Origin of the sequence: Barnesiella sp. WM24 (assembly GCF_004570975.1) — a bacterium.
In the GTDB taxonomy this organism is placed as follows: Bacteria; Bacteroidota; Bacteroidia; order Bacteroidales; family Muribaculaceae; genus Muribaculum.
On sequence record NZ_SPPC01000004.1, the window covers coordinates 171045 to 228715 of the forward strand.

At 49.8% G+C, this 57671-nt stretch carries 46 protein-coding genes (2 of these 46 cut by a window edge); 12 read left to right on the plus strand and 34 right to left on the minus strand.

Going from position 1 to position 57671, the window contains the following annotated elements:
- Positions 1-125: the end of a phosphoribosylanthranilate isomerase gene (locus E4T81_RS05590; protein ID WP_167761723.1), read on the plus strand. It extends 586 nt beyond the left edge of the window; only the last 125 of its 711 coding nucleotides appear in the window; the start codon falls outside the window, past its left edge; the stop codon is at positions 123-125.
- Positions 85-864: a tryptophan synthase subunit alpha gene (trpA, locus tag E4T81_RS05595; RefSeq protein WP_135042246.1), complete on the plus strand. Its 780-nt coding sequence runs from the start codon at positions 85-87 to the stop codon at positions 862-864. The genes E4T81_RS05590 and trpA overlap by 41 nt, the downstream gene beginning before the upstream one ends.
- Here trpA and E4T81_RS05600 read toward each other — a convergent pair.
- From E4T81_RS05600 to E4T81_RS05610, 3 genes are read right to left on the minus strand one after another with little or no spacing between them, the layout of a single operon-like run.
- Entirely contained in the window at positions 845-1483 is a 639-nt protein-coding gene (locus tag E4T81_RS05600) for an HAD family hydrolase (protein WP_167761725.1), read from the minus strand. The genes trpA and E4T81_RS05600 overlap by 20 nt on opposite strands.
- Positions 1480-2055, minus strand: coding sequence for a phosphoribosyltransferase (locus E4T81_RS05605; RefSeq protein WP_135042250.1), 576 nt, complete (start codon positions 2053-2055; stop codon positions 1480-1482). The genes E4T81_RS05600 and E4T81_RS05605 overlap by 4 nt, the downstream gene beginning before the upstream one ends.
- Positions 2052-3014, minus strand: a complete 963-nt coding sequence (locus E4T81_RS05610) for a glycosyltransferase family 2 protein (protein WP_135042252.1) — start codon at positions 3012-3014, stop codon at positions 2052-2054. Before E4T81_RS05610 ends, E4T81_RS05605 begins: the two co-directional genes overlap by 4 nt.
- 121 nt (positions 3015-3135) lie before the next feature.
- Between E4T81_RS05610 and E4T81_RS05615 the strand changes: the two genes are divergently transcribed.
- Both E4T81_RS05615 and E4T81_RS05620 read left to right on the plus strand, forming a co-directional pair.
- The gene (locus E4T81_RS05615; RefSeq protein ID WP_135042254.1) at positions 3136-3945 is read left to right on the plus strand and encodes a GIN domain-containing protein; all 810 of its coding nucleotides are present in this window, start codon (positions 3136-3138) and stop codon (positions 3943-3945) included.
- Between the two features lie 17 nt (positions 3946-3962).
- Positions 3963-4337, plus strand: a complete 375-nt coding sequence (locus E4T81_RS05620; protein ID WP_135042256.1) for a YraN family protein — start codon at positions 3963-3965, stop codon at positions 4335-4337.
- 8 nt (positions 4338-4345) lie between these two features.
- Here the strand turns inward: E4T81_RS05620 and E4T81_RS05625 are convergent, their stop codons facing one another.
- The 20 genes from E4T81_RS05625 to E4T81_RS05720 form a co-directional block, all read right to left on the minus strand.
- Positions 4346-6031 (minus strand): OstA-like protein, encoded by a 1686-nt coding sequence (locus E4T81_RS05625; protein ID WP_135042258.1) that lies wholly within the window; start codon positions 6029-6031, stop codon positions 4346-4348.
- A 22-nt stretch (positions 6032-6053) separates the two neighbouring features.
- Positions 6054-7421: a peptidylprolyl isomerase gene (locus E4T81_RS05630; RefSeq protein ID WP_245207016.1), complete on the minus strand. Its 1368-nt coding sequence runs from the start codon at positions 7419-7421 to the stop codon at positions 6054-6056.
- Positions 7422-7441: 20 nt separating this feature from the next.
- The gene (locus E4T81_RS05635; protein WP_135042262.1) at positions 7442-8344 is read right to left on the minus strand and encodes a peptidyl-prolyl cis-trans isomerase; all 903 of its coding nucleotides are present in this window, start codon (positions 8342-8344) and stop codon (positions 7442-7444) included.
- Positions 8345-8390: 46 nt separating this feature from the next.
- A complete protein-coding gene (locus E4T81_RS05640) occupies positions 8391-10310 on the minus strand; it encodes a peptidylprolyl isomerase (protein ID WP_167761727.1) in 1920 nt (639 codons plus the stop codon).
- Positions 10311-10424: 114 nt separating this feature from the next.
- A complete protein-coding gene (gene guaB / locus E4T81_RS05645) occupies positions 10425-11903 on the minus strand; it encodes an IMP dehydrogenase (protein ID WP_135042266.1) in 1479 nt (492 codons plus the stop codon).
- A 112-nt stretch (positions 11904-12015) separates the two neighbouring features.
- The gene (locus E4T81_RS05650) at positions 12016-13488 is read right to left on the minus strand and encodes an RNA-binding domain-containing protein (RefSeq protein WP_135042268.1); all 1473 of its coding nucleotides are present in this window, start codon (positions 13486-13488) and stop codon (positions 12016-12018) included.
- A gap of 324 nt (positions 13489-13812) precedes the next feature.
- Positions 13813-14751 (minus strand): DMT family transporter, encoded by a 939-nt coding sequence (locus E4T81_RS05655; protein ID WP_135042270.1) that lies wholly within the window; start codon positions 14749-14751, stop codon positions 13813-13815.
- 58 nt (positions 14752-14809) lie between these two features.
- Entirely contained in the window at positions 14810-16303 is a 1494-nt protein-coding gene (locus tag E4T81_RS05660) for a potassium/proton antiporter (protein WP_135042272.1), read from the minus strand.
- Between the two features lie 25 nt (positions 16304-16328).
- A complete protein-coding gene (locus E4T81_RS05665; protein ID WP_135042274.1) occupies positions 16329-17270 on the minus strand; it encodes a GDP-L-fucose synthase in 942 nt (313 codons plus the stop codon).
- Positions 17271-18365 (minus strand): GDP-mannose 4,6-dehydratase, encoded by a 1095-nt coding sequence (gmd, locus tag E4T81_RS05670; RefSeq protein WP_135042276.1) that lies wholly within the window; start codon positions 18363-18365, stop codon positions 17271-17273.
- Positions 18366-18370: 5 nt separating this feature from the next.
- The gene (locus E4T81_RS05675) at positions 18371-19558 is read right to left on the minus strand and encodes a D-alanine--D-alanine ligase family protein (RefSeq protein WP_135042278.1); all 1188 of its coding nucleotides are present in this window, start codon (positions 19556-19558) and stop codon (positions 18371-18373) included.
- Between the two features lie 25 nt (positions 19559-19583).
- Positions 19584-21161, minus strand: a complete 1578-nt coding sequence (gene murF / locus E4T81_RS05680) for a UDP-N-acetylmuramoyl-tripeptide--D-alanyl-D-alanine ligase (protein ID WP_135042280.1) — start codon at positions 21159-21161, stop codon at positions 19584-19586.
- A 15-nt stretch (positions 21162-21176) separates the two neighbouring features.
- Positions 21177-21947, minus strand: a complete 771-nt coding sequence (locus E4T81_RS05685; protein ID WP_135042282.1) for an alpha/beta fold hydrolase — start codon at positions 21945-21947, stop codon at positions 21177-21179.
- A 29-nt stretch (positions 21948-21976) separates the two neighbouring features.
- Positions 21977-23308 (minus strand): signal recognition particle protein, encoded by a 1332-nt coding sequence (gene ffh / locus E4T81_RS05690; RefSeq protein ID WP_135042284.1) that lies wholly within the window; start codon positions 23306-23308, stop codon positions 21977-21979.
- Positions 23309-23341: 33 nt separating this feature from the next.
- Positions 23342-23695 (minus strand): aspartate 1-decarboxylase, encoded by a 354-nt coding sequence (gene panD, locus E4T81_RS05695; protein ID WP_135042453.1) that lies wholly within the window; start codon positions 23693-23695, stop codon positions 23342-23344.
- Positions 23696-23712: 17 nt separating this feature from the next.
- On the minus strand, positions 23713-24555 hold the full coding sequence (gene panC / locus E4T81_RS05700) for a pantoate--beta-alanine ligase (RefSeq protein WP_135042286.1): 843 nt from the start codon (positions 24553-24555) through the stop codon (positions 23713-23715).
- A gap of 123 nt (positions 24556-24678) precedes the next feature.
- Complete coding sequence (nrdG, locus tag E4T81_RS05705; protein ID WP_135042288.1) at positions 24679-25161, minus strand: anaerobic ribonucleoside-triphosphate reductase activating protein; 483 nt, start codon at positions 25159-25161, stop codon at positions 24679-24681.
- A gap of 9 nt (positions 25162-25170) precedes the next feature.
- Positions 25171-27378, minus strand: coding sequence for an anaerobic ribonucleoside triphosphate reductase (locus tag E4T81_RS05710; protein ID WP_135042290.1), 2208 nt, complete (start codon positions 27376-27378; stop codon positions 25171-25173).
- 228 nt (positions 27379-27606) lie between these two features.
- Complete coding sequence (locus tag E4T81_RS05715; protein WP_135042292.1) at positions 27607-27876, minus strand: hypothetical protein; 270 nt, start codon at positions 27874-27876, stop codon at positions 27607-27609.
- Positions 27877-27908: 32 nt separating this feature from the next.
- Positions 27909-28541, minus strand: coding sequence for a hypothetical protein (locus E4T81_RS05720; RefSeq protein ID WP_135042294.1), 633 nt, complete (start codon positions 28539-28541; stop codon positions 27909-27911).
- 400 nt (positions 28542-28941) lie between these two features.
- Between E4T81_RS05720 and rmuC the strand changes: the two genes are divergently transcribed.
- Positions 28942-30207 (plus strand): DNA recombination protein RmuC, encoded by a 1266-nt coding sequence (gene rmuC / locus E4T81_RS05725; protein WP_167761729.1) that lies wholly within the window; start codon positions 28942-28944, stop codon positions 30205-30207.
- Positions 30208-30420: 213 nt separating this feature from the next.
- On the plus strand, positions 30421-32343 hold the full coding sequence (locus tag E4T81_RS05730; RefSeq protein WP_135042298.1) for a glycoside hydrolase family 97 protein: 1923 nt from the start codon (positions 30421-30423) through the stop codon (positions 32341-32343).
- Here the strand turns inward: E4T81_RS05730 and E4T81_RS05735 are convergent.
- The 3 genes from E4T81_RS05735 to E4T81_RS05745 form a co-directional block, all read right to left on the minus strand.
- Positions 32340-33788, minus strand: a complete 1449-nt coding sequence (locus E4T81_RS05735; protein ID WP_135042300.1) for a mechanosensitive ion channel family protein — start codon at positions 33786-33788, stop codon at positions 32340-32342. The two genes, E4T81_RS05730 and E4T81_RS05735, sit on opposite strands and share 4 nt — an antisense overlap.
- Positions 33789-33880: 92 nt before the next feature.
- The gene (locus E4T81_RS05740) at positions 33881-35611 is read right to left on the minus strand and encodes a bifunctional UDP-sugar hydrolase/5'-nucleotidase (RefSeq protein ID WP_135042302.1); all 1731 of its coding nucleotides are present in this window, start codon (positions 35609-35611) and stop codon (positions 33881-33883) included.
- Positions 35612-35724: 113 nt separating this feature from the next.
- Positions 35725-37935 carry an alpha-galactosidase gene (locus E4T81_RS05745; RefSeq protein ID WP_135042304.1) on the minus strand — a complete coding sequence of 737 codons (2211 nt, stop codon included), beginning with the start codon at positions 37933-37935 and terminating at the stop codon, positions 35725-35727.
- A gap of 198 nt (positions 37936-38133) precedes the next feature.
- Here E4T81_RS05745 and E4T81_RS05750 point away from each other — a divergent pair, with 198 nt between their 5' ends.
- Entirely contained in the window at positions 38134-38541 is a 408-nt protein-coding gene (locus E4T81_RS05750) for a thioesterase family protein (protein WP_135042306.1), read from the plus strand.
- Positions 38541-39638 (plus strand): DNA-processing protein DprA, encoded by a 1098-nt coding sequence (dprA, locus tag E4T81_RS05755; protein WP_135042308.1) that lies wholly within the window; start codon positions 38541-38543, stop codon positions 39636-39638. The genes E4T81_RS05750 and dprA overlap by 1 nt, the downstream gene beginning before the upstream one ends.
- Before the next feature lie 10 nt (positions 39639-39648).
- Here dprA and E4T81_RS05760 read toward each other — a convergent pair whose 3' ends face one another.
- Entirely contained in the window at positions 39649-42045 is a 2397-nt protein-coding gene (locus E4T81_RS05760; protein ID WP_135042310.1) for a carboxypeptidase-like regulatory domain-containing protein, read from the minus strand.
- A gap of 198 nt (positions 42046-42243) precedes the next feature.
- Between E4T81_RS05760 and E4T81_RS05765 the strand changes: the two genes are divergently transcribed.
- The 3 genes from E4T81_RS05765 (at position 42244) to E4T81_RS05775 (ending at position 45091) form a co-directional block, all read left to right on the plus strand.
- Complete coding sequence (locus tag E4T81_RS05765) at positions 42244-43554, plus strand: UDP-glucose/GDP-mannose dehydrogenase family protein (protein ID WP_135042312.1); 1311 nt, start codon at positions 42244-42246, stop codon at positions 43552-43554.
- A gap of 95 nt (positions 43555-43649) precedes the next feature.
- Positions 43650-44651, plus strand: coding sequence for an endonuclease (locus tag E4T81_RS05770; RefSeq protein ID WP_135042314.1), 1002 nt, complete (start codon positions 43650-43652; stop codon positions 44649-44651).
- A complete protein-coding gene (locus E4T81_RS05775) occupies positions 44648-45091 on the plus strand; it encodes a hypothetical protein (protein ID WP_135042316.1) in 444 nt (147 codons plus the stop codon). Before E4T81_RS05770 ends, E4T81_RS05775 begins: the two co-directional genes overlap by 4 nt.
- Position 45092: 1 nt before the next feature.
- On the opposite strand, the gene lgt is transcribed toward E4T81_RS05775, so the two are convergent.
- The 6 genes from lgt to gyrA form a co-directional block, all read right to left on the minus strand.
- Positions 45093-45950 carry a prolipoprotein diacylglyceryl transferase gene (gene lgt, locus E4T81_RS05780; RefSeq protein ID WP_135042318.1) on the minus strand — a complete coding sequence of 286 codons (858 nt, stop codon included), beginning with the start codon at positions 45948-45950 and terminating at the stop codon, positions 45093-45095.
- A 7-nt stretch (positions 45951-45957) separates the two neighbouring features.
- Positions 45958-46857, minus strand: coding sequence for a diaminopimelate dehydrogenase (locus tag E4T81_RS05785; RefSeq protein ID WP_135042320.1), 900 nt, complete (start codon positions 46855-46857; stop codon positions 45958-45960).
- Positions 46858-46890: 33 nt separating this feature from the next.
- A complete protein-coding gene (locus E4T81_RS05790; protein WP_135042322.1) occupies positions 46891-48102 on the minus strand; it encodes an acetate/propionate family kinase in 1212 nt (403 codons plus the stop codon).
- A gap of 23 nt (positions 48103-48125) precedes the next feature.
- On the minus strand, positions 48126-49142 hold the full coding sequence (gene pta, locus E4T81_RS05795) for a phosphate acetyltransferase (protein ID WP_135042324.1): 1017 nt from the start codon (positions 49140-49142) through the stop codon (positions 48126-48128).
- 166 nt (positions 49143-49308) lie between these two features.
- Positions 49309-50556, minus strand: a complete 1248-nt coding sequence (locus tag E4T81_RS05800) for a tetratricopeptide repeat protein (RefSeq protein WP_135042325.1) — start codon at positions 50554-50556, stop codon at positions 49309-49311.
- A 36-nt stretch (positions 50557-50592) separates the two neighbouring features.
- Positions 50593-53220: a DNA gyrase subunit A gene (gyrA, locus tag E4T81_RS05805; RefSeq protein WP_135042326.1), complete on the minus strand. Its 2628-nt coding sequence runs from the start codon at positions 53218-53220 to the stop codon at positions 50593-50595.
- A 206-nt stretch (positions 53221-53426) separates the two neighbouring features.
- Between gyrA and E4T81_RS05810 the strand changes: the two genes are divergently transcribed.
- Entirely contained in the window at positions 53427-55946 is a 2520-nt protein-coding gene (locus E4T81_RS05810) for an ATP-dependent Clp protease ATP-binding subunit (RefSeq protein WP_135042327.1), read from the plus strand.
- A 1470-nt stretch (positions 55947-57416) separates the two neighbouring features.
- On the opposite strand, the gene E4T81_RS05815 is transcribed toward E4T81_RS05810, so the two are convergent.
- Positions 57417-57671: the 3' portion of a HAMP domain-containing sensor histidine kinase gene (locus E4T81_RS05815; RefSeq protein WP_135042328.1), read on the minus strand. It continues 1248 nt past the right edge of the window; only the last 255 of its 1503 coding nucleotides appear in the window; its start codon lies off the right edge, out of view — the gene reads right to left on this strand; it ends in the stop codon at positions 57417-57419.

Sequence of the window (57671 nt, forward strand, 5' to 3'; positions counted from 1 at the left end):
ACAGCAGGTTTGAGACCGCGCCGGGTCACAAAGAGATCAGCCTGCTTGTAAATTTTATATTACAACTAAGAAAATTTAATGAACATGAACCGGATACAAAACCTTTTTGGGAGAAAAAAATCTGATATTCTTTCAATTTACTTCACTGCGGGATTTCCTTCTCTCGACTCAACTGTAGAAATAATTGATTCTCTTGCCTCAAAAGGCGTGGATATGATTGAAGTGGGAGTACCTTTTTCCGACCCGATGGCCGACGGACCTGTGATACAAAACAGCTCCTCTGTGGCGCTCCGCAACGGCATGACGCTTGAACTGCTTCTATCACAGGTCGAGGAAGACCGCCGGAAGCAACCCGACATTCCTATGGTGTTGATGGGCTACCTCAACCCCATGATGCAGTATGGCATCAGCGCCCTCTTTAAAAGATGCAAGGAAGCGGGCATTGACGGGCTGATAATCCCCGACCTTCCATTTGCCGAGTATATGAGCGAATATAAAGCTCTTTGCGAGACATATGACCTGCCGATGATCATGCTGATAACCCCTGAGACTTCCGATGAGCGCATAAGACTTATTGACGAGAACTGCGACGGATTCATCTACATGGTATCATCGGCGTCAACCACAGGAACCAAAGATAGTTTCAACGAAGAGCAGACCTCATATTTCCGCCATATCGACAGCCTGGACCTGAAGCATGAAAGACTTATCGGTTTCGGCATCTCCAATCAGTCGACCTTCCGTGAGGCTTGCCGCTACTCGTCGGGCGCGATTGTGGGCTCATTTTTCATCAAGTGTCTTGAAGCATCGCCCGACAATCCGGAAGCGGCTGTCGACAGGCTGCTCACCGTTCTTGGCAGATGACGCGCATATGCCCGCGAGATGCCGGTTCAAGCAGCGCGAGTGTCTTGGAGGAGGGATTCACAAGTATGTTTAACCCGTTGTTACGGTTTACAAGCGGAAAATCATCGTAATGATCGGTGATGACCACGGCAAGTGAAACATTCTTCTCTCTGAGACACTCCTCGACAGCGGCAAGTTTTGCCTCCCCCACATTCTCGTGCCATTCCTTTCCGGAAATGACATCGGGCGTTGCCACGCAACAATCAAAATGCAACAAATCGGCAATTCTGACGGCATACAGCGCCGGTGCAGCGGTAGCAAGAAGCAACACGCATCCTTCAGCGCGATATTGCTCTACAAGTCTCGCTACATCATGATTTATTGTCATAAGCAGTTTATCAACCAGAGCCTCTACATCCATGCGGTCAAGATAACGCGCCGAACAGCTTAACGCCCTGCGCTTCATCTCAGAGTGAGTCATCAGGCGCATCTTACGCGCCGTAACCGCCCATATGAGCCTTGATGCCTCAAAAAGGCGCATCTGACAAAGCAGCCGCTTCATAGCAAACAGCAGGTACTCGCGGAATGTGTTCACCCTCAGCAATGTGCCGTCAAGGTCAACCACCACTGCACGTTTCATTGTCTTGCATCCATCGACCATGGGAATCGAACCAATACTTTATCGTTAAACACTACAAAATCAGGCACAATCACCGGCTCACACGTGGTCGAGGTTATCGCCGCCGTCGACACTCTGCCGCCGGCAAGACCGGTCACCTTACCGGTCACCGCCTTTAGAGTATAGCCGGAGTCGACTGCATCATCGACTATAAGCACCGATGTGTCACCGTGACTTATCGCTCCAATGATTTCCGGCGATATATCAGCTATTACTTCCCGATGCGGATTAATGTGACGTGACAGAAACCGCGCCTCCATTATCCTCATCAGGTCGAGCAGCCTTACCGGGAGATAACGCAGTATACGCCTCACTCCGCTCTTCTCTTTGCCCTTCGTCGAAGGGCGCCTCGCGGTGACAAAGCAGCAACGTGACTGCGGGAAATGACGCGCCAGGGATAATGCCACCCTCTCGCCTCCGGTGCGTATGCCTATGATTATATCGGGAGCGCCCATTACTTCCCTCACCTTTACGGCAAGGTCGTCACACAGGCTTTCAAACACACTCTCCGATGACGCATCAAACACTCTCATCCCGTAATTCTTGATATAAACGACAACGCGCGTCTGCCGCAATATGACAGCAGTACACCACACTTATTTTTAAATCTCACTTTCCTGTTGGTCAGTTCGCCGCCACGCAACTCACGTATTATATCCCAGCAGCGGTCGCTGTAAGCCGACCCGTCATAGCCATTGCGAGCGAGAAGGACAAACATATTGAACGCAGCGCTAAGCCGCCTGTCACGTGCCGCAAGCTGCATTTCCACTCCATAGGGGACTACGCGGCGACAGATAGACTCCGTGACCGAAAGCACATCAAGCCTGCGTAAAGAGAATGATCCGATATTACTGCCGGCTCGATGCCTGTAAAAATACAGCACATCTTCACTGACAATGACATGCCCGGCAAGAGGAGTGACAGCGGTGACAAAATCAAGATCTTCATAAAGTGTCCCCTCGGCAAATCGGACTGAATCAAACAGATGTCTCCGGAAAAGCTTGCAACATGGACTGGTGTCAAGACCTTTCTGATAAAGAGTGCGCTCAAGAGCGTCCACGCCGGTAAGCCGCTCGGGAGCCTTGCCGGAAAATGACAGTTTCCTCATATCGGGCGACTCTCCCTCGGCAAACCTGAACATGGCAATATCCGCGTCACTGTCACCGGCAAGCTTGTACAAGCGCGAAATATATGACTCATGGATTACATCGTCACTGTCCATAAACGCTATGTATCGGCCTGTTGAAGCGTCAATGCCGGTATTGCGCGCCACCGACGAGCCTCCGTTGGACTGATGGATAACCCTGAAACGTGAATCGGAAGCCGCAACACAATCACATATAGCCGCACTCCCGTCGGTCGACCCGTCATCGACCAGCACCACCTCAAAATCACTAAAATCCTGACGGCGTATGCTTTCCAGACATTCGCCTATATACTGCGCCACATTATACACGGGCACGACTAAAGATATTTCAGGTTCATGGCTCATATATAACAAATTTACATAAAATAATTGTATATTTGCGAAAACACGGTATATATTTTATCGTTATTGCAACTTTAATGATGCTTCATGCATCTAATATGGACTAAAACAACCAACATTGCTTATGAAAACATTAATTACACCAGTCCTCGCGACTATGCTGCTTGTAGCGACAGCAGCATGTGCGAAAGACACCAACAAGACGCTGTACGGCAGTAAAAACATCGTGACAAAAGAAGTTACCGCCGGCAACTTCAACAGCATTGTCACCACCTCTTCAGTCGACGTAGAGTATTACCAGTCAAAAGCAAAAAGCATAACAATCTCAGCCCCCGACAACATCATCGATTATATTGACGTAAAGACTGATGGAAACAAGCTTAAAGTAGGATACAAAAAATTAAATAATATAAGGAGTATCGAATTACACGATGTCAAGGTAGTCGTGACAGTCAATGCCCCCGACGTCAGGACATTCACTACGGGAAGTTCCGGCGACATTGATATCAAAACCAACATCACCTCTGCCGGCAACATCTCTTTCAGCACTAACTCCAGCGGCGACATCAAGGCAAAGGCGATAGTCTGCAAGTCAATGGTGGCCTCGACAAGGAGTTCCGGCGATATTGAAATAAGCAGCCTTAACTGCTCAAATCTTGACGCCATGACAAATAGCTCGGGCGACTTAAAAATCAATGACATCAAAGCCACAGAGGTAAAAGCGACAGCCAACAGTTCGGGTGACATAAAGCTTTCGGGCGAATGTGAGAATGCACGTCTCACGTCCAACAGCTCAGGCGATATAAAAGCGAAATCACTTGCCGCAGTCAAGGTAGAGGCAACCGCCAACAGCTCAGGTGACATCTATTGTACCGGCATAAGCGTGAACACCAGGAAGTCAAGCTCCGGTGATATTAATGTCAACTGGAGATAATATCACTCACCCGTAACATGGCACATCACAACGACCTCGGACAATGGGGTGAAAAAGTCGCGCGTGAATATCTTATCACGCGCGGCTATACTATTATAGAGCAAGACACCCGTAAGGGCTTTTATGAACTTGACATTATCGCAGTAAAAGGCAACCGCATAATATTTGTAGAAGTAAAGACACGTTCTACCGGAGCCTTCGACCCGCTTGAGGCAATAACACCTCAAAAAATCAACCGCATATGCAGCGCGGCAAACTCATTTGTAATCCATTACCAATATCCTCATGAAGTGCAGTTTGACATAATAGCAATCACGGGCACCCCTGAAAACGGATACAACATCGAGCATATACCCGACGCCTTTGTCCCACCGCTGCGCGGATACCGATAAGCGACACCTTAATCAGTGCGACGGCGGCGAGCTGACGGGTCGGGCTCGTTTAACAACGCTTCCATCTCCAGAGGCACATTGAATATGTCGTCCTTATCCTTTGGACGAAGAGCCTCATACCACTGGAACGACGGCAGGTAATATATTGATTTCTTGGCGAGATACAACGGAGTTACCGTACCCGTGACCTCAGGCCACATCATCATGCGCTCAAGCTTGCCGTCCTTAAAGATTCCCTGCAAAAAACTGCTCTCCGAATTTACAATCTTGTTATAAGTCGAATCATCTTCTTCAGGCAATGAAATCACCTCGACATTTCCGCTGACATCCAATTGCCTCAAAGTGCCCTCCTCAAACTGCGCGAGCATCTCCTTACCCGACAGCTGATTGTAAAACTCCTCGTCAACATGCTCGGCGATAAATCCGAAATCGGGAAGTTTTGCCCAGTCGGCGGTAGAGTCATTGAAATGCACATTAATCACATTGCCAAATACCTGGCGCTCCTCATTCCACACGATAGGATGACGGTGCATGTACATTATCGAGTCACGCTCCATGAAACTTAACGAATCACACAGTCCCTGCACGTCAATGCGCCAGAAGCGCACACGCGGATAAGCAGTCATGACATGAGTTGAGTCTTCATGAAGAATATAACTGCGCACAGTGTCGCCATGAAGATACAGGGTGTCCTGACGGCTATATTCAAGGATGCGCGCACGACCGGTAGCAAAGGAGCTGTCGTTAGCCTCATAATAAAAACCGTAATCTCCTTCGATAGCAGCCTGACGGATAGAGTCGGTAAGCACCATGCCGCCCCATGCCTGACCGAAACCGGCAGGATGGTCATAGAAAATAGTGTCACCGGTAAGAGTATTGCCACGCGTAGTCACAACAAGCGAACGGTCATAGAGCTCTGACACTTCGGATTCCGTATCAAACCACCCGTTGCTTGAATACACAGTCGCACTGTCAGTAACAATCACCGACGGACTCACAATATTGGCGATGTGGGTGTCGGTATTGTACCGCAACACGTCGGTGGTCATCCTGAAGTCTTCTCCGGCTATGTCCTGAAGCACGACATGCTCTCTGAACTCAGCCTCTTTTGTGTCGGGATTATATTCGCCGTAGCCCGATGTAAGCTGATTTTCCGCATCGGTTATCTTACCCTCGTTGTCATAATATCCGAGATTGGCGGCAAGGTCATAATAAAACACGTAGGTCGACAACGTGACATCCTTGTTTATCAGCCTCACGGGAGAAGCTCCGTCACCGTAGAATGTAGCAAACTCAGTATCGCCCTTGTAATCAAGCTCGTCGGCATACACAAAAAGAGTGTCGCCCTGCTCCATCCTCACATTACCGTAGGCCTGCAGCGAGCCGCTCCCCTCATAGAAATTGGCGCTGTCACAATACATGAACATGCCGCCTTTGCGAAACATGACATTGCCTGTCACCATCTGAAATTCGGTGCTTATCTTTTCATCCATCCAAAGACGGTCGGCCCGTTCAAGAAACACACGGCTGTCACGGTCGCGGTCAACATCAGGGATAGTGGGCTTCACCGGTATGCGCTTCGCCTTTGCCGACACCGGCAGCTGCACTTTTTCCTTGACAGGTCCACCGAAGAGAAATGAAGGCGCAAGAACACCCAAAAGGCACAGGAGAACATAGATTCTCCCGTGCCTCAATGATGATATATTTTTATTTCCGTTACTTTTCACTTGCCGATGTTTTTATCCATCCGTCATGAGTAAAGTCGCAGTTTCGCCATCCGTCCTCGATGCGGACATAAGTATCTTTAATCTTCTTTTCAGTCCAGTCAGCTATGATTTTCGCTTTCTGAGCCTCTTCATACATGCCTTTAATCATCTGGTAGTCATCGCTGAGATTAGCGCGGTGTCCCTCAATGCGGTTGGTAAGCTTCACTATCGCCACTATGTCGCGGTTACGCTTGGGGTCTTTCATGATGAAAGGCTTTGAAAGCTCGCCCACCTGCAACTTGCTCACCTCGCGGCTCACCTCCTGAGGAAGCTGCGACATCTCAAAGCGGGTAGTACCGGTATTGTCATTTACCATTACACCTCGGTTATTTCGCGTATCCTTGTCCTGCGAAACATATGGTATGGCTTCCTCAAAGGTAAACTTTTCTGCAAGAATTTCAGCTCTCACTGTGTCAAGACGATGTACAGCCTCGGTGAGGTCCTTGTCACTCACCTTCGGACGAAGCAGGATGTGACGGGTATTGATACGGTCACCACGCTTCTCGATAAGCTGTATGATATGGAATCCATATTCTGTCTCCACGATTTTCGACACCTTCTTCGGGTCGTTGAGGTTGAACGCCACGGCTGCATACTCAGGCACAAGCTGTCCCTTTCCCATAAATCCAAGTTCACCTCCGCGTATAGAACTGCCGTCTTCCGAATAGAGGATGGCAAGAGTGGAGAAATCTGACTCACCTTTGTTAATACGGTCGGCAAAGTCGCGCAATCGTGACTTGACCTCATCTATCTCCTCACGAGGGATGACCGGATTAAGCGTCATAATCTGAGTCTCCACCTGAAGCGGTACAAACGGGATTGAGTCGGCAGGCAACGATGAAAAATACTTTCTTACATCAGAAGGAGTCACTTTCAGATGATCGGTAAGCGACTTCTGCACCTGCGACACTTTATAATTGTTACGCATTGCATCCATCATCGTCTCCCTTATTTCGGGCAACGGACGACGATAAAACTCCTCAAGCTTTTCCTGAGTGCCGAGGTTGGCAATCATCATGTTGATTCGGCGGTCAACCTCCATTGCGACCATTCCGTCCTGCACCTCCACAGAGTCCAGTTCAGCCTGATGGAGAAACAGCTTCTCCACGGCAAGCTTCTCGGGGATGACACAATAAGGGTCGCCGTTGATGTCGGCACGCTCGTATAGCATCGTCTGATACACCTCCTCTACCTCCGACTTGTAGATAGGCTCATCACCGATCCACCACGCCACTTCTTCAGCTATATTGTTCTGAGCGACGGTAACTACCGCCGCAGCGCCTAACGCACATAATGTAATAGTTCTGGTAAGTCTCACGTTTATATTCTGTTTTTTATTTATTCAGTAATCATTGACGAACCGGCAACGCCAAGCTCCATATTAAGCTCTACATCTCCGTTTTTAAGCCCTTCCTCATAGAGTCGCTGCCGCAGACGGCGGTCATATTCAAGGCGCATGCTCCCGGCGATATATTCGCGTATATTATCTTTCACCGATTCAAAGGGGGCGGGCTCGCCCTTTGGCAACACCCGGATGACCTTAAGCATATAGACATAGCCATTGCGCGACATCTCCATGACTTTATTCCATCCCGACAACATTTCCGGCGAAGCGTCAAAATCAAGAGGCATGCGCCCGGCTATCCTGTTCCAGTCCACCCAGTCATCGGCAAAGTAGTCATACTCCATGACCTTGGAATTGTCAAAATGGTATTTTTCAAGATTATCGAGGTCATCCTCGCTTCCCGACTTTACCCATTTCCTGACATCGGCGATACGCTCCGCATTGTCAGGCAACTTCACATAGATGCCTTTTATAAGCGGAGCATCAAGTCTGAACTCATCCTTGTGACGGTCATAATATGCCTGCAGACTGTCGGCAGAAAGCTCTTCGGGCATATTCTGCTCATACATAAGCCGCCTATACTCCATCATCACAAGCTCATTACGGTAATCGCTGACCTTCTCCTCTATCTCGGAGAGGTCGGGAATATTTCGTGCCGCCACCTCACCGATTATACGCGAGTCAATCCATTGACGCACGTAGGCATTGACAAATCTCAGACTGTCGGCGGAACTAAGACCGTAAGGCACTTTCTCTTTCAGTTCGGGAAGTGTAAGCACAGTCTTGCCGACCCTCGCCACAACATCGTCACGGTTGACAGCAGAGTCACCGCCTCCCCCGCAAGAAGCGAGGCAGGCGGCAATAATCATTATAGCGGCTGGCTTCAGATATGTCATATATTATGCCGATTGTCAATCGACATCAAAATTACTAAATTTTCGGCTATTGCAGTTTTTTTAATGCTTTTTTATTAACTTTTACAGGATATTTTGATTTCAGTCCGTCGACCCACTGCTTTTCGAGCTCAGCCTGATAGTCGGCAATGACAGCGCCCCTCACATCAGCAGCCTCACGCGGGGCATCAATCATCTCTCCGCCATAAACCTCCGCACGCTTCCACACTCCGCGCATCTCAGGTTCCGGGGCATTGAACACAAGCCAGTCAACCATCTTATTGTCGCCCTTGCCGGCGAGCACACGCTCAGCGCGCGCCATGTGCTTGAAACGCTCCCTCAACTGTGACGACAATGAGTCAACGGCAGGATTTGTTTTAAGAAAATCATTGACCAGCGCCGCTACCGAATCGTTTACGCTATACACGATGTAGCCTTTATATTTGGGGGCATCCCAGGCATACTTGTCACGATGAGACTCAAAATAGCGCTCCTGACCTTCCTTATCGGCCGATGCGCGGTTCCATACTTCATCATTTGAAATCTCAAACAACAGCATGCCATCATGATATTCATTGAGAAGATTACGGAAATCGGTATCTTTTTCAGCTATGCGTGCAATTTCAGTGTCTATTACCATTTCATCAGTAATGGCAGCTATCATAGCTTTGATGTAGGTCTCCGCCTCGGCGACACCCATAGCAGGCTTAGGCATAGGCTTTGCCAGCAGGTTTACTGTGCTGAATACATTGCCGTTGACCTCTCCAAGCACAACCGGATAGGCGTTGAACGTAGCGACAATCGACGAGTCAAGTGAGCCATGATCCTTTATCGCAGCCATGAGCGAGGCAACATTGTCATCATACACCTTTGCGCCAAATTCCTTGCCAAGCTGCTCAAGACGCTTTTTACGGGGAAGACGGTCTCTGCCGTCACGCTTCATCATTGCCGTGATTTTTTCACGCGCCTCGTCAAGCGAGGGCACATCGCGCGAGTCAATACGGTTTATGATATGGTAGCCATAAGATGTGGCAAACGGCTTGGAGATGCCTCCGTTTTCAAGTGAGAAAGCCACGTTTTCAAATTCCGGTACCATCATTCCGGCACCAAACCAAGGCAACATTCCGCCCTCTTTTGCCGACCCGGGGTCTTCGCTGTCACGAGCCGCGACCTCGGCAAAATCAGCTCCTGCCACTATCAGTTCATAGATCGAGTCAATCTGCGCCTTTGCAAGTTGAGAGCCGGCTTCATCCTTTCCACGGGTAAGCTTCAGGATATGACGCGCGAGAACCTCCCCACGTGACGGACGCTCACCTTCGACACGCACGATATGGTAACCGAACGGACTTTCAATCACCTCCGAGATTTCACCTACCGGAGTCTCATAAGCGGCATTTTCAAATGCGTAAGGATACCTTCCCGCCATAATCCAGCCAAGCTCGCCGCCATTGGAGCGCGCGGAGCGGTCGATGGAATAGCGACGCGCTACGTCGGCAAAATCACCGCCAGCCAATATTACAGAGCGAAGACTGTCAAGAGTGGCACGACGTGCCTCCGCCTCTGACGGCGACCTCCCCTTGTCAATCATCACATGGCTTACCTTTACCTCTTTTGACATGTGGGAATACGCTTCGTTTATAAGGCGCTCTTCCTCATCCTTGTCATATAGATACGGCTCGGCAAGTTCATTTCTGTATTTCGTAAATTCTGCCTTGAAAGCAGCGGTAGTGTCAATTCCCGCAGCCTCGGCGGCAGCAACTTTAAGCTTATATATCTTAAACAGCTCGGCATAGTCCCCTACACTCATCGGGGTCATCTGCTGACCGTTATTTTTATTATAAAGATATTCAAACTCACTCAAAGGCACTTTTTTGCCGGCGACCGTCATCACTGTCGGGTCATTATCCTTTGCTGTCGCGGGCGCAAGGGCAAGCACTCCAAGCGCAACTACCGCAATCCCTTTTCGCATTGTCATCATGTGATTGATTTATATGTGTATTAGTATAAAAAGCAAAGATATAACGCGGGGACAATGCCCTGTATTATATCTTTGCGAACATATTCTGATGAATTCCCTTCAATTTTACTGGTGAGACGCGCTGTAATTGGGCGCCTCGCTCGTTATTGCGACATCATGAGGATGGCTTTCCGCAACTCCGGCGTTGGTGATGCGAGTGAACTTCGCATTGTGCAGTTTGTCGATATTTTCAGCTCCGCAGTAGCCCATACCCGACCTCAATCCGCCAAGCATCTGGTAAACGACCTCATAAAGAGAGCCCTTGAATGGCACGCGTGCCGCGATACCTTCGGGGACAAGCTTACGGGTGTCAGTCTCTCCGGCCTGGAAATAGCGGTCCTTTGAGCCCTTCTCCATAGCCTCAAGCGAGCCCATGCCTCGGTAAGCCTTGTACTTTCTTCCGTTAAAGATGATAGTGTCACCGGGTGACTCCTCTACTCCTGCGAGCATACCGCCAAGCATAACCGAATATGCACCTGCGGCGAGAGCCTTCACAATGTCACCTGAATAACGGATACCTCCGTCGGCAATCAAGGGTATTCCTGTTCCTTCAAGAGCCTTTGCAACGTCATATACCGCTGAAAGCTGAGGAACACCGACTCCGGCAATCACACGGGTGGTACAGATTGAACCCGGACCGATGCCGACCTTAACACCGTCGGCTCCGTTTTCCGCAAGGAAACGCGCAGCCTCTCCGGTAGCGATATTGCCAACTACGACATCAATCTCGGGATACTTCTCCTTAACCGAACGAAGCACACCGATTACACCCTTGCTGTGACCGTGGGCAGTATCGATGACGATAGCGTCAACTCCGGCGGCGACAAGCGCATCGACACGATCCATGACATCAGGGGTGACACCGACACCGGCAGCCACGCGAAGACGTCCGAGAGCATCCTTACATGCATTAGGCTTGTCTTTAGCCTTGGTTATATCTTTGTAAGTCACGAGACCGATAAGTCTGCCGTCGCCATCCACGACAGGAAGCTTCTCGATTTTATGTTCCTGAAGTATTGCGGCTGCCTCATCAAGATTGGTCGACTGGGTTGTAGTGACAAGATTTTCTGAAGTCATGACCTCATCGATAAGACGGTTGAGATTTTTCTCAAAGCGCAGGTCACGGTTAGTTACGATACCTACAAGCTTACGGTCATTATCAACAACGGGTATACCACCGATATGATATTCTTCCATCATCGCGAGCGCATCCTTTACAGTGCTGCCGCGCATAATGGTCACAGGGTCATAAATCATACCGTTTTCAGCGCGTTTGACTGCATGAACCTGACGCGCCTGCTCTGCTATCGACATGTTCTTGTGAATGACGCCGATACCGCCTTCGCGGGCAATCGCAATGGCAAGCTGCGCTTCCGTGACGGTGTCCATAGCCGCCGACACAAGGGGCACATTGAGAGTTATGTTACGTGAAAACCGCGTGGTGAGATCCACACTTCTTGGTAGCACTTCCGAATAAGCCGGAATAAGGAGGACATCATCAAAGGTAAGTCCATCCATCTTTACTCTATCTGCAATAAACGACATATAATGGAAAAATTTATTGCGCACAAAGTTACAATTTTTTTTGCATTTTTAAAAATCCTGCAAGTAAAATCTATCTAAAATTTTCCCGTGACTCCCATGACTCCTTATGGGGTTAAGTGTCTTTTATTTCCCAATGGCCGCCTTTCTTTGGACCAATACGCTTTATTAGATGTGACATTTTAACAATCTCACGATCTATTGTCGGAGCACTCACCCCGATTGCTTTAGCTATTGAATCAAGACTAATTGTAGGATCCTCCTGTATTAATTCGAGGATATTGTGCTGACGTTGAGATATATTTTTAGCATCATTTTTAGCATCATTTTTAGCATCATTTTTAGCATCATTTTTAGCATCATTCCCACTTACAGGGACATCATTGTCTTCTGTCTTTCGCTGTATGGCAGATTTAAGGGGGAAGGAGACGGTGGCGATGGTGCGGTCGCTTTCGATGGTGGGGCGTGTGCCTGTCAGGGTCTCCCAGCTTGCGAGTTTGTTCATGCCGTATCCGGCGTTTTCGGCAATGCCTACAAAACGGAAGAGTTTGGCAATGGTCGGATTGCGGAGTTTAGAGTATATTTTGCCAAGTATATCCTTTACGGGGAGAGGGAAAGCTCCACCGTTCATAAACTCGATGTGGTCGGTATATACGCGGATACAGGAGCGCAACGAATCAAAGTGATCGCAGTGCATTACCATGTTGGCGAGGGCTTCGCGGAGAACCTTGTATTGGCTCTCATCTGTCGTAGCAAATCCATCGTCTTTGATATGTATGGGCGCATCAACAAGTGTTCGGAAACGGCGCAGAATAATCTGCACTGCCTCCCAAATGTTGTCTTGCTCCGGAATACGGTAGGTGTATCTCACTTCTGCCTGTTGGATAGTCGGGCCCGGAATCTCTATGTAGTCAACGCAAAATGTCGGCACATAGCGAAGGACGTAAGGTGCTTTACCGAACATCAGGAGTCCGGCATACGTGAGCAATCCATTTCGGGTGATGTTGACCTGTTCGCAGAATTCAACATCATCCACCTCTCGGAGGTTGACAAGATTCTGTGTCTGGCTAAGTGCATACCTGTAACTTTTTAGAGTATTGAGATTAAGCATATCAATACTTGTGTCGGGTATTGTCTCCTCGGTTTTCTTACCGAAGGATTGGTTGCGGAACATAGCCCGTATCTCTCCCTCAGTTGCCCTTTGGTCTCCGCTACCCATTCGGATGAATGTGTTGATGGGACTGCCGAAATAGACGGGCTTCAAATCAACTTCCGGCACATAGAACGCAAGAAGTTTCTTGCCGTCAATGTCGTATTGCTTAGAGGTAACTGCCAATCTCTGATTGAATTTCTCTGAGCGCAGAGTACCAAGAAAATCCTGTTCAAGTTTCTCAATGTTATCCACACCTTGAATCTCGAATGTCTTGCCGGATTGTTTCACTCCGAGCACAATCCATCCGCCGGAGGTATTTGAGAACGCGCTTACGCTTTCCCAGATATTCTTCGGCAATTCAGATTTTGCAGCCTTGACTTCAAAATCCTCCCATTCTATGTCATGCAGCTTTGCTACAAGCTCATCCTTTGTCATTTCAACTGCAATTGTATAATCGCGAGTGGAAACTTAGCGAATGTCGGTCGAAGACCGTTTCGCGATGCCATCGGCAAAGTTATCCATCGCAAAATTACGAAAAATCCGTTAATAAACCGCTATGTTTGAGTATGAAACACCCAATATTGAGGCAATTAGACAATAATTTTTCTTTTCCTCAGCAACTCCGTCTTGTGCTTTATTGAGTTTGGTTTGGTTCGGGCTATATATATGCCTGATAAACTAAACCGATGTATATATAGCCGGGTAAAAGAAAAAAGTTCAGATGGGTGTAGAGTTGGGTGGTGACACCTTATTGCATTATCACTGCCGCTTGTTGCCGCCCGTCGCGTTGACAACAGGCACTGCCGGTTTCTTTCGGGCTCCGGCATGATTGGCGATAAGCAGCCCCGTCACTATAATGACAAATGAAACGGGCTGATACCAGTGAAATGTGTCAATCTTCATCAACAGCGAGACGACCGTGGCGATGACAGGCACCAGATATTGATATAGCGACACAAGTTCGCTACCGATATACCTGATTGCCGGCGCCGTGACAAGATAGCAATAAAATGTCGGGAAAACGATTATAAAGCCAAGCACAGCCACGGGTGCCGGTTCCGGCTGCGCGACAAGTCTTACGCCGTGGACAGTGAAGAGCAGAGGCAGGCAGAGTATTGCGGTAAACAGGAATATCCATCTCATGAGAGTGACCGGCTTGTACTTGCGCGAAGGCTTTTCTATTATTACAAGATATGCCGCATAGCTGACTGCGCATATGACAGCAAACAGGTCACCGATAAGCTTCCCTTTCTCCACCGCCCCTCCGCCAAGTATCACAATAAGGGCACCGACAAACGCCACACCCATTCCAAGCATTTCAAGACGATTGACACGCTCATGCATAAACAGCACATGTATCAGCACCACGAGCATAGGCTGAAACGTAAGGATGATGCTTATGTCGATAGGCGACGCAGTGTTAAACGCAAGCGAAAATACATATACAAATCCAAGCATGAACACGGAAGCGAGCATAAGCGTCCTCCGGTCACCCCGCGCTATCTTTTCAGTTTTCACCGCCAATGATGCGAGCCACACAAGCAATGCCGCCCCAAATATACGCGCTACAGCCACTCCGGGAGCGGAAATCCATGACGGGATGAGAAACTTGTTTGCCGGCTCGTTGAATCCCCAGCATATTGCCGCCGACAGGGCAAGCAGATTGCCGATTATGATTAACCTGTGATTCTTTTCCATTATATCGTCTTGCTTTTACATTATTCAAGACAATATAGCGTTACCGATGGTTCACATATCAACGGCGTGTGGCGACAAGCTCAGTAAGATGAGCCTCCTTTTCAGCAATCAGCAAGAGGGTGTCGCCAAGATAAAGACGCGTGTTGCCTGTAGGCACAAGATACCTTTCACCACGCTTAACCATTATCACAAGTGTTGCGGGAGGCAGAATTATGTCACGCAGGCGGTCACCATCCACAAGCAGCTCAGGCTTGACTTCGGTCTCTACCATTGCCGCCGTAATTTCATCGGGCAGGTCAAGGTTAAACTCCCTTTCCTTCACCGGCTCCTCAAGACCAAGCCATTTAGCCATGCGCGTGACCGTAGTCCCTTGTATGAGAAGCGACATGATCGTAATGAAAAACACCATGTTAAACATGAATCTCGCATGAAGCACATCAGGCGACATCAGGGCATACGTCGCAAAGATTATGGGGACTGCGCCACGTAATCCCACCCACGACACATAAAGACGCGCCTTTAAAGAAAAGCGCTTGAATGGCATAAGACACAACATTACCGCAGCGGGACGTCCAATTGCAATCATGAAGACGCCAAGCAACATGCCCGGCACGAGAATGCCGGCATTCATCAGCTCATGAGGATTCACCAGGAGCCCAAGCGAGAGAAACATTATAATCTGTACAAGCCAAGTGAATCCGCCGAAGAAGGTGGTTATAGTCTTTTTCAGCGCAAGCTTCATGTTTCCCACTACAAGTCCGGCGAGATAGACGGCAAGATAACTGTTGCCGCCGACAATCTCGGTGATGGAAAATGTAAAAAAGACGCAGGCAATCATCATTACCGGATACATGAACTCATTGGCAATACGGAGCTTGTTGATTACCCACACCGAGAGATAGCCACACATCAATCCGCAGATAACGCCTATAGACAACTGTCCTAAAAGCATGACCACAGGGTTGGACAGCAATGTGTAGCCACCGGAGGCTCCCTTGTTTTCAATCATCGAAATCAGGATGATAACAAGCAGATATGCCATAGGGTCGTTACTTCCACTCTCCAGTTCAAGTGTAGGTTTCAGCCTCTCACGCAATCCCACGCGCGAACTGTTGAGAATAGAAAAGACTGATGCAGAATCGGTCGACGACATGACTGCGGCAAGCAACATCGACTCCTTCCAGCCAAACGCAAACTCAGGGCTCAGCCAGCGGAAAAGATAATATATGAACGAGCCGGTCATGGCAGTGGTGAGCAAGACTCCTACCGTCGCAAGCACAAGCCCGGGACCAAGTATCGGCTTTATATCGGAAAATTTTGTATCTACTCCGCCGGAAAACAATATAATGCTTAATGAAATCATGCCTATAAACTGTACAGCCTCAGCAGAATCGAAATGGATTCCGAAGCCATCCACGCCGGCAATCATGCCTACTCCAAGGAACAACAAAAGAGCAGGCATACCGAAACGATTGCCCGCCTTGCCGACTACCACACTTATGGCAAGCAGTACGGCGACAATCAGCATTATATTATTGGCGTTTATAATCATGATTCAATGAAAGCGGTTATCATGTTCAGCGCTCGGCTCGCACAGAGTTATGAAGGAAGTCTTCGTAAGCAAGGCGTATGCCGTCGCGCAATTCAGTCTTGTAGGTCCATCCGAGCCGAGTGGCTTTGCTTACATCAAGAAGCTTGCGGGGTGTGCCGTTAGGGCGGGTCGTGTCCCAAAGTATTTTCCCCTCGTAACCTACAGTGGAGGCAACAAGTTCGGTAAGTTCCTTAATTGTCAATTCCTTTCCTGTTCCGGCATTGACCGTCTCGTTACCGCTGTAATTGTTCATCAGAAACACACAAAGGTTGGCAAGGTCATCGACATAAAGGAACTCCCTCAGTGGACTTCCGTCGCCCCAGCATGTCACCGACTCTGCTCCCGCCTCCTTCGCCTCGTGAAAGCGGCGTATCAGCGCGGGAAGCACATGGGAATGCTCCGGATGATAGTTGTCATTTGGCCCGTAAAGATTGGTCGGCATGACAGAGATGTAGTCAGTGCCATACTGACGGTTAAGATACTCGCAGTATTTAAGACCTGAAATCTTGGCAAGCGCGTATGCCTCATTGGTCTTCTCCAGCTCTGAAGTCAGCAGGCAACTTTCAGGCATAGGCTGCGGGGCCATGCGCGGATATATACACGATGACCCGAGAAACTCAAGCTTCCGGCAGCCGTTGCGCCACGCCGCGTTTATGACATTCATCTCCAGCATCATGTTGTCATACATGAAGTCGGCGAGAGCCGATGAATTAGCGATTATACCGCCCACCTTTGCCGCTGCCAAAAATACATACTCAGGCTTTTCTTCGGCAAAGAAGTCATTGACCGCCTGCTGGTTGATGAGGTCAAGTTCCTTGTGAGTGCGCGTTATGATATTGGTATAGCCCTGACACTGAAGCTCCCTGACTATAGCCGAGCCCACCATGCCGCGGTGACCTGCCACATATATCTTTGAAGTTTTCTCCATTTATTTCACAATTCCTTTTTCCAGATACTCGGCAAGATTGGTTCTTACGCCTTCCCCAGCCCTCTCGATAGCAACCTTTTCCATGTCGGCATCGACCATGATATTTACGAGCTGCTCAAACGAGGTTCTCTTTGACGGGTCCCATCCGAGTTTTTCTTTAGCCTTAGTCGGGTCGCCCCACAGGTTTACGACATCGGTAGGACGATAAAAATCAGGCGATACCTCAATCAACACCTTTCCGGTCTTGACATCTATGCCCTTTTCATTTTCCCCCTCTCCTTCGAAGCGCAACTCGATTCCGGCGCGGCGGAAAGCGTGTAGACAAAACTCTCTCACCGAGTGCTGCACTCCGGTTGCTATCACATAATCCTCAGGCTCGGGCTGCTGCAAGATTAGCCACATGCACTCGACATAATCCCTGGCATAGCCCCAGTCACGGAGCGACGACAGATTGCCGAGATAAAGTTTCTCCTGCTTGCCCTGTGCTATACGCGCCGCAGCAAGTGTAATCTTTCGGGTGACAAATGTCTCTCCGCGACGCTCCGACTCATGATTGAAAAGTATACCCGAACAGCAATACATGCCATATGCCTCGCGATATTCCTTGACTATCCAGAATCCATAAAGCTTCGCTACGGCATAAGGGCTGTAGGGATGAAACGGGGTATTCTCGTTCTGGGGAACCTCCTCGACCTTTCCATACAATTCCGATGTTGACGCCTGATAGATGCGGCATGTATCGGCAAGCCCGCATTGGCGCACAGCCTCAAGGATGCGCAACACTCCGGTAGCATCGACATTGGCTGTATACTCCGGTGTGTCAAACGACACCTGCACATGGCTCTGCGCGGCAAGATTATATATCTCGTCGGGACGCACCTTCCCTATCACCTGAAGTATGCTCATCGAGTCGCCCAGGTCGGCATAATGAAGGTGGAAGTTGGCATGACCCTCAAGGTGGGCGATGCGTTCGCGGAAATCGACCGATGACCTGCGTATTGTCCCGTGTACGTCATATCCTTTTTCAAGCAGCAACTCCGCAAGAAACGAGCCATCCTGCCCGGTCACGCCGGTAATAACAGCCTTTTTCATCATCACGCCTATTTTGCCTTTACTCCTTTGGCTCCCTTCACTCCTCCTCCGAGATTGAATATATTCTGGTCATAGCTGACTGTCTTCATCTCCTGCTCGCGCTTGCGCTTGAGGGCAAGCGCAACAAGCTTATCCATGAGCTTGTCAAAGGGGATGCCGGTAGCTTCCCAAAGATAGAATGACAGCGAGCCGGGAATAGTGTTAATCTCGTTGACATAGATATTGCCGTCAGCCTTGTCAATCATGACATCCACTCGGCTCACCCCGTGACATGAAAGCACACGGAAAGTCTCGCTGGCAAGAAACTGAATACGCTTTGTAACGTCATCGGGCAACTCCGCAGGGATGCGCTTCTGAGCCGACTGCATGCCTTTCGAGCCTTTGCCGCCGCCCATGTATTTTTGTTCATAGGTAAGGATGTCGCCTACCTTCACAGGCTCTTCAAGCACCGACATCTGATAATCGTCACAGTCTCCGAGAACGGAACAATTGATTTCCTGCAACTCTCCTATCATATGCTCTACAATAAGACGCGACGAATAACGGCACGCCTCGTCGATACGTGTCTCAAGCTGCTTGCGGTCATGAGCAGTGCCGATGCCGACACTTGAGCCGAGATTTGCCGGCTTCACGATTACCGGATAGCCGAGCTTTTCTTCTACACGTGCCACAAGGGCGTCACGCGAGCGGTCCCACTGCTTGTCGGTAAACCACACATAATTCACCACTGGCACGTCATTTGCCTGAAGTATCATCTTCATGGTTATCTTGTCCATGCCGTTGGCCGAAGCAAGCACGTCACATCCGGCATAGGGAATACCGATAGTCTCAAGCACTCCCTCAAATATGCCATCCTCAACATTTGAACCGTGAAGCACCGGAATCACAACGTCAAGCTTAGCGGCGATATTCTGACCGCCAAACATCTTGCGGGCTGTCTTATAAAGATTATAATCGCCAAAGACAGGGTGCATGTATACCTCTTCACACTTCTTCAGAAGTTCAGGGATATTGCGGTAGTTAGCTACTTCAAACAGAGCATCGCCTGTGTACCATCTGCCTTGCTTGGTTATATATACGGGGGTGACATCATATTTTTCGCGGTCGATGGCATGCATAGCCTGTGACGCCGAAATAACCGAAATCTCATGTTCGGTCGACCTGCCACCAAAAAAAACTCCTATGTTGGTCTTCATTATAATGAATTTTTTTAATTGTCATTTATTTAAATGTATCGGGGAGATCATTCTCATAAAGCACTGCGTCACCGGGCGCTGAAACCTTGGCAAGCACTGCCTGTGCATCGTTGAACGTATCTACCGGATAGACGTTGGTCTCATCCATCCCGGCATCACGCAGTCCCGACAATATAGCATCTCTGTTATATTGCCCTACGACGATGGCTATGTCAGCCGACGCGGCTATCTTGCCGCCAAGCGCCTCATTGTACTCATACTGCTTTTCGCCAAGCTCAATCATTCCAGGCGTGATCACTATGCGCTTTCCCTCATTCATCGAGGCGAGCACGTCAAGAGCCATCCGCGACCCGTCAGGATTAGAATTGAATGCATCGTCAATAATCGTTATGCCTCCGGGCACATGCTTTACACTTAGACGGTGTTCAACCTGCTCTATTTTTGCCACGGCACTGCGAATGCTCTCTATAGGGACATCCATATATATGGCCACGGCTATAGCACCCATCAGATTGGAGATATTGAACTCACCAACGAGCTTTGTGTGGAAATCATGCTTCCCTTCCGGCGACACGAGCGTGAAATCCGTGCCTGAAGATGAATAGGTCAGATTCTCCACCCGGTATTCGTTATTTCCTTTGTCAGTCATGGCATAGCGCACCACGGGGACATTGGTAACCTCGCGGGATGCCACATAAGGGAAGTCGTCGTTAAGAAACGCCATGCCGTCGGAAGGCAGCGAGTCGACAAGCTCAAACTTTGTGCGCTGCACATTTTCAATCGACTTGAACGACTCCAGATGCTGCTCGCCAACAGCTGTAACAACACCGGCTACAGGATGCACGAGGTCACATATCTCCTTGATGTCGCCTATGTTCTTGGCTCCCATCTCGCATATAAACACTTCGGTGTAGGGCTTCATCATCTCCCTGACCGTACGGATTACGCCCATTGTCGTGTTATAGCTTCCGGGGGTCATTAGTACATTGTATTTCTCGCTAAGTATGCGGTGAAGATAATGCTTGGTGCTGGTCTTGCCGTAACTGCCGGTCACCCCTATCACAGTAAGTCCGTTCATGGACTTCAATATACGCGCCGCGTCATTGTAATATCCCGCATTGATATGCTTTTCGACAGGAGCAAGCAGAATATTAGCAGCCATGATGACAACGTGGGACAACACATAGAGTGCCACAGCTGCGAAAGCGACCACATACAGGTCACGCCACACAAACCACGCAGCCACGGAGATGACACAGCAGAGCAGCATGGCGGTGATATAAATGCGCTTGGCGCGATTGGTCCACACAAGCGGCTTCTTGTATCGGGCATTCAGCAGGCTTATTATATTGATAAGCAGCGGCAGTATCGCAAGAGTACACTTGAACCACACAGGCACGGAGCGCACCCCCATCGCCACCACTCCTATGAGAGCGAGAAGGCGCACCCACGAGGTCGTGTCGCCCGAAGTGGAAAGCCAACGACGGTAACGCTCGTTGCGGTAACTGTTTTGCTGAAGCATCATCAGGTCGCGCTTCATCTCCATAAACAGATTGATGACCGCGATGGCGATAAGCGATATTACGAATATATTGGTAAGCATAGCTCAAATGTAATTTTATGAGGTAAGAAAACTGCGCAACACCGCAGCAAACTGATAAGGATTGTCAAGAAAACTATAGTGTCCGCACCCCGGAAAAGATACAAGCCCCGCGCCGGGTATATGCCGTTCCATATATCGGGCGTCGGAAATAGGCGTCGCTGTGTCATTCTCCCCCCATATAAGCAGGGTAGACGCCTTAATCCCGGGCATACAATGACGCAGATCCTCATTCACCACCTTGCTAAGGATGGCACGCATAAGTGGCGATGCATTGGCATAGTCCGACGACCCGGCTTTCTTACGGTAGGCATTGAGCTTTTCCTCAGCACGTGACGAGCCCAACAACGCATACAGCAGGCGCTTGTAAGCCTTGAAGGAGTACACCTTGACATAATACTTCATCGAGCGTGAAGGCTTTATGCCGGCGGCGTCGACAAGAATCAGCTTATCCACGTCATCATGACGCGACGAATACAGGATTCCGACTCTTCCGCCAAAGGAGTGGCCGAGCAGCGAAGGGCGCTCAATGCCCTCCTCTTTTATCACAGCATCAAGCACCCCGGTATACTCTTCCACGCCCCACACGGCAGACGGCTCCGGTGATGCCCCGTGACCGGGAAAATCTATATTATAGACCTTGCATCCCGACTCCACAGCGACCTTCTCTATACTTGCAAGCGTAGTCGTGTTACACCCCCAGCCGTGCATAAGCACAAGAGGCTTCCCTTCGCCTTCGCTCACTGTATAATGAACGGTAGCGCCATTGACCGTGATATACTTGTCCATAACTTCCGGAAGCTGAACTGACAGTCGTGTTAACGGCGGCGCATGTTGCGCATCATCTTCATCGGATTTGCCTTCATCGCCGTAGCAGCCTTCATCATCTTGCGGGTGTCCTCAAACTGCTTGAGCAGTCGGTTGACCTCCTGGATGGTAGTTCCTGAACCGCGTGCTATACGCTGGCGGCGGCTGCCGTTGATAATTTCGGGATTGACACGCTCCTGCTCGGTCATCGAACGGATGATTGCCTCGATGCCCTTGAATGCATCATCATCGATGTCAAGATCCTTTATAGCTTTGCCGACTCCGGGTATCATTGAAGCAAGCTCCTTGAGATTGCCCATCTTCTTGATTTGCTGTATCTGGTTAAGGAAATCATTGAAGTTAAACTGGTTTTTGGCAATCTTGCGCTGAAGCTCGCGTGCCTCCTTCTCGTCAAACTGCTGCTGAGCCTTCTCTACAAGCGACACGATGTCACCCATGCCAAGAATACGGTCAGCCATTCGCGAAGGATGGAAATAATCGAGTGCGTCAAGCTTTTCACCGGTTCCGACAAACTTTATCGGCTTTGTAACGACTGTGCGTATAGAAAGAGCCGCACCGCCACGGGTGTCACCGTCAAGCTTAGTCAGCACCACTCCGTCAAAGTCAAGACGGTCATTGAACTCCTTGGCTGTGTTAACAGCGTCCTGACCGGTCATCGAGTCGACCACAAAAAGGGTTTCCTGCGGCTTGATTGCCTTCTTGATTGCCTCAATCTCGTTCATCATCGCCTCGTCGACGGCAAGACGTCCTGCAGTATCGACAATCACGAGGTCATAATGGTTGGTCTTGGCATAGCGGATGGCATTTTCAGCTATCTCGACGGGATTATTGTTGCCCTCTTCTGTATAGACCGGGACACCTATCTGCTCTCCAAGCACCTTCAGCTGCTCGATAGCGGCGGGACGATAGACGTCGCCGGCAACGAGCAACGGGCGTTTTGCCTTCTCGCTCTTGAGCTTCTTGGCAAGCTTTCCCGACATTGTTGTCTTACCGGAACCCTGCAGACCCGACATAAGTATCACCGTCGGGTTTCCGCTCAGGTTGACAGGGGCAGTATCGCCACCCATGAGCGCAGTAAGTTCATCATGAACGATCTTAACCATAAGCTCGCCCGGTTTAAGGGCGTTAATCACATTCTGTCCTAAAGCCTTGGCTTTTACCGTATCAGTAAACTGCTTTGCCACTTTATAGTTGACGTCGGCGTCAAGAAGCGCGCGACGCACCTCTTTAAGTGTCTCTGCAACATTGATTTCTGTAATTCTGCCTTGTCCTTTAAGTAACTTAAAACTGCGTTCAAGTTTTTCGCTTAGATTTTCAAACATATGATTAAATCTCGTTTTATTCTTATTGTATTACTATTTTACTAACTTGTTAGTGGCGGTATCGGGAAAAATCACGGATGGCTTGAATGTCTTAGCCTCGTCATAAGGCATAATCGCGTAACTCATTATTATCACGATGTCGCCCTTCTGCACCTTGCGCGCGGCAGCGCCGTTAAGACATATCATTCCTGAACCGCGCTCACCCGATATTGCGTAAGTGTCAAATCGCTCTCCGTTGTTGTTGTCAACGATATACACCCTTTCGCCGGGAAGAATGTCGGCGGCATCCATCAGGTCCCTGTCAATCGTGATGCTGCCAATATAATCGAGATTGCTCTCCGTAACGGTGACCCTGTGAATCTTTGACTTCACTACCTGTACCTGCATCATCTCTAATCTTGATTTTAGTATTTGATATTGTCAATGAGCCTCACGTCACCAAGATACACCGTGATACATCCGACAGCCTGACGGCAGTCATTCCAGTCTCCTACAGGCTGCATGTCATCGGCGTTTACTATCTCGTAATACTCGACTTCCATCTCCGGATAGGCGTTTATCTCCTCTATTACCTTGCGTTTTGTCTCTTCAAGCGACAGTCCCGAAGCTTTTGCCTCGACACTCTCCTTCAGAATGCGGTAGATATTGGGCGCCACTTCTCGCTGACGGGCACTGAGACGCACGTTGCGCGAACTCATAGCCAGCCCGTCGCTCTCACGTTTTATCGGACATGACACAATCTCTATCGCAAACTTCTCCAGCTCGACCATGCGGCGTATGACTGCAATCTGCTGGAAATCCTTCTCCCCAAAATAAGCCCTGTCGGGATTTACCATCGCAAAAAGACGGCTCACGACTTGAGCCACACCGTTGAAATGTCCCGGACGCATGGCGCCTTCCATGACTGCCGCCACATCTCCAAGCTCAAACACACGTGTGTCAGGCTCCGGATACATCTCTTCCACCGAAGGAATAAACGCGAAGTCAACCCCTGCTGCCTCAAGTCGCCGGCAATCGGCGTCCTCGGTGCGAGGATAAGTGCGGAGGTCGTCCGGATTATTAAACTGAGTCGGGTTAACAAATACACTTACAACAACCGCATCATTGTCTCTGCGGGCCTGTTCTACAAGGGAGATATGTCCGTCATGAAGAGCCCCCATCGTGGGGACCAATCCGACCGACTTCCCTTCCGCTTTAAGGGCGTTGACCGCGTCCTTAAGCTCTCTTACTGTCCTAATGATTTTCATTGTCACTTAGCACAAAATTGCTTTCAAGCTGCAAAATTAAGCATTTAATAATTCATGACCAATCTATAAGCAAAAAAACAACTTTTTTAAATGCAAACAAACGCCTGATGCCATCACAGGCAATCAATCGTCCCAAAGCGTCACCATGCCGGCTGCGGAACGCGCCACATCGACGAGGCGCTGGTTGGACGAGCCCCGGAATCGCAGCCCCGTGTCACGCTTAGCCTGTTCAAACTCGCCGTCGACAAGCACATCTACATATGGAAGCGCCGACGACATGACAGCATCGCCACACACCTCTTCGTAAGTATAGCCGGTGTAACACCACACATTCCTGCCAGCCTCCTTTAGCCGACGCGCAAGCTCAGCCACACCCTCGGCCTGACACATCGGGTCGCCGCCAGTAAGGGTCACATTGAAGTCATTTTCATCAATCACGGCGATTATCTCGTCGACCGACATTTCCTTGCCTCCCGACATTTCCCACGACTGCGGATTATGGCATCCCGGGCAGCGATGCACACACCCCGCCAAATACACAGAAGTGCGGAGCCCCGGTCCATCGACCGAGGTTCCGCCCACTATATCAAGGACTCTAAGTGTCATTATCCTGCTTTACTTATGCACTATACGGTCATTAAGCTCGGCAAGCTTCGCACTGTTCCATCGGTCAGTAGTGCCGACAAGATAGCCGGTGATGCGCTGAAGTTTGTCTATCGCATGGCTGCCACACTTCGGGCATGTGTCAAGCTCCGACTGCGCGTCCTCATATCCGCAGTGCATACACCTGTTGCGGTTATGGTTGACCGAGCCATATCCTATATCATACTTGTCCATAAGGTCAACGATATCGCTTATCGCCTCCGGATTATGGGTGGCGTCACCGTCAATCTCCACATAGAATATATGACCGCCGCGGGTCAGTTCATGATAAGGAGCCTCAATCTGCGCCTTGTGACGGGGCGAACAATGATAGTAGACAGGCACATGGTTGGAGTTTGTGTAATATACCTTGTCGGTAATACCCGGAATCACGCCGAATGTCTTGCGGTCAGCTTTGGTAAACTTACCTGAAAGCCCCTCGGCAGGAGTAGCAAGCACCGAGAAATTATGCTGATATTTCTCTGAATACTCGTTGGCACGGCTACGCATGTGTGAGACGATTCTCAATCCGAGAGCCTGCGAGTCGGCGTCCTCGCCATGATGCTTGCCGGTAAGAGCCACGAGACACTCTGCAAGACCGATAAATCCTATACCGAGTGTACCCTGATTTATTACCGATTCAATCGTGTCGCCCGGTTTCAGGTTCTCGCTGCCATTCCACAGGCGTGTCATCAGGAGCGGGAACTGCTTGGCAAGAGCCGTCTTCTGGAAGTCATAGCGGTCACAGAGCTGACGGGCGGTGATGTCAAGCACCTCGTCAAGCTTTTGGAAAAAGCGGTGAATGCGCTCTTCCTTATCGATTATGTTCATGCACTCTATCGCCATGCGCACGATATTTATTGTCGAGAAGCTCAGATTTCCGCGGCCTATCGAGGTCTTCTCCCCGAAACGGTTTTCAAAGACGCGTGTGCGGCATCCCATTGTAGCCACTTCATATTCATAGCGCTTAGGATCATTGGCATCCCACTTTTCATGATGATTGAATGGCGCGTCAAGATTTACAAAGTTAGGGAAGAAACGGCGTGCAGTCACTTTGCAGGCAAGCTTGTAAAGATCATAGTTGCGGTCTTCGGGAAGATAGCTGACACCGCGCTTTTTCTTCCATATCTGGATAGGGAATATTGCAGTGGCTCCGTTGCCCACTCCCTCGTAGGTCGAGTTAAGAAGCTCCCTGATGATACATCTTCCTTCGGCTGAAGTGTCAGTACCGTAGTTTATCGAGCTGAACACCACCTGATTGCCTCCGCGCGAGTGGATCGTATTCATGTTGTGGATAAACGCTTCCATAGCCTGATGTACCCTGCCTACAGTCTTGTTGATGGCATGCTGCTTTACGCGTTCATCTCCGGCAAGCCCCTCAAGAGGCTTCTTTTCGTAATCGGTGATTTCAGCCTCATAGAGCGATGAGTGATCCTGACCGTCAAATGCCTCTATCTGCTTCACCTCTTCTATATAAGACGACCTTACGAAGGGCGCGAGATAAAAGTCAAAAGCAGGTATCGCCTGACCGCCGTGCATCTCGTTTTGCGCAGTCTCGAGAGAGATACATCCGATGATGCTCGCAGTCTCTATGCGCTTTGCAGGGCGCGACTCCCCGTGACCGGCGGTAAAGCCGTGGAGAAGAATATTGTCAAGCGGATGCTGCACGCAGGTAAGACTCTTCGTCGGGTAATAATCCTTGTCATGTATATGCAGATAGCCGTTGCGCACAGCCTCGCGTGCTTCATGTGACAGCAGGTAATCGTCGACAAAAGGCTTGGTTGTCTCGCTGGCAAACTTCATCATCATGCCCGCGGGAGAATCAGTGTTCATGTTGGCATTCTCGCGGGTGATGTCATTACTCTTTGCCTCGATTATCTCAAGAAACATGTCGCGTGTCTTGGCGCGGCGGGCGATATTTCGCTGGTCACGATAGGCGATATAACGCTTTGCCACCTCCTTGCGGGGGCTTTTCATCAGCTCAAGCTCTACGCGGTCCTGGATTTCTTCCACCGTCATCCGGTCATTACCCGACATGCTTATGCGGTCAGTGATCTTATGTATGAGAGATTCATCCTCCCCCATCTCGGTCTGAAGCATTGCCTTGCGGATTGCCGCCTTGATTTTCTCATCGTTATAGCCCACGACACGACCGTCGCGCTTAACTACTGTCTGTATCATTTTCAGGATAGTGTTATAGTAAAAATTTTACATTGCAAATCTACACAGACTCTCCCTAACAAGCAAATTTTTCAGACGATAAATTATCAACAATTTTTCTTTTTGGAAAACTTTTCAGCATATCTAAAAATTTAAATTGCTACAAATCAGTACATTGAAAAATATTTTGGAAAACTTTCATAAATTCACACCCATGCAAAATTCACAATATTGTCACATCACGCCATTTCAAGCAGAACGAGGCAGAATCCCGAATTGCACTACAAAAATCACAATCCACAGCACAATTACAATGCAATTTACCGCTAACTGTCGGTAACATTTCTGACGTACACAGTAGTATGTAAGAACCCCGAGATAGCTCGCAAGAGAAAGCGCGCTGACCACAATTACCCACACCGGGATTGATTTCAATATCGGAATAGCCACCAACATCAGAAATGCCGGAATCAGCAACAATCCCACCTTCCTCCCACTCGGATTTTCAATCGTCTTCATAGCCAGTCGATTTATACTATAAACCTTACCACTTAATGCCAGCGACCTCTACAGACTTCATAGTCATACCATATTCCCATCAAATCAGCGAAGGTTGCGTACGCCTCCAACTCCGTCAAGGATCCATCAGCTATGGCATCCAAGAAAGCTTCCGCAGTTATACCAACACCAGCAATCGCCAAACGCACTCCTAAATTCATCGCACAAATGGATTTATTTTTTGAAATCATCAATGCGTCATCCCCAATTAAAACTGGATCATTTGTATTTGGACCATCAATTTTTGTTAATGATTGATATATTGGTCTCGTAACATTGTAAACACTAACAGCCATCCCAACATATGCTAATTCTTGATCCGCAGTCAATTCATTCGGTAGATTTTTATACAAGTCATCCCATCCACCAGGAGAATCCAAATAATTCATCGTGAAACTAAGCAATTGTTCCATCCCTTTTTCTCCGCCAACTAGTTCTAAAACATATTCATAATTTGTGTCTTCAATATATTCCAGTTCCTGATTAGATGAATTTATTTGTTCTTTAAATTCTTCCATTTCTTCAAGCATTTCTTCTTGCGACAAAGAAGATAGATACTGTAAATCTTTATCACTAATTGATAACATTACGGGAGTATTCGATGATCGACTATTGTCTCTGTCCATATCAAGAAAAGACGATTTAGGGACAGATGACAATTTATAATAAAGTTGCTGCATATCATTATCGACATTTTCACTTAACACATGTTCTTCCTAAGAACAACCATTAAAAAGCAGACAAAAGGCAGTTGTAGCAATTGTCCCGTAAAATAATTTTTCATCTTTATAAAATTAAATTTGTTTAAATTTAAACACGCATAAACAAAAAAAGTTTGATTTTATATCAAAATAGTTTAAAATCACACGCATCCAATATAATGTCGTATAGAATAACGATTACGCAGTAAATTATTTCATTCAGAATACAAGCATGATAAATTTAATGAATGTATATTTTTAATGTATATTGCATTTGTATTACTTTTGCATAGTAATTATATATATTATAAGGATGTCCACAATTTTGTTTTTAATTATAGGGATAGCAGCCGGAGCCGCTATAGGCTGGCTCGCGTCATCTTCAAAATCAGGAAAACTTGCCGAGACCCTTCGCTCTGAAATATCGGAAAAAGAAATGCAACTGAAAATGCTGCGCCGTGAGATGGAACTTACCGGCGAACAGCGGCGCAAGGATGACGAGGCTCGCGACCGTCACTATGCCGAGCAATTGCGCGTCACTCGCGAACAATTGAAAAACGCCACCGATGAATTGCTGCGACTGCGTGCAGAGGAGCTCAACAAGACCAATTCATCGCAGATGAACGCCATAATCGAGCCCCTGAAAGAAAAAATCAAGGAGATGCAGGAGGCTATGGAAAGCACAAGGGAGATGAACACCCGTAACACGGCATCGCTTCACCAGGCAATCGAGGATGTAATCAAGCGCACCGCCTCAATAGGTGATGAAGCGGGAAAACTCGCAAAGGCTCTGCGCCACGAAAACAAGATACAGGGCAACTGGGGCGAGACGATACTCAACGAACTTCTGGAGAGCCAGGGACTGAGACAAGGCATCCACTATGAAGTGCAGGCTACCATAAAGGACAAAAACGGGAAACCGGTACTTAACGAGAATACCGACAAGCGCATGATTCCTGACGTAATCCTTAATTACAACAAAGGCAAATCGCTTATCATTGACTCAAAGGTGTCGCTCGCGGCATTTCTGGACTATACGGCGGCTGAGACGGAAGAGCAGAAAAAAGATGCTCTCGACCGCCACATCAAAAGCATACGCGCTCATGTCAGGGAACTTGCCAACAAGAACTACAAGCGCTACATACTCCCTCCTCGCGAGTCGCTTAACTTCATGATAATGTTTGTCCCAAACGAGTCGGCGCTACAGCTTGCCATAATCAACGACCCTACGCTTTGGCGCGAAGCACTGAGCGCCGGAGTGTTTATTGCCGGCGAATACAACCTTGTAGCGACCCTGCGCATAGTCGAGCTTGCCTGGATCCAGGAAGTGCAGGCGGAGCAACAGCGAAAGGTGAGCGAACTTGCCACACAGCTTATCGAACGTGTGGGCGAGTTTTACTCCCATTTTAAGCTTATACGCGAGCGCATGGACGCAGTCAACAAGGCTTACACCGATGCCGAGAAAAAGCTGATGACAGGACGGCAGAATCTGATTGCCCCTGCACAAAAGCTGAAAGAGATGGGCTACAAGGAGAAGGAGCGCTATCCACTTCCCGACAGCGACGACGATTCAATTCACATGCTCCCGTAAAAAAGTAGCGGCTCATGACATCCCGCCATAAGCCGCTGATTGAGTCAATATTGAAATTATACTTGAAACCTTGGTAAATAAGGAAATGTCAATACAATCCTCATCAATTATAATAATAGATAGACTCAATACGATTAATCTCAAGAATGTTGACGCAAAGATACAATCAACAACTTTAAATTACAAATTTTAACTAAAAATATTTTCATCACCATGCTAAAGGCACTACTAACACCCCTCCTATTGTCGGCGCCCGTGACAATTGTCCAGGCAGCCGTGACCGTGACCGGACCCGACGGAAAACTGGCGGTAACCACCGACATCAGCGATGGCAAGCCCCAATACACAGTCACTTATGACGGCAAAACAGTCATTGGCTCTTCTCCGCTCGGATTTAAATCTGACGTGGCTGACTTCTCTTCATCAATGACTATCACCGACACGTTGCGAAGCTCGGTAGACAAGAGATATACCCAAGACAAGATTAAACACAGCGACATCACCTACCGCGCCAATGCGCTTGCCGTTACAATGAAGAATGTCGACGGTAATGAGATGACCGTCGAGTGGCAGGTGAGTGACAATGACGTCGCCCTGCGATATGCGATACCACGACAGGGAGAAACAGGCGCCATGATTGTCAACGAAGAATCCACAGGCTACAGGCTCCCCGACGACACACGGGTGTTCATGACCTCACAGAGCGACCCTATGATAGGATGGAAACGTACAAAACCGAGCTATGAGGAATTTTATCATGTCGAAGCTCCGCTCGGCACCAAATCGGATTATGGTCACGGATTCACATTCCCGGCTCTTTTTCACACTCCCGACGGGATATGGGTCCTACTGACCGAGACTGACGTAGACGGATATTATTGCGGAAGTCATCTGAGCGATTTCCATGACGGACTATACACGATAGCCTACCCCATGCAGGAAGAAAACAACGGAAACGGCACTGCGTCACCGGGCATAGGGCTCCCCCACAACACACCCTGGCGCACTATCACCATCGCCGACAATCTTGCCCCGATAGTAGAGACGACAATACCCTGGAATCTCGTTGAGCCGCGCTATGAGACATCACGCAAAGCCGCTCCCGGCAGAGGCACATGGAGCTGGATTGTGTGGCAGGACGGAAGCATCAACTTTGACGACCAGAAGACTTATATTGACTTTGCCGCCGAGATGGGATATGAAAATGTACTTGTCGACAACTGGTGGGACACCAACATAGGCAGGGATGGGATAGAACGTCTTGCAGCTTATGCCGCCGGGAAAGGGGTCAATCTGATAATGTGGTATTCTTCAAGCGGACACTGGAATGACATCGTGCAGGGACCCACCGGAAAGATGGACCGCCCGATTGCCCGTAAAAACGAGATGAAATGGCTGCGCGAAACCGGTATCAAGGCGATAAAAGTAGACTTCTTTGGAGGCGACAAGCAGGAGACAATGAGGCTTTACAAGGATATTCTGAGCGATGCAGCCGACTATGGCATTGACGTGGTGTTTCACGGATGTACACTTCCACGCGGCTGGGAACGCATGTACCCTAACTTCGTTGGAAGCGAGGCTGTGCTTGCGTCTGAAAACCTGATTTTCGGACAAAACCACTGCGACCTCGAAGCGGTCAGCGCCACTCTCCACCCGTTTATCAGGAATACAGCGGCGATAATGGAGTATGGAGGCACATTCCTGAACCGACGCCTCAACCGGGGCAATGACGGAGGCACCACCCGACGCACCGGCGACGCCTTCCAGCTTGCCACATCAGTCCTATTCCACAACCCTGTCCAGAATTTCGCGCTCACCCCCGGCAACCTCACCGATGCACCGGCCGAGGCGATAGAGTTTATGAAAGCGGTGCCCACTACATGGGATGAAACCCGATATATCGACGGCTATCCGGGCAAATACGCGGTAATCGCCCGTCGCAACGGTGACACATGGTATGTGGCCGGAGTCAACGCGATGGAAACGCCCGTGACTGTCTGTCTGCCGGGATTCATCGGTGACAATGCCAAGATATATTATGACAAGACGACCGACAGGATGGCGACGCGCACAGTCGGCAAAGACCGCACAGTCACCATCCCGTCAAACTGCGGCTTTACGGCAGTGTCACATTAACCGGCACTGCCCACCGCAGGCGCTGATGCCTCAGGCTTATCGATGAAAAATGGCTGAGGCACGCCAAACAGATTCTCCGGACCTCTGCCGGCGATGTAGCCTTCAAGTATTGTGTCACGTCCCGAAGGATTCTGGTATGCCACAAGACCAAATGAAGTAAGCATTGTTGACAGATGCTCAAATATGGTGTCCATGATTGCCTCATACGGAAACCATGAAGATGTTGCGGTAAAGCAATATACCTGAAACGGCACTCCGGAATCAGTCTGCGGAAGTGTCGAGACAAAGCAGTCGCTCGTATGTGATATATAGGGTGATGCGTCAAGCCACATCTTCATGTAGGCGCGGAACAATCCGAGATTTGTGTCAATGGTTCCGTCGACGAGTCCGGCCGAATTATTGACATCCTCCACCTTCCCGGCTGCTTTTTGGGCAAGCTTCTCGTTTATATACTTCTCCATAAACGGAAGCTTCTTAACCCGCTCGAGCATCTCGGGAGTAGCCGGCTGTATACTGTCAGCGTCAATTGTATAGCTGCGCTGTATGCGACGCGTATTGCTCAGCTGCATGCTGCGGAAATTGGTAAAGCTACCGCTTACAAGACTGTAAGGCGGCACACATGTCGTGGTCTTGTCCCAGTTAAGTATTTTTACCGAAGTAAGCGACACCTCCTGCACGGTGCCGTTGGCATCAGTGCCGTTTATCTTTATCCAGTCACCTACATGCAGGCTGTCGTTTTCCGACAACTGCACACCCGCCACGACACCAAGTATGCTGTCTTTGAATATCAACATCAGCACAGCGGCAAATGCGCCAAGTCCGGCGAGCAAAGTACCCGGCGACTTGTCGGCAAGCACGGCGACCCCGACTATCAGGGCGATTATCCATATCACGCCTTTCATTAGCTGCACAAGCCCGTTCAACGGCAGGCGCTTCTTATTTTTGCGCGAATCGACATGCCGCCACACCCCGCCGACAAGAGCCACCAGGGCAAGTCCCGTCACATATATCACATAAAGCAATGTCAGCTTAGTGAGCCATCCGGCAAGTACATCTTTTGTTGTGACAAGCGTAAACTGAATTAGAATCAAAAATACAAGAGCCGGAATCATGCGGCAAAGCTTGTCAAAGAAATTTTCATCTCTCAGAAACCCATACAGGTCACCGGCGACACGCTCACCGAAGCGACGCATAACCCCGAGGATAATCCACTTCGCCACATATCCTACGGCTATGGCAACGATGAACACGACAGCGGCATAGACGATAGTCTCCACTGTGTCATTGCCGGCAAGCCCGAGCGGCTTCAATATACTGTCGACCACCCTCAACAGGAATGAAGCGACAGCATAGGAACTGTCTTTCGTCTGGTCAATAGCCGACAAAGCAATATCGGCCTGCGACTGCGCCGACGTGGCAGATGCGATAGTTGAAACGTGCAACATGATAAACAATTTAAATATTTTCAAGTTATCAGTATTATGACAACCGAAAACGCTCAATTGTTCATCATCCCGCAGCAGGAGGCCGGGCAGTATCAGTCAGCCGGGAAAAGTATCTTATAATCACGCTTGACAGCCGGCGACACATACTCTTCAGGGACAAACCGCCACTGATTTAGCTTACGCGGGCTCACTACGCCTTTTTCCTTTATATACTTCAGGAGATAATATCTCATATCGCGGTCAGTCGAATAGACTATGCGCTTCGGAAGCTCTTCATGAGCTATCCCGCCGCCATCGGTCAACAGTTCTCCCCCGCCGTTTCCGCGATAGCTGTTGAGCGCCACGCGATATTTCTTGTCAGGATTAAATTCCGAGCCGTCGGCCATCGAGATTATAGTGACCTTATCGCCTTTAGGCCTCGTGACATCGACCTCATATATGATGCCTGCGGCAGAATCAAAGTTATAACTGCGGTTAAGCAGTGTCGACCTGCCTGCCTCGCCCTCGGTCTTCTGGGCTTTCAGCAGCAGTATATGGTCATCGGGCGAAGTCATCGTGTTGACCCACTTTCCATATGACTCCTCAAGACACCCCTTGATTTCTTTTCCGGTAAGCTCCATGACATACAGCATGTTTTCATATTTGTAGAGACTGAACATGTCAGCGACCTTTATCTCCCCGGCAGGAATCATCGCGTCATAAGACAACGGAGCGACAAATGACACATCGGCACCTGTCAGCGCGAGCTGAAGCTCATGGATAAGGTCGACAAACTCCGATGGACCGAAGTAAGAGTCGCGGGTGGTTATCGTGTCGGTAAATACCCCGAGAGGCTCGCTTACATAATTGTATATCGTCTCAATCTGCGGAGCAAAATGTTCCATATAACCGGCATCGGCAACATAACCCGACAGGTCAAGCAATTCTCCGCTTATTTTCTTGTCGGTCACGTTTCCGGCATCATCTACATCAAATTTCATGGTGATGTCGGTAAGATACTCGGCATTGTTTGCCGGATTCATCACCAACACGGTGTCGCCATCGACATTCACGACACTCTTCATGTCGCGGCGATGGTCATGCCCGATAAGCACCACGTCAAAGCCCGGGACATTTCTTGCGACTTCAAGCGACGCGTTTTCTTTATAATTGATAAGCACATTACCATCCTGACCGGCATGGAATATGCCTACTATCACATCGGGATTTTCCTTCTCTTTTATCTCGGGAATCCACCGGCGCGCCGATTCCTCCATGTCTTCAAATCCCAACCCCTTCCAAAGCGTCTCCGGAAGCCATGCCGGTATAGCAGGAGTGATAAGACCCAGCAACGCTATCTTCACTCCGTCACGCTCAAACACCTCGTAAGGCTTGAAATGAGGTTCACCCGTAGCGACATCGATTATATTGGCACCAAGCACAGGCATCTCACACTGCATCGCCCAGCGGTCAAGGGTAGCCCTGCCGGTCTCGACATCGTGATTGCCTACATTGCCGGCATCATATTTCATATAATTCATTATCTCCGAGGTGATATGAGGCGACACAGTGTCCATATAGTTATAATAATACACCGTAGGCTGACCTTGCAATATATCCCCGTTGTCAAAAAGCAACACGTTGTCGCCATATTTTTCACGTGCCCCGTTTACCACGGTAGCCACCCGTGCAAGACTGCCCGGCAATGGCTTTCCTGTAATAAAATCATAGGGGAAATAACTGCCATGTACGTCAGAAGTCTGATACAGTTTTATCTCTACCTCCTTAGCTGAAATACCAGCTATCGACGCGACCGCTACTGCGGCAAGAAATATATGTCTCATATGGAATCCTGTTAATACACTTGAGTAAAAAAATCGCCCAAAGATAATATAAAAAACAAGAAAAGGCGATGCACGAGGCATCGCCTTAATCAAATTTTAACATCAGGGATAGCTTACTTCACCTCCTCAAGATAAAGCACCCTGCTTGAATAATCGTTACGCTTGTCATAGTCCACGTTATGTTCAAGAGGCATCTCAAGACCGTTTGACATCAGGAAAGAGCCGGTAAACTCCTTGCCTTCGTAAGGCAAAGGCTCGTTGTCGATACGGTTCAGCTCATGCACGCGATAACGTGAGTCAGCCTTGAGTCCCGCCATCGGCACTCTCGGAAGCTGCTGATTGCAGAAGGTCTCTGTCTTCCACCAGTAATACACAGCCTCGTTCTTCTCCGGAGTAACATACATCATTGAAGCGGCACCCTTTTTGTCATAGGGTGACAACAGGCGGTAAATGTCGCCAAACTGCACGATATGGCGTATATCCTTATATTCGGCTATAGCCTTGCGGGTCTGGTCGATTTCTTCCTGTGTCATGTATTTGGGCTGGATTTCCATGCCGAGACGTCCGCTCATCGCCACGTCGGTGCGAAACTTCACCGGAGTCGTGCGGAATGTCTGGTGATTGGGCTTCGAACTGATATGTGACGCCATTACTATCGAGGGGAAGAAATAGCTTGTGCCCCACTGCATGTAGATACGCTGGAGAGCGTCAGTGTTGTCGCTGACCCAGATTTCATCAAACCAGGGGAGCACACCGTAGTTGGCACGACCGCCTCCGCTGGCACATGCCTGTATCGTTACATCGGGATACTTCGCCCTTATGCGGTCAAGAGTCTTAGCAAAGCCTCTGTGATACTCGATATAAAGATGGCTCTGGTTATCGGCGGTAAGATATTGCGAACCGTGGTTCATAATCGGCGCGTTGGCATCCCATTTTATATAGTCGATTTCCGGATACTTGGTGAGGAGCGTGTCCACGACGTTAAACACAAGGTCCTGTACCTTGGGATTGCTCAGGTCAAGCACAAGCTGTGTACCGCCGCGTCCGAGATTCGGCTCGCGGTTGGTAGGCTTGATTATATACTCGGGGTGCTGCTCGTAAAGCTCGCTCACGGTATTGGTCATCTCAGGTTCGATCCATATGCCGAATTTTATGCCACGCTCTTTTGCCGCGTCGATAAGTCCCTGGATGCCATTGGGCAGCTTTTCGGTGTCAACTGTCCAGTCGCCGAGCGAAGAAGAGTCATTTTTACGCGGATACTTTACGCCAAACCATCCGTCGTCCATAACAAACAGTTCTCCGCCCATTGAAGCGATGTCGCTCATCATGTCGTGCATTCCCTGTTCGTTTATATCAAAATATACGCCTTCCCAACTGTTAAGGAGAATCTTGCGCTCCTTGTCGCCGTGGGCTATCTTATGGTTGCGCCCCCACTTGTGGAAGTTACGGCTTACACCGCTGAGACCCTCCTCGCTGTAGGTCAGCGCAAGTTCCGGAGTGGCAAACACTTCCCCTTTCGGCAGATGATATTCTGAATTTTCCTCGTTTATTCCTGCAAAAAAGTGATGATAGTTGCTGTCGTCTGTGTCAAAACGGAGCTTATAGTTGCCACTGTAGGCAAGAGCGGCGCCGATTACCCTTCCGCTGTTTTCCTTTGCTTTTCCATCAAGCGAAAGCATCACTTCGGCATGTGAGGTGTGGGAATTTCTTGCCCCATCCTTATTCTTTATTACTTTCATCCCGTGAAGCAGCGGTGACTCCTCCACCTTGCCTTCATTTGCCCATGAGCCGTAAAGGCTTGACAGCCATACATCGCCATATCTTACGGGCAGATATCCTGAAGCAAACTGAGTAAGCTCGACCTTGCCTTTCTCATTGTGGGAGATTTCAGTCCAGGTCTCGATTACCTCCTCACCGGGATATGTGCGGTAATTCAGCTTCACGATAAACGGGTAATACTTGTCTTTCAGCGTAATTGTAGTCACCTCCGAGTCCTTATCCTTTACAGTGGCGACATCTTCGACTGCAAGGTCGAGGGTCATGTTGCCGTCAGTGTGTACGACACTGAGCGCAGTCTCTGCGACAGTCGACATGCCATAAGAAGGATAAGCCTTGTTCCACGACGCGCCTGAGCTTTTCATTGCCTCGATTTCGCCCTCTCCTATCTTGTTTCCATAGTAAAGAAACTTTGCATCCTGTCCTTTCTCGGCATCCAGGACCAGCGATGTCGACGGTGTAGAAATGTGTACTGTCTCCGCATTGACCGACATCGTGCCGAGACATAGCGCCAATGCAAGAGGTAATTGATTTTTTAATGGTTTCATGTTGTGTATCTGTGGTTCACGGTTAGTATTCCTTACAAAGATAATAATTCAATATATCAAACGCAATCTTAACGCATTATAGTATCATATTTAGATAAGATTTATACTATTTTACATTATTCTCAATACGGCTGCACATCGATAAATTTATATTTCAAGGAAATCAAGTTTGGATTTTTTTTGCTAAATTTGGGCATTATGAAGAAAAGCTACATTTTTGAAATGCCGATGAAAGTGCGTGACTACGAGGTCGACTCGGAGGGAATCGTCAACAATGCCGTTTACCTCCATTATCTTGAACACACGCGCCACGAGTTCTGCGAATGGGCGGGGATGACATTCCGCTCGATGCATGAACGAGGCATTGACCCGGTATTAAGCAAAGTCGAAATCGAGTATAAGACACCGCTCGGTCTTGGGGAGTCATTCAGAAGTTGCCTGAATATATCGCGCGAAGGGGCGAGATTCATTTTCCATCAGGACATATACAACAGCGAAGGAAAGATTGTGGTCAAGGCGAAGGTAGCATGTGTGACCACCGTCAACGGACGCCTGACCCGTGGCGACGAACTCGTTGAAGCATTTGCCAAATACCTCTCCGACTGATGGTCGACATATATCAGATTGCTTTTGCGTCACTGCGTGGAATCACCCGCAGGCTCGCCGATGAAATACTTGCCCGTACAGGCGACGAAAAGACATTTTTCTCGTCGACAGGGAGCCGGCTCGCTGCTGTCATGGGATGCTCCAACCGCCTGTTTGACGACTCTTACCGCGCGGGACTACTTGAAAAAGCGCGGAAAGAAATGTCGTTTATCGACAGTAACGGAGTGACAGCGCTATATTTTACCGACAGCGATTATCCGGCGCGTCTGAGCGAGTGTGACGACGCCCCGCTGCTGCTATACGGGCTTGGAGACTGCGACTTGAACTCCGCCCACATAATCAGCATAGTCGGCACACGCCACGCAACAGCCTATGGAACCGACTTTGTGATACGCCTTGTCGAGGATCTCGCCAAGAAGCTTGACAATGTGGTAATTGTGAGCGGTCTTGCCTACGGGATAGACATCGTGGCTCATCGTGCGGCGCTGCATTGCGGGATTCCCACTGTAGCCGTACTCGCCCACGGGCTCAACACCATATACCCCGCCGCCCATAGAAGCACAGCGGCTGAAATAGTCAGGTCGGGAGGAATGCTCCTCACCGACTACATGACACAGGATTCGCTGCATAAAGGCAATTTTGTGGCGCGTAACCGCATCGTTGCAGGTCTTGCCGACTGCACCATAGTCGCGGAATCGGCAATAAAAGGAGGCGCACTCATAACGGCAGGCATAGCCTCGGCATATCATCGCGACGTAGCCGCGCTGCCGGGCAGGACTTCCGACAGATACAGCCTCGGATGTAACAAACTTATAGCCGACAACACGGCGGCGCTGATAAGCGACGCTGACAGCCTTATTGACATGATGGGATGGAAGGCAAAGCCTCAGGAAGGCGAGCAGACGACATTGTCGCTCTCGCTTTCTCAGGAAGAAGAGGCAATAGTAAGCTACCTCACCGACCACGGCGACGGAGACATAAACACCCTTGGAGTGGCTCTTGACATCCCCATGCACCGGCTCATGCCGCTGCTTGTCGACATGGAGTTCAAGAATCTCATACTCACCTTTCCGGGAGGAAAATACCGGCTTGCATAAAACCCGGTAATCAGAAATCTATGGACAGACGCACATTTATCTGCCTACGTGTAAGATAATTAGGCACGGCATACTGGATTTCATTGACATCGGTCACCCAATAATAGCTGCTGACATTGGAGATGTCAAACAGGTTGAAGCAGTCAAGACCGAGCCACACCGACTTCAGGTGGCGCAAGGCACCGCTGCGACGCTCCCCGTCTTTTAGCGGACTGAGCAGCGCATAGGAAAATCCTATGTCAACACGCTTGTAGGCGGGAGTGCGGAAATAGCCCTTGTCGCGCGAACTGCGCGGGGCGGTAGTGGGCAGACCATCGGCAAAGATGCCGCGCAGGCTGAATTTCAGTTTCGGAAACTTCGGGAAATAGTCGGTAAAATACAGCGCGAAGCTATAACGCTGGTCATTGGGTCGCGGCACCTTCACCCCGTTAAGATTTTCCTGGGTCTTCATCAGCGAGAAGCTGATCCATGAATCGCTACCCGGCACAAACTGACCGAAAAGCTTGAAATCCACTCCCCCGGCAAATCCGCTCGACCCGTTTACTCCGTCATATACCACCTTCAGGTTATCCACCTCGTAAGGTATCAGATTGGACAACGCCTTGTAGTAGGCCTCTCCCGAGAGCTTGAACGGACGGTTAAACATCCTGAAAGTGTAGTCGGCGCCCAATATCAGCTGCCAGCTCCGCTGCGACTTGATTTCATCATTAAGTTTTATGACCGTACCGTTTTCCACAGGCATCCTGAACTCCTTATAAAAAGGCGCCTGGTAATAAAGACCTGTGGCAAGACGGAAAGCCCAGTGGTCATTGGAAGCAGGCACATAGCCGACATTGACACGCGGGCTAAAAAGCAGCTCCTTGTTGAAATCCCAGTAACTCAGCCTTATACCACCGTTAAATGAATAATATCCGCTTGAGGTGTTGAGCCGGTAAGTGTCCTGGGCAAAGACTGACACCCTGTTGCTCGACAAGTCCTGACGCGAGGTGAGCGAGTATATCATCTCAAGAGTCTCGCCGTTGTTAGGCAGTGAAAATCCCGCCGAGTCGCGCAGTTCCCATTCACGCGACCGTTCATAGACCTTTTCGTGGTTGAATGTCAGCCCGTAGGATAGATTATGATGAGCCAGCGAAGTGTTTCCACGGAATGAAAGCGACATCACGGATGCCTTTATGCGGTCGCGGGCATGCTCATGGTAGCGCCCTACTCCAAGCTCTCCGCCGATACCGCCTTCACCCGACGTGCCTGCCTGGTCAAGCCAGTATTCGCCCGATATGTCATAGGTCACAAGCTCATTGGTGAGATACCCGGAGGCAAGAAGCGTGTAGTCAGTGCTTTTTGACGGGCGGTAACGCAGCGTCAACGCACCGAAATAAGTTTCAAAACGATCCTTTTCCTTGCCGTCAAAGTAGACTGTAAACTGCTTTGCATCCTCAGCTGTGCCGAAATTGGTAGTGCGGTTGACAGGCGTGAAGTTATAATTGTTTATCGCGATGTTACCAAGAAATGATACCTGCCATTTTGAATTGATGCGATAGTTAAGATTGGTCTGATAGTCAAAGAAATTAGGGTCATACTCACCCTTTGTCTCCATTGAGCTGAGAAGCGACGTGTTGCGCTTGTATCTCACTCCGTGAAGCTGGGAAAAGTGACGGGTACTCTGTCCGAGAGAGAGGCTTCCGCCCATAAGGCTGGCAGATACCGCACCCTCAAAAGCCTCCGGCTGACGATAAGTTATGTCAAGCACCGATGCCATCTTATCACCATATTCGGCTGAAAAACCGCCGGTAGAGAAGCTCACCTTGTCCACCATATCGGGATTGATGATGCTGAGGCCCTCCTGCTGTCCGGAGGTCACGAGCAGAGGCCTATAAACCTCTATACCGTTGATATACACACTATTTTCATCATAAGAGCCACCTCTCACGGAGTATTGCGACGACATCTCGTTGGAAGAGTTGACTCCCGCCATCGTGGTTATCAACGATTCAATGCTTCCCCCCGACACATCGGGCGACAGTTTATAGGACCCGGCGTCGATTGACTGCAACGAGCCGGTCTGTTTCTTGAATTCCGTCACCTCTACTTCCGAAAGCTCCTTGCTGCTCTGATACATCCTCACGTTTACCGTCTGGTCGCCCTTGGCGTCAATCAGCTGTCGCTCCACTTCCTTGTAACCCAGGCATGAGAATACAAGCTTTATCGTGTCCTGCTGCGCCGCCGACAGCTGATAGTCACCCTCAAGACCTGTCGTCGTGCCGGTCATCGTGCCGGCGACTCGCACGGTCACAAACTCGACAGGCTTATTGTCGGCATCGATTACCTTACCGTGAATCCTCACCTGCCCATGCGCGACAACCGCAGCAAGCCCACATAATGAAAGCAGTATATATCGTAAAAATGTCATTACTTTTTCCTATATCTATACATATAGTAACGAACACCCCGCTCTACAAATTATATATGACCCCACTTTTATTTAACCTAATTTTGCCTATGCTCTCTGAATACGGTTAACTGACGGCGCCCATTACACAATATAATCCTGTGAACACAGTGCTATTCCATGATTTTGCTTACCTTTGCAAAAAGATTTTTTGACGAGATGAAAATTGCAATCGTTGGTACCGGATATGTAGGGCTCGTTTCGGGAGCCTGCTTTGCCGAAGTAGGCATTGACGTGACGTGTGTGGATGTAGACATCAACAAGATAGACAGGCTGCGCGCCGGAGAGATACCCATCTACGAGCCGGGGCTTGATGACCTGGTGAAGCGTAACGTCAGCGAAGGACGCCTGCATTTCACCACCGACCTCACGGCTTGTCTCGACGACGTGGAAGTCGTGTTTTGCGCTGTCGGCACCCCGCCCGACGAGGATGGAAGCGCCGACTTGAAATATGTGCTTGAGGTTGCACGCACTTTCGGACAGAATATCAAGCGCTACACCATTCTTGTCACAAAAAGCACCGTGCCTGTCGGCACATCACGCAAAATCAAAGAAGCCGTTGACGCTGAACTCGCCAAACGTGGTGTGGATATACCATATGAAGTCGCCTCCAATCCGGAATTTCTCAAGGAAGGCGCGGCGATAAAAGACTTCATGTCGCCCGACAGAGTGGTGATAGGCATCGAGAGCGACCGCTCCCGCAAGGTGATGGAGCGTCTTTACCGCCCGTTTCTGCTCAACAACTTCCGGGTTATTTTCATGGACATCGCTTCGGCTGAGATGACAAAATATGCCGCAAACTCAATGCTTGCGACGCGCATCTCGTTTATGAACGACATCGCCAATCTCTGCGAACTCGTTGGAGCCGACGTGAACATGGTGCGCAAAGGCATCGGCACTGACGCCCGTATCGGAAATAAATTCCTTTATGCCGGATGTGGCTACGGAGGCTCTTGCTTCCCCAAGGATGTAAAGGCGCTGATTCACACCGGTAAGGAGCATGGCTACACCATGCGTATAATCGAAGCCGTGGAAGAGGTCAACAACAGGCAGAAATCAATTGTCTACGACAAACTGGAAGCCACGCTCGGAGACCTTAAAGGAAAACGTGTCGCAATATGGGGGCTCGCATTCAAGCCGGAGACCGACGACATGCGTGAGGCTCCGTCGCTCGTTGTCATAGAGCGCCTGCTTGCAGCCGGGGCTACAGTCGTAGCCTACGACCCGGTGAGCATACCCGAAGCGCAGCGACGTCTCGGCGACAAGATTGAATATGCCCGCGACATGTATGAGGCGGTGATTGATGCCGACGCTCTTGCCCTGCTTACAGAGTGGAAACAGTTTCGCGTACCATCATGGAATGTGCTCCACCGCGTCATGAAAGGCAATATCATCATTGACGGCAGAAACATATATGATCCCGATGAGATGGCAGAAGAGGGATTCCTCTACCATTGCATCGGTAAATAAGACCCCGTTCCGTAACCGCCACGGAATAATCGACGCCATTATTTGGTGATTACGATTCATTTGATTATATTTGCATTAAATAACACTCTCGCCTCATGCAAATATCACGGACAACCCTTATCGCCCCTCTCGCCTTGACCATAATACTGACAGCGCAAGCCGATGTTGTAGACGATTATGCCACGGGGCGAAGCGGTGAAGCGTTGAAAGCCACGCTCTCACGCCATTGCCGCCCGTCAGTCGCCATTGATAGCGACATCATCGCCGAGAGCCTTGTCATGTTGCAGGACAAAGGCGGCAACCCTCTTGACGGGCTTACCGGCAGACCGCTTCACGACCTTGACTTCGCTGCCGTCACTTATATCGTGCCTCTTGAGTGGATGAATCCGGTCCCGACATTCCGAAAAGAAGCGTCGACCGACCTCAACAACATGCTTCTCACTGATGGCGCGACTGCAATCGACCGCGGACAGCTGCCTCTCGGCGACAGCACTGACAACATAGATTGCGTGACTCCGCCGCCGTCACTAAAAGGCGACATTGCAAGAGCCGTCTTTTACATCGCCACTCTTTATCCCTGTGAACTTTGGGGAAGCTGGGGCAGATCCATATTTGACAACACCGCCTATCCAACTCTGCGGAAAGAATGGAGCGAAATGTACATGAGATGGCATCAAGACGACCCGGTTGACGAGCAGGAGCGCCGACGCGACGAAATGACACGAACATTGCAAGGCAATTCCAATCCGTTTGTCACCCACCCCGACCTTGCCGACTATCTATGGGGAGAAAAAGCCGGCGCTGTCTACAAGCCGTCGGCAAAGCCGGATAATCCCGACTCACCTGACACTCCCGGCGGAGCCACACCTCCCGGCGACATTGACGAGACGCCGACTCCACTGCGTGAATGTTACGACAGCAGCGACACTTATGTCTATCTTTATTCTCCCTACGTGCCCGACAATGTAAGCTGGACAGTCGACGGCACCCCCGCGTCAGGCCGCATTGAAGTTGCGTCACTGTCAACAGGGCGTCACGAGCTGCGCTACTCCTCTCCGACAGCAAAAGGCAAACTAATCATAACCGTAAGACAATGAAAAGCCGAATACTGTTGGCGGTGATACTGCTTGCCACCGTCGCCTGCAATAAATCCCGTCCCTACGACGATGTAGACCCGGAAACGCTGAAGCCATCGGGCAGCGAGGACACACGCCCCTCCTACTCCTTTGAGGGCGAGATTGCCGACGACAGATGCCGCTTTGTCTCGGAGCAGCTATCTCTGCACTACGATGACGCAGGCATAATATTCAGCTCTGAAAAGAGCGCAGGCACCACCATATACCGCGCCATAGGACTTGCGACAGGCAACTCCGCCGAGCTATTCATGAATGAAACTGACGAGCCACGCCTTTTAGTCAACGGGACAGAGATTAAAATAAAATCAGCCGTAAAAGAGCATGAAAACGAAAAAGGAGCCTGGATACATATCCAGACTCCCGATTACAAACACATTGTTTTCGTTGTCACTGATTTATGACCTATCGGCGTTTTGCCGGCTTTTCATCGGCGAAACGGTTGGGAAACGTCAGCTCCACCTTCGGACGAATCATCGCATATATCACAAGGAACACCCCAAGCAGGATAAACGGAATACTGAGCTGCTGCCCTATATTCAGTGTCATTGTAGCTTCGCGGGCAACCTGGTCATTTTTGATAAATTCGATAAGAAAGCGCGGAAGGAAAATACCGATGAAGAACACTCCGAGTATCAGTCCCGGACGAGCCTCAGCGTTTTTCTTCCAGTACATCCACATCAATAGTCCGAACAAGGCGAAATAGCACAGCGCCTCATAAATCTGAGTAGGATGCACAGCCTGACCCTCGTAAAGCTCATGCCACTCGCGTGAACGCACAAACATGAAACCCCAAGGAAGATCGGTCGCAGTACCGAAGATTTCAGAGTTAAACAGGTTACCAAGACGTATCAGACCGCCTACAAGAGCTATCGCTATGACAAGACGGTCAAAAGTCCACAACGGACTCTTCTTCGTGACAAAGATGGAAAACAGTATAACCGCCAAGATGATAGCCACTGTGCCGCCATGACTGGCAAGACCGCCTTCCCAGATATACAATATCCTTATCGGGTCAAGTCTATATACATCCCATTCATAGAAAAACACATGACCGAGACGGGCGCCGACAATAGTCGCCACCACGACATAAATAAGCAGTATACCGAGCCAGCGCTCAGGCGCCCCCTCATGCTTGAACATACGCGCCACAAGCTCATATCCCACCAGAAATCCGATGGCAAACATAAGCCCGTACCACCTTACGGTGACAAAGCCGCTGAAAATCTCGGGATTGACGTTCCAGGTTATAAAATCAAGCATTTTTTACTTATACTAAATGACGGATTAAATCCTCGCGGTCGCCGTAAAGCATGTCGATAACCGGAATTTCGATCATCGTGTATGCTCCGGGGCGCTCAATCATTGTGGCGCGTGCCACTCCTACGAGAATCTGAGCTGTCAGTGCAGGGTTGTTGATTGACATGTTGAACTCAAAACGCTGATTCTGGGTGACACCGGAAACTCCCTTTCTCACCATGTTCACGCCATGACCCATATCCTTTATGTCGTCGACTGACGGCACGGCAAATACATGGGTCTCGTCGCTTGCAAAGTAGGGATCCTCCTTCACTGCCTTGGCGATATCCTCGATTTTGTAGCCATCCTCAACTTCAACATACACCATGCGGCGGTGAATGCCTGTCCCCAGCGGTATAGTCATCGACAGGGCGTTTTTCACTCCCGGCTTTGACTTTACGGCAACTGTGTGACCCATGCTCATGCCCGGACCAAAATTGGTATAGGTCACGCCCTTGGGTGCGGCTGCCTGCATAAGGGCACGCACTACCGAGTCACTGCCCGGATCCCATCCTGCCGATATGATAGCCACAGAACCGTGAGCCTTCGCTATCGGGTCGAGGGTCGCGCGCAGATCGGCGATCCCGCCGTGAATATCGTAGCTGTCCACTGTGTTAATGCCTTCGGCAAGAAGTATACGGGCATACTTCTCGACCTCGCGGGTAGGCGTACATAGTATCGCCACCTGCACGTCATCGAGTTCAAGCACGTCACTTACCACCTTGTAGCCTTTCAGCTCAGCAGGCTGCTCTCCGGCAGGATTACGCCTTACAACACCTGCCACTTCAAAGTCAGGTGCCTCAAGGAGCGCATCCAACACAAACTTTCCAATGTTACCATATCCAACTATGGCAGCTCTAATCTTCTTCATTTCTTTATTTCAATTAAAAAACAGAGTATAATCTTACTCAGGCTGACGTCCGTTCACGATAGCCTCTGTGTCGCGTGCTATCATAAGCTCCTCGTCAGTAGGTATGACAACAACCTTGACCTTGGAGTCGGCAGCTGAGATGAGCTTCTCTTCACCGCGTGACGAGAAGTTGACATCATCGTCAATCTTGACCCCGAGGTAGGACAGGTGGTCACACACGCGCTTGCGCAGAACCTGCTGGTTCTCGCCTACACCACCGGTAAACACGATTACATCCACTCCGTTAAGCACGGCGGCAAATGCGCCGACATACTTGATGATACGGTAGATATACATGTCAAGGGCGAGTTTTGCGCGCTCGTCGCCTTTTTCTATGGCGGCGTCAATATCACGCATATCTGACGAGATACCTGAAATGCCGGCTACACCGCTCTTCTTATTGATAAGGTCGCTAAGCTGCTTCGTGGTCAGATGCTCCTTGTCCATGATAAAGGTGAGCGCTCCGGGATCCACGTCACCTACACGTGTACCCATCATCAGACCCTCCACGGGAGTGAGACCCATCGAGGTGTCAATGCTTTTTCCGTCAAGCACAGCTGTGATTGAACCTCCGTTACCGATATGGCAGGTGATGACACGCTGCTTGTCAAAAGGCAATCCGAGGAAGTCACACGCACGACGTGACACATAACGGTGGCTGGTGCCGTGGAAGCCGTAACGGCGTATCGCATACTTCTCATAAAGCTCATAAGGCAATGCATACATGTAAGCCTCCTTGGGCATAGTCTGGTGGAAGGCGGTGTCAAACACTGCTACCTGAGGCACTCCGGGCATAAGCTCGGTGATAGCCTCGATACCGGTCATGTTGGCGGGGTTGTGAAGCGGCGCCACATCGTAGCACTCCTTGATTTTCTCAATCACCTCATCGTCAATCTTGACACTCTTGTTGAACTTCTCGCCTCCATGCACTACGCGGTGACCTACAGCGTTGATTTCATCAAAGCTCTTTATACACCCGAAAGTGGGGTCGGTAAGTATGTTAAGAATATCATTGATTGCCTTCTTATGGTCGGGGATAGGCATCTCAATGGTTTTCTTGTCTCCGTCGGGAAGCTTGAACTTCAGGAATGAACCGGGAAGACCTACTTTCTCCACGCCTCCTTCAGCAAGAGTGGTCTTGCTGTCTACGTCAATTAATTTATATTTTACGGAGCTGCTTCCGCAGTTCAAAACTAATATATTCATTTTCAATATGGGATTAACGGCTATTAGTTGCGTGAAGCTTCACCTATAGCCTGATTGCAGGTAATAATGATTGTCTTGTAAATATCTTCAGGGAAACATCCGCGTGAGAGGTCGTTGACAGGAGCGGCAAGACCCTGGAGGATAGGACCTACAGCCTGCACTCCGGCAAGACGCTGCACAAGCTTGTAAGCGATATTTCCGGTTTCGAGCGACGGGAACACAAGCACATCGGCCATTCCCTTCAGCGGGCTGTCGGGAGCTTTGCTCTTGGCAACACCCGGCACGAGCGCGGCATCAGCCTGAAGCTCGCCGTCACACATAAGCTCGGGATCGGCCTCATGCACAAGCTTTACAGCCTCGATCACCTTGTCAATACGCTCATGCTTTGCACTGCCCTTGGTAGAGAAGCTGAGCATGGCGATACGCGGCTCGATACCGGCGATGTCACGCGCAGTGTCGGCGGTAGAAAGCGCAATCTGGGCAAGCTCTTTAGCTGAAGGATCGGGAAGAACCGCGCAGTCGGCAAATACAAGTATGCCGTTTTCGCCGAAGGGCACTCCGTCGGGAAGAAGCATTACAAACGCTCCTGACACAACATCGATGCCGGGCTTGGTCTTGATTACCTGGAATGCGGCACGAAGCACATTGCCGGTAGTGTTAAGCGCTCCGGCAACCTGTCCGTCGGCATCGCCGTTCTTAATCATAAGACAGCCGAGATACAAAGGATTGGCTGCTGTCTTGCGGGCATCTTCCATGCTGATACCCTTGCTCTTTCTCAATTCATAGAAGAGTGGTGCATACTTGTCAATAACCTTCTCGTCCTTGGGATTGACAATACGTGCCTTGCATATATTGGTCAAGCTCAGCTCACGGGCTGCGTCGGCTATCTCAACGGGGTCTCCGATAAGAATGATGTCGGCTATACCTTCGGTAATGATGCGGTCGGCAGCCGTAAGTGTACGCGGCTCTGTTCCTTCGGGAAGGACAATGCGCTGGCGCTCTTCTTTTGCCTTTTTGGTCAATTTTTCAAATAGTCCCATAGTAATTGATTTTTAGTAAATTTATGATGTGATATTATTAATGTGCAAATTTAAGGTTTTTTGGGCTAAAACACATACGCCGATGTATAGTATTTTTCAAATCAGGCAACAAAAAAGGCGCGGAATGATTCCACGCCTTTGTTATCAAAACAAGCTTTGAGTTCAATTACATCGCCTCGATGCGCTTGAGGTTTGCCTCGTCGTCAAGAGTGTAGTAGACGCTGCGGAGCAGACGGCGGGCGTCGCTCTCGGTCTGGTCATTCTTGAGGGCGGTCTCAAGATAAGGTATAGCCTGTCTCAAGAGCGGGTCTATCTTTTCTTCACGAAGCTTGTTGTAAGAGGCATTGTCAATAGAGCCTGCACCCTCCTCAATAGCCACAGCCTTGGCATAAAGCACTCTTCCGAGGTCAAGCTGAGCCTTTACGTAATCGGGATTGAGTGACACAGCCTTTTCAAAGTCGGCCTGTGCCTCGTCATTTTTCTTCTGGCTCTGATAGAGGATACCACGCACATCGTAAAGCTCTGCATTGGTGGGAGAAACGGCGATAGCCTGCTCAAGAAGAGTCATAGCCTCGTCATATTTCTCATGATTGATCTTATCGTTGATGATGATGGTAAGATACTTGCTTGTAGAGTCACCGTACACCTTGTTTGCCTCATTTGCAAATTCCACGATAAGCGCCTCGTCCTGCTTCTGCGCGGCAACACCGATTGCATAGTCATAGAGAGCCTGTTCGTTGTAGCCGAGCTTGAGGGCTGAACGGAAAGCGCTGATAGCGTCGTCAAGACGCTCTGCCTGCCATGCGGCAAGACCCTGGAAATAACAAATCTGACCTACGATTGAATCGGGAGCAGCCTTGGGAGCGTCCTTTCCAAGAGAAGGATTATCGGGAAGAGATGTATAGATTGACCATGCCTTGTAAGCACCGGGATAGTCCTGTGCTTCCCAAAGGAACTGACCGCCCGACGCATAGTCATTGTAATGGGCGGCAAGTTTCTTTGCCATATCTTTAGAATATTTGGTCTTTACCTTGGGGCTTCCGTCCTTGTTAAGCTTGGGAGCTCCGGTCTTGTCGACCTCGGGAACTGTGTCAAGAGGGAAAGCGGTCATGAAATACTCATAGCCGTTTACGAGAGCCTGACCCATCGCCTTGTCATCGGCAGCCTGTCCTACGGCTTTCTTGCCGAGCTGGCTGTCATAGTCGCCAAACTCGATCGTTCCGGCTACATACCATGTCTGTGCGTCGTTCTTGGTCTCAGCATCGGTCAATGCGGGAGCAAGCTGTGTACGCGCCTTTGCAAAGTCGGCGTCAAATCCTTTAGACTTACCTTCAACCTCTTTTACAAGGCTCTTCTGGGCTGAAGCTCCTGCAACAGCCATGAAGCAAAGTCCTAACAAAAATAATTTTTTCATACTTGCTATTGATTACATTAATGAATTTAGTGTCTGTCAATTGTTAAGTTCGTCATCTTCAGTCAGCTCCTCGTCATCGTCGGCGGCAACTTCATCGATTTCCTCTTCAGGGGTCTCGTCGATTGCAAGCGGGGTCTGCTCCGACTCTTCCACAAGGATGTCGCTGTCAGTCTCCTCTTCCGGGTCAGACAGCACGCAGCACACGGATGCAATCTCATCGTTACGCTTCTCAAGGTTAATCAGACGTACACCCTGTGTCGCACGACCCTGGACGCGGATATCGGCAACCTTTATGCGGAGTGTGATGCCCGACTTGTTGATGATTACAAGGTCATTGTCATCGTTCACGCTCTCGATTGCGACAAGATTTCCGGTTTTCTCGGTGACATTCAGGGTCTTGACTCCCTTACCGCCACGGTTGGTCACGCGGTAGACGGGCTGACGCTCGATAACTCCGTCGACTTCTACATCTATGTCAAGCGGCGTACGCTTTCCGTAGCCTTTCTCTGATATAACCATAACGCTATTTGGGGTGTCAGCGTTCATGCATATCATGCCTACAACCTCATCTTCTTCGCCATCAAGCATCATGCCGCGCACTCCCGTCGACACTCGGCCCATCTCTCTGACCTTGTTTTCCGGGAATCGTATCGCACGGCCCTTGCTGTTTGCCATGAGTATATCGCTGTTACCGTCGGTAAGCTCGACACCGATCAGGCTGTCATTCTCCCTGATGACAATAGCCTTCTTTCCCTTGGCGAGCACACGGGCATATTCTGACAACGCAGTGCGCTTGATAACACCGTTTTTAGTCGCAAATACAAGGTAATGTGACGTAGTGAATTCCTTGTCGTCAAGCTGCTTGCAGGCAATGTAAGCCCTGACTTTGTCGCCTTGTTCGATATTGAGCAGATTCTGTAGCGCGCGGCCCTTGCTGTTTTTAGCTCCCTCGGGAAGCTCATAGACTTTCATCTTGTAGACAAGACCGCGGTCGGTGAAGAAGAGCATGGTGTTATGCATCGAAGCCGTGTAGACATGCTCGATAAAATCTTCATCACGGGTGTTGCTGCCTCGCGAGCCTACACCACCGCGATTCTGAGCGCGGAACTCGCTAAGCGGAGTGCGCTTGATATATCCCATGTGGGAGATGGTGATGATCATGTCGTCATCAGCATAGAAGTCCTCGGCATTGAAATCGCCCGCCATGTAATTAATGTCGGTCTTGCGCTCGTCGCCATACTTGTCACGCACCTCGGCAAGCTCGCTCTTTATAAGCTCGCGGCACACATGCTCGTCGGTAAGGATAAGGTTAAGATGCTCGATAAGCTTGAGTATCTCCTCATATTGTGCATGAAGCTTGTCCTGCTCCAGTTTTGCAAGATTGCGGAGCCTCATCTCCACGATGGCGAGAGTCTGGGCGTCTGACAGCTCAAATCGAGCCGAGAGCTGTGCCCTTGCGTCTTCCACGGAGTCGGCACCGCGTATTATGCGTATCACCTCGTCGATGTTCTGCGAAGCGATTATAAGTCCTTTAAGAATGTGGGCACGCTCCTCAGCCTTGCGTAGCTCGAAGCGGGTGCGGCGTATCACGACCTCATGGCGATGTGCGATAAACGCCTCAAGTATCTGCTTGAGGTTAAGCGTCTTCGGGCGACCGTTGACAATAGCCACATTGTTGACGCTGAACGAAGCCTGCATCTGTGTGAGCTTGTAAAGCTTGTTGAGCACGACATTGGCGTTGGCGTCGCTTTTAAGGCGTATCACGATGCGCATTCCCTTGTAGTCACTCTCGTCATTCAGGTCGGCGATGCCGTCAATCTTCTTTTCATTTACAAGATCGGCGATATACTTGATAAGCTCTGCCTTGTTTACATTGTAAGGGATTTCGGTCACGATGATATCCTCATGATTGGAGTGAGTCTCGATCTCGGCCTTCGCGCGTATCACGATTCTGCCGCGTCCGGTCTCAAACGCCTCCTTTACACCGTTGTAGCCGTAGATTGTACCGCCGGTGGGGAAATCAGGCGCCTTGATATGCTGCATCAGCTCGCTTATCGTAAGCTCCGGATTGTCGATGAGGGCAATCGTGGCATTGATTGACTCAGTGAGGTTATGGGGAGGCATGTTGGTTGCCATACCTACGGCAATACCTGACGTACCGTTGACCAGAAGGTTGGGGATTCTTGTCGGCAGCACGGTAGGCTCCATACGGGAGTTATCGTAGTTGGGCTGGAAATCCACTGTCTCCGACTCGATGTCGCTGAGCATTTCCTCGCCTATCTTTTCAAGACGCACCTCGGTATAACGCATTGCCGCGGGACCGTCGCCGTCGACCGAGCCGAAGTTTCCGTGTCCGTCGACAAGTGTATAACGCAACGCCCAAGGCTGTGCCATACGCACAACCGTACCATAAATAGATGAGTCACCGTGGGGGTGATACTTACCCATTACCTCGCCGACACAGTTTGCCGACTTCTTGTGGGGATTTGACGAGGTGTTGCCCATCTCGTTCATTCCGAACAGCACACGGCGCTGCACGGGTTTAAGTCCATCCCTGACATCAGGTAACGCACGTGACACAATCACCGACATGGAGTAGTCGATGTATGCCGACTTCATCTCGTTTTCAATATCAATCTTTAGGATTCTATCTTCTTCCAGCATATATGCAGTTTAAAGTAATAACGGTTTAATGTCGTGCTGTCAGCACGAAAACATTCACGCAAAGATAAATAAATTTTACGAAAAAGTGAGTAATTTTAATCTCTGTATTGTTTAAAATATGTTGAAGTACATTAAATGTGCCTTTCACCTTGTTTTTTGGCATAATTATTGTTATTATTGAAGTCACAAAGATTTTATGTAACTATATGGACACAAATTTTTCCAACGAACTAAAGACCGTCCTGGATCAAAGCCGGGTGGAGGCGAGCCGTCACAATGATAATGTGATACGTGCCGAACACCTCCTGCTCGCCATCCTGTCTAACAATGACAGCAACGCATTCAGGACTCTCCGCCAGTTGCTTGACGATGACACTATGTACCGATTACGAGATAACCTTGACAATAGCATCTACCGACAGCGTGAGGGAACGGAAGGAATGGGCGTGAGCGATCTCGCCAACCGCATAATAAAGCTTAGCGTGCTTGAGGCGAGGATGCTGAAGACCAATGTCGTGGACTCGGAGCATCTTCTTCTCGCCCTGTTTCACAATAACGAGGTGCAGAGCCTCGACATAATGGCGCAGTTTCATGAAGCAGGTGTCACCTACGAGGCGCTCTACAAGCTTCTTGCCAACGTGACCGACGCGCCGAAGATGGGTGCGTCATTCGGTGAAGACGAGGAAGATGAAGATGACGAAATCTTCCGCAACGAGCAGAAAGAGCCGGCGTCGTCACAACAGCGTGCCGGCGCTCCAAAACGCGGCAACGACACTCCGGTACTTGACAAATTTGGCAATGACATGACCCGTGCCGCCGAAGAGGGCCGACTCGACCCTGTGATAGGTCGCGGCGTGGAAATCGAGCGTCTTGCCCAGATTCTAAGCCGACGCAAGAAAAACAATCCGGTGCTTATAGGAGAGCCGGGAGTCGGCAAGTCGGCAATTGTAGAGGGGCTCGCGCTCCGCATCGTTCAGCGAAAGGTGTCACGCATCCTTTTCGGAAAGCGCGTCATCTCGCTCGACATGGCGTCGATTGTAGCCGGCACCAAATACCGCGGTCAATTTGAGGAGCGTATAAAAGCGATACTCAACGAGCTTTCTAAAAACAAGGATGTAATCCTCTTCATCGACGAATTGCACACCATCGTAGGTGCCGGAAACGCCTCCGGCTCCATGGATGCCGCCAATCTTCTCAAGCCGGCGCTTGCGAGGGGTGAAATTCAGTGCATAGGCGCGACTACCATTGATGAATACCGCAAGAACATCGAGAAGGACGGCGCTCTCGAACGCCGTTTCCAGAAAGTCATGGTGGAGCCCACATCGCCTGAAGAGACCCTTACCATCCTTAATAACATAAAGGACAAGTATGAGGACCACCACAATGTCAACTATACGCCTGAGGCGATTGAAGCCTGCGTAAAGCTGACCGACCGCTACGTAAGCGACCGCAATTTCCCCGACAAGGCAATCGACGCCCTTGACGAGGCGGGATCGCGCGTTCATGTCACCAACATAGTTGTCCCGAAAGAGATTGAGAGTATCGAGGCGCAGATTGCCGAGGCTAACGCCAACAAGCTGAAGGCGGCGCAGTCACAGAATTTCGAAAGCGCGGCCTCATTCCGCGACAAGGAACAGCGACTGAAACTTGAGCTCGACGATGCAAAACGCAAGTGGGAGGCATCGCTTAATGAACACCGCGAGACGGTCGACGAAGATAAAGTAGCCGAGGTAGTGGCGATGATGACCGGAGTCCCGGTGCAGCGCATAGCCCAGGCTGAGGGTATGCGTCTCCGCGAAATGGCGCCGGAGCTGAAACACGCCATCATCGGTCAGGACGGTGCCATCGACAAGATTGTAAAGGCTATACAGCGTAACCGCGTAGGGCTGAAAGACCCCAACAAGCCCATCGGTACGTTCATGTTTCTCGGGCCTACAGGTGTCGGAAAGACCCATCTCGCAAAGAAGCTCGCTGAATATCTCTTTGACTCTGCCGACACGCTCATACGCGTCGACATGAGCGAATACATGGAGAAATTCACTGTGTCGCGTCTTGTCGGGGCACCTCCGGGATATGTAGGATATGAGGAGGGCGGACAGCTTACCGAAAAGGTGCGCACCCACCCCTACTCCGTCGTGCTTCTTGACGAAATTGAGAAAGCTCATCCCGATGTGTTCAACCTGCTTCTGCAGGTACTCGACGAGGGTCGGCTTACCGACAGCCTCGGACGCAAGGTGGATTTCAAAAACACCATCATCATCATGACGTCCAACATCGGCAGCCGTCAGCTCAAGGATTTCGGCACCAGTGTAGGATTCGCCACCAAGCCCGCCGACAAGGAATACAGCCATAGCGTGATTCAGAAAGCCCTCAACAAGGCTTTCTCGCCGGAATTTCTCAACCGTGTCGACGACATAGTGATGTTTGACGCGCTTGACAAAGAGGCGATATTCAAGATTATCGACATCGAGCTTGCAGGATTCTACAAGCGCGTCGACGGACTTGGCTACAGGCTTACAATCACCGATGAGGCAAAAAATTTCATCGCAGAGCGAGGCTATGACGCTCAGTTCGGTGCCCGACCGCTGAAACGCGCCATCCAGAAATATCTGGAAGACGAGCTCGCGGAAATGATAATCAACGCCTCGATACAGCCCGGCAACCTTATCTTTGTCGATTATGACAAGGAGAAAGACAAGATTGTCACAGAAATCCGCACTGAATAGACATTATTTATATACCAACTACACGACAGGAGGCTCTGGGATGAGCCTCCTGTCGTCGTTTTATCAACCAAGCAACATAATCCGCAGTGCATATTGCCGATGTGCAATATGCAGGGGCATGCAACACCGATGTATTCCATTGATTTACAACATGCAATGTAGGGGCGAGTGGAAGCTCGCCCGCGGTGACAGCAACCCCGTAATGTGGGTGGGTGAGCCATGCGGATGGGCGGGCGACCTCCCGGTCGCCCCTACAGCTACGCGGTGTAACACGTGGTGTATTTTTTTGATGTAATCCATGCGTATTTCGTTGATGTACAACATGCAATGTAGGGGCGAGTGGAAGCTCGCCCGCGGTGACAGCAACCCCGGAATGTGTGCGTGTGTGCGCCATGCGAATGAGGCGGGCGACCTCCCAGTCGCCCCTACAGCTACGCGATGTAATCTCTGTGTATTTCGTTGATGTACAACATGCAATGCAGGGGCGAGTGGAAGCTCGCCCGCGGTGACAGCAACACCGGAATTTGAGTGGGTGCGCCATGCGGATGTGGCGGGCGAGCTTCCACTCGCCCCTACAGCTACGCGGTGTAAACCCGTGGTGTATTTTTGTTGATGTAATCCGCGCCGTATTTTTGTTGATGTACAATATGCAATGTAGGGGCGAGTGGAAGCTCGCCCGCGGTAACAGCAACACCGGGATGTGGGTGGGGGTGCGCCATGTGGATGTGGCGGGCGACCTCCCGGTCGCCCCTACAGCTACGCGGTGTAAACCCGTGGTGTATTTTTGTTGATGTAATCCGCGCCGTATTTTTGTTGATGTACAATATGCAATGTAGGGGCGAGTGGAAGCTCGCCCGCGGTGACAGCAACACCGGATTGTGTGCGTGAGATTGATGCGGTATAGGTTGCATCCCCTTGGGGATGATCTTTCTTGTAGCCGTGGGGTGAACGAAGTGATACCCACGGAGAAATATACCCGGGGTGCATGTTTCCGTAGGAATCATCATGTTACGTGGATTGACGATTCCTGCGGAAACGATATTTTTTTGGGGTGCGGTTACCGTGGGTATCGCTACGCTCAACCCACGGCTAAACATGGATTATCCCCTGTCGGGGATATATGGCGCGTCCACATTGCATGTGTGGCGGGCGACCTCCCGGTCGCCCCTACAGCTACGCGATGTAACCCAGGTGTATTTTTGTTGATGTAATCCCTGCGTATTTCGTTGATGTACAACATGCAATGTAGGGGCGAGTGGAAGCTCGCCCGCGGTGACAGCAACCCCGGAATGTGGGTGGGCGTGCCATGCGGATGTTGCGGGCGACCTCCCGGTCGCCCCTACAGCTACGCGATGTAATCCGCGCATATTTTATTGATTTCCACTCGCCATAGGTAACGAGAGAGGGTGTATCAACCCGGAAGAGCTTGATACACCCTCATGTATGTGGAAAGAAGTTGTAATGCCACGGTTACTTGTCGTGAATCTCAAGGATGAAACGCGCTCCGTGAGTGTAGTCGCGGTCAAGGGTGAGCGAACCGTTCATCTTAGTCGCCTTCAGCGAGCAGATAGGCAGCCCGAGCGCATCGCCCTTAGTGAGGTCACGCACCTCGGAAAATGGTTTGAAAAGTTTCTCACGATGTTCTTCATCGATGCCGCAACCGGTATCTGTCACGATAAACTGAAGAGTATGGGCTCCACGCTTCTTGAACTCAAGAGTGATTTT

Coding starts and splice junctions, on each gene's coding strand:
- trpA (WP_135042246.1), top strand. CDS start 85: ATGAACCGGATACAAAACCTTTTTGGGAGAAAAAAATCTGATATTCTT.
- E4T81_RS05600 (WP_167761725.1), bottom strand. CDS start 1,483: ATGAAACGTGCAGTGGTGGTTGACCTTGACGGCACATTGCTGAGGGTG.
- E4T81_RS05605 (WP_135042250.1), bottom strand. CDS start 2,055: ATGAGAGTGTTTGATGCGTCATCGGAGAGTGTGTTTGAAAGCCTGTGT.
- E4T81_RS05610 (WP_135042252.1), bottom strand. CDS start 3,014: ATGAGCCATGAACCTGAAATATCTTTAGTCGTGCCCGTGTATAATGTG.
- E4T81_RS05615 (WP_135042254.1), top strand. CDS start 3,136: ATGAAAACATTAATTACACCAGTCCTCGCGACTATGCTGCTTGTAGCG.
- E4T81_RS05620 (WP_135042256.1), top strand. CDS start 3,963: ATGGCACATCACAACGACCTCGGACAATGGGGTGAAAAAGTCGCGCGT.
- E4T81_RS05635 (WP_135042262.1), bottom strand. CDS start 8,344: ATGACATATCTGAAGCCAGCCGCTATAATGATTATTGCCGCCTGCCTC.
- E4T81_RS05640 (WP_167761727.1), bottom strand. CDS start 10,310: ATGCGAAAAGGGATTGCGGTAGTTGCGCTTGGAGTGCTTGCCCTTGCG.
- guaB (WP_135042266.1), bottom strand. CDS start 11,903: ATGTCGTTTATTGCAGATAGAGTAAAGATGGATGGACTTACCTTTGAT.
- E4T81_RS05650 (WP_135042268.1), bottom strand. CDS start 13,488: ATGACAAAGGATGAGCTTGTAGCAAAGCTGCATGACATAGAATGGGAG.
- E4T81_RS05655 (WP_135042270.1), bottom strand. CDS start 14,751: ATGGAAAAGAATCACAGGTTAATCATAATCGGCAATCTGCTTGCCCTG.
- E4T81_RS05660 (WP_135042272.1), bottom strand. CDS start 16,303: ATGATTATAAACGCCAATAATATAATGCTGATTGTCGCCGTACTGCTT.
- E4T81_RS05665 (WP_135042274.1), bottom strand. CDS start 17,270: ATGGAGAAAACTTCAAAGATATATGTGGCAGGTCACCGCGGCATGGTG.
- gmd (WP_135042276.1), bottom strand. CDS start 18,365: ATGATGAAAAAGGCTGTTATTACCGGCGTGACCGGGCAGGATGGCTCG.
- E4T81_RS05675 (WP_135042278.1), bottom strand. CDS start 19,558: ATGAAGACCAACATAGGAGTTTTTTTTGGTGGCAGGTCGACCGAACAT.
- murF (WP_135042280.1), bottom strand. CDS start 21,161: ATGCTTACCAATATATTCGTAATATCGCTTATCGCCATCGCGGTCATC.
- E4T81_RS05685 (WP_135042282.1), bottom strand. CDS start 21,947: ATGGACAAGTATATCACGGTCAATGGCGCTACCGTTCATTATACAGTG.
- ffh (WP_135042284.1), bottom strand. CDS start 23,308: ATGTTTGAAAATCTAAGCGAAAAACTTGAACGCAGTTTTAAGTTACTT.
- panD (WP_135042453.1), bottom strand. CDS start 23,695: ATGCAGGTACAGGTAGTGAAGTCAAAGATTCACAGGGTCACCGTTACG.
- panC (WP_135042286.1), bottom strand. CDS start 24,555: ATGAAAATCATTAGGACAGTAAGAGAGCTTAAGGACGCGGTCAACGCC.
- nrdG (WP_135042288.1), bottom strand. CDS start 25,161: ATGACACTTAGAGTCCTTGATATAGTGGGCGGAACCTCGGTCGATGGA.
- E4T81_RS05710 (WP_135042290.1), bottom strand. CDS start 27,378: ATGATACAGACAGTAGTTAAGCGCGACGGTCGTGTCGTGGGCTATAAC.
- E4T81_RS05715 (WP_135042292.1), bottom strand. CDS start 27,876: ATGAAGACGATTGAAAATCCGAGTGGGAGGAAGGTGGGATTGTTGCTG.
- E4T81_RS05720 (WP_135042294.1), bottom strand. CDS start 28,541: ATGGACAGAGACAATAGTCGATCATCGAATACTCCCGTAATGTTATCA.
- E4T81_RS05730 (WP_135042298.1), top strand. CDS start 30,421: ATGCTAAAGGCACTACTAACACCCCTCCTATTGTCGGCGCCCGTGACA.
- E4T81_RS05735 (WP_135042300.1), bottom strand. CDS start 33,788: ATGTTGCACGTTTCAACTATCGCATCTGCCACGTCGGCGCAGTCGCAG.
- E4T81_RS05740 (WP_135042302.1), bottom strand. CDS start 35,611: ATGAGACATATATTTCTTGCCGCAGTAGCGGTCGCGTCGATAGCTGGT.
- E4T81_RS05745 (WP_135042304.1), bottom strand. CDS start 37,935: ATGAAACCATTAAAAAATCAATTACCTCTTGCATTGGCGCTATGTCTC.
- E4T81_RS05750 (WP_135042306.1), top strand. CDS start 38,134: ATGAAGAAAAGCTACATTTTTGAAATGCCGATGAAAGTGCGTGACTAC.
- dprA (WP_135042308.1), top strand. CDS start 38,541: ATGGTCGACATATATCAGATTGCTTTTGCGTCACTGCGTGGAATCACC.
- E4T81_RS05760 (WP_135042310.1), bottom strand. CDS start 42,045: ATGACATTTTTACGATATATACTGCTTTCATTATGTGGGCTTGCTGCG.
- E4T81_RS05765 (WP_135042312.1), top strand. CDS start 42,244: ATGAAAATTGCAATCGTTGGTACCGGATATGTAGGGCTCGTTTCGGGA.
- E4T81_RS05770 (WP_135042314.1), top strand. CDS start 43,650: ATGCAAATATCACGGACAACCCTTATCGCCCCTCTCGCCTTGACCATA.
- E4T81_RS05775 (WP_135042316.1), top strand. CDS start 44,648: ATGAAAAGCCGAATACTGTTGGCGGTGATACTGCTTGCCACCGTCGCC.
- lgt (WP_135042318.1), bottom strand. CDS start 45,950: ATGCTTGATTTTATAACCTGGAACGTCAATCCCGAGATTTTCAGCGGC.
- E4T81_RS05785 (WP_135042320.1), bottom strand. CDS start 46,857: ATGAAGAAGATTAGAGCTGCCATAGTTGGATATGGTAACATTGGAAAG.
- E4T81_RS05790 (WP_135042322.1), bottom strand. CDS start 48,102: ATGAATATATTAGTTTTGAACTGCGGAAGCAGCTCCGTAAAATATAAA.
- pta (WP_135042324.1), bottom strand. CDS start 49,142: ATGGGACTATTTGAAAAATTGACCAAAAAGGCAAAAGAAGAGCGCCAG.
- E4T81_RS05800 (WP_135042325.1), bottom strand. CDS start 50,556: ATGAAAAAATTATTTTTGTTAGGACTTTGCTTCATGGCTGTTGCAGGA.
- gyrA (WP_135042326.1), bottom strand. CDS start 53,220: ATGCTGGAAGAAGATAGAATCCTAAAGATTGATATTGAAAACGAGATG.
- E4T81_RS05810 (WP_135042327.1), top strand. CDS start 53,427: ATGGACACAAATTTTTCCAACGAACTAAAGACCGTCCTGGATCAAAGC.